The 57,671-nt window shown below is 68.1% G+C and carries 54 protein-coding genes (1 of these 54 only partly in view); 14 read left to right on the forward strand and 40 right to left on the reverse strand.

Annotated elements, in window-relative coordinates:
• The 3 genes from PV766_RS14800 to ggt form a co-directional block, all read right to left on the reverse strand.
• Nucleotides 1-562: the beginning of a MadS family sensor histidine kinase gene (locus PV766_RS14800; RefSeq protein WP_016933913.1), read on the reverse strand. Its footprint begins 812 nt before the window's first position; 562 of the gene's 1,374 nt are visible here — the first part of the coding sequence; the start codon lies at nucleotides 560-562; its stop codon lies off the left edge, out of view.
• Nucleotides 559-1,791, reverse strand: a complete 1,233-nt coding sequence (locus PV766_RS14805) for an iron-containing alcohol dehydrogenase (RefSeq protein WP_064062543.1) — start codon at nucleotides 1,789-1,791, stop codon at nucleotides 559-561. Before PV766_RS14805 ends, PV766_RS14800 begins: the two co-directional genes overlap by 4 nt.
• 155 nt (nucleotides 1,792-1,946) lie before the next feature.
• Nucleotides 1,947-3,944 (reverse strand): gamma-glutamyltransferase, encoded by a 1,998-nt coding sequence (ggt, locus tag PV766_RS14810; protein ID WP_421097297.1) that lies wholly within the window; start codon nucleotides 3,942-3,944, stop codon nucleotides 1,947-1,949.
• A gap of 158 nt (nucleotides 3,945-4,102) precedes the next feature.
• Here ggt and PV766_RS14815 point away from each other — a divergent pair, with 158 nt between their 5' ends.
• Together PV766_RS14815 and PV766_RS14820 are read left to right on the forward strand one after the other, a co-directional pair.
• On the forward strand, nucleotides 4,103-4,480 hold the full coding sequence (locus PV766_RS14815; RefSeq protein WP_421097298.1) for an ArsR/SmtB family transcription factor: 378 nt from the start codon (nucleotides 4,103-4,105) through the stop codon (nucleotides 4,478-4,480).
• A gap of 23 nt (nucleotides 4,481-4,503) precedes the next feature.
• Nucleotides 4,504-4,989, forward strand: coding sequence for an SRPBCC family protein (locus tag PV766_RS14820; protein WP_129977328.1), 486 nt, complete (start codon nucleotides 4,504-4,506; stop codon nucleotides 4,987-4,989).
• Between the two features lie 19 nt (nucleotides 4,990-5,008).
• Here PV766_RS14820 and madC read toward each other — a convergent pair whose 3' ends face one another.
• The 3 genes from madC to mdo all read right to left on the reverse strand — a co-directional run bounded on the left by madC (nucleotide 5,009) and on the right by mdo (nucleotide 8,982).
• Complete coding sequence (gene madC, locus PV766_RS14825) at nucleotides 5,009-6,550, reverse strand: MadC family VWA domain-containing protein (protein ID WP_421097299.1); 1,542 nt, start codon at nucleotides 6,548-6,550, stop codon at nucleotides 5,009-5,011.
• A gap of 7 nt (nucleotides 6,551-6,557) precedes the next feature.
• Nucleotides 6,558-7,631: a MadB family AAA-type ATPase gene (locus tag PV766_RS14830; protein WP_421097300.1), complete on the reverse strand. Its 1,074-nt coding sequence runs from the start codon at nucleotides 7,629-7,631 to the stop codon at nucleotides 6,558-6,560.
• 79 nt (nucleotides 7,632-7,710) lie between these two features.
• Nucleotides 7,711-8,982 carry an NDMA-dependent methanol dehydrogenase gene (gene mdo, locus PV766_RS14835; protein WP_064062548.1) on the reverse strand — a complete coding sequence of 424 codons (1,272 nt, stop codon included), beginning with the start codon at nucleotides 8,980-8,982 and terminating at the stop codon, nucleotides 7,711-7,713.
• 298 nt (nucleotides 8,983-9,280) lie between these two features.
• Between mdo and PV766_RS14840 the strand changes: the two genes are divergently transcribed.
• Complete coding sequence (locus tag PV766_RS14840; protein WP_064062549.1) at nucleotides 9,281-10,336, forward strand: ferredoxin--NADP reductase; 1,056 nt, start codon at nucleotides 9,281-9,283, stop codon at nucleotides 10,334-10,336.
• 10 nt (nucleotides 10,337-10,346) lie between these two features.
• On the opposite strand, the gene PV766_RS14845 is transcribed toward PV766_RS14840, so the two are convergent.
• From PV766_RS14845 to PV766_RS14855, 3 genes are all read right to left on the reverse strand, one after another.
• Nucleotides 10,347-11,624 (reverse strand): MFS transporter, encoded by a 1,278-nt coding sequence (locus PV766_RS14845; protein ID WP_064062550.1) that lies wholly within the window; start codon nucleotides 11,622-11,624, stop codon nucleotides 10,347-10,349.
• Nucleotides 11,625-11,755: 131 nt separating this feature from the next.
• Complete coding sequence (locus tag PV766_RS14850) at nucleotides 11,756-12,559, reverse strand: glutamate racemase (RefSeq protein ID WP_064062551.1); 804 nt, start codon at nucleotides 12,557-12,559, stop codon at nucleotides 11,756-11,758.
• A gap of 69 nt (nucleotides 12,560-12,628) precedes the next feature.
• Nucleotides 12,629-13,834: an NAD(P)/FAD-dependent oxidoreductase gene (locus PV766_RS14855; RefSeq protein ID WP_421097301.1), complete on the reverse strand. Its 1,206-nt coding sequence runs from the start codon at nucleotides 13,832-13,834 to the stop codon at nucleotides 12,629-12,631.
• Between the two features lie 198 nt (nucleotides 13,835-14,032).
• On the opposite strand from PV766_RS14855, the gene PV766_RS14860 reads away from it, so the two are divergent.
• From PV766_RS14860 to PV766_RS14880, 5 genes are read left to right on the forward strand one after another with little or no spacing between them, the layout of a single operon-like run.
• Entirely contained in the window at nucleotides 14,033-14,494 is a 462-nt protein-coding gene (locus PV766_RS14860; RefSeq protein ID WP_026002842.1) for an Asp23/Gls24 family envelope stress response protein, read from the forward strand.
• Entirely contained in the window at nucleotides 14,491-14,802 is a 312-nt protein-coding gene (locus tag PV766_RS14865) for a hypothetical protein (RefSeq protein ID WP_064062553.1), read from the forward strand. Before PV766_RS14860 ends, PV766_RS14865 begins: the two co-directional genes overlap by 4 nt.
• A complete protein-coding gene (locus PV766_RS14870) occupies nucleotides 14,799-14,993 on the forward strand; it encodes a hypothetical protein (RefSeq protein WP_006552248.1) in 195 nt (64 codons plus the stop codon). Before PV766_RS14865 ends, PV766_RS14870 begins: the two co-directional genes overlap by 4 nt.
• Nucleotides 14,986-16,014, forward strand: coding sequence for an Asp23/Gls24 family envelope stress response protein (locus tag PV766_RS14875; protein WP_064062554.1), 1,029 nt, complete (start codon nucleotides 14,986-14,988; stop codon nucleotides 16,012-16,014). The genes PV766_RS14870 and PV766_RS14875 overlap by 8 nt, the downstream gene beginning before the upstream one ends.
• Nucleotides 16,011-16,574 (forward strand): hypothetical protein, encoded by a 564-nt coding sequence (locus tag PV766_RS14880; RefSeq protein ID WP_064062555.1) that lies wholly within the window; start codon nucleotides 16,011-16,013, stop codon nucleotides 16,572-16,574. The genes PV766_RS14875 and PV766_RS14880 overlap by 4 nt, the downstream gene beginning before the upstream one ends.
• A gap of 21 nt (nucleotides 16,575-16,595) precedes the next feature.
• On the opposite strand, the gene PV766_RS14885 is transcribed toward PV766_RS14880, so the two are convergent.
• A complete protein-coding gene (locus PV766_RS14885; RefSeq protein WP_421097302.1) occupies nucleotides 16,596-17,771 on the reverse strand; it encodes an oxygenase MpaB family protein in 1,176 nt (391 codons plus the stop codon).
• A 45-nt stretch (nucleotides 17,772-17,816) separates the two neighbouring features.
• Here PV766_RS14885 and PV766_RS14890 point away from each other — a divergent pair, with 45 nt between their 5' ends.
• Nucleotides 17,817-18,449, forward strand: coding sequence for a TetR/AcrR family transcriptional regulator (locus PV766_RS14890; RefSeq protein WP_421097303.1), 633 nt, complete (start codon nucleotides 17,817-17,819; stop codon nucleotides 18,447-18,449).
• 275 nt (nucleotides 18,450-18,724) lie between these two features.
• Here PV766_RS14890 and tuf read toward each other — a convergent pair whose 3' ends face one another.
• From tuf to PV766_RS14925, 7 genes are all read right to left on the reverse strand, one after another.
• Nucleotides 18,725-19,915, reverse strand: a complete 1,191-nt coding sequence (gene tuf, locus PV766_RS14895) for an elongation factor Tu (RefSeq protein ID WP_016932148.1) — start codon at nucleotides 19,913-19,915, stop codon at nucleotides 18,725-18,727.
• A 92-nt stretch (nucleotides 19,916-20,007) separates the two neighbouring features.
• Nucleotides 20,008-22,110, reverse strand: coding sequence for an elongation factor G (fusA, locus tag PV766_RS14900; RefSeq protein ID WP_016932149.1), 2,103 nt, complete (start codon nucleotides 22,108-22,110; stop codon nucleotides 20,008-20,010).
• Nucleotides 22,111-22,255: 145 nt separating this feature from the next.
• On the reverse strand, nucleotides 22,256-22,726 hold the full coding sequence (gene rpsG / locus PV766_RS14905) for a 30S ribosomal protein S7 (protein ID WP_006552257.1): 471 nt from the start codon (nucleotides 22,724-22,726) through the stop codon (nucleotides 22,256-22,258).
• Complete coding sequence (gene rpsL / locus PV766_RS14910) at nucleotides 22,726-23,100, reverse strand: 30S ribosomal protein S12 (protein WP_006552258.1); 375 nt, start codon at nucleotides 23,098-23,100, stop codon at nucleotides 22,726-22,728. Before rpsL ends, rpsG begins: the two co-directional genes overlap by 1 nt.
• Nucleotides 23,101-23,423: 323 nt before the next feature.
• Nucleotides 23,424-23,963 carry a DUF3558 domain-containing protein gene (locus PV766_RS14915; protein ID WP_026002843.1) on the reverse strand — a complete coding sequence of 180 codons (540 nt, stop codon included), beginning with the start codon at nucleotides 23,961-23,963 and terminating at the stop codon, nucleotides 23,424-23,426.
• Complete coding sequence (locus PV766_RS14920) at nucleotides 23,963-24,514, reverse strand: DUF3558 domain-containing protein (protein ID WP_371053381.1); 552 nt, start codon at nucleotides 24,512-24,514, stop codon at nucleotides 23,963-23,965. The genes PV766_RS14915 and PV766_RS14920 overlap by 1 nt, the downstream gene beginning before the upstream one ends.
• A 10-nt stretch (nucleotides 24,515-24,524) precedes the next feature.
• Nucleotides 24,525-25,154, reverse strand: a complete 630-nt coding sequence (locus PV766_RS14925) for a TetR/AcrR family transcriptional regulator (RefSeq protein ID WP_115311493.1) — start codon at nucleotides 25,152-25,154, stop codon at nucleotides 24,525-24,527.
• A gap of 134 nt (nucleotides 25,155-25,288) precedes the next feature.
• Here PV766_RS14925 and PV766_RS14930 point away from each other — a divergent pair, with 134 nt between their 5' ends.
• The gene (locus PV766_RS14930; protein ID WP_016932153.1) at nucleotides 25,289-25,864 is read left to right on the forward strand and encodes a TetR/AcrR family transcriptional regulator; all 576 of its coding nucleotides are present in this window, start codon (nucleotides 25,289-25,291) and stop codon (nucleotides 25,862-25,864) included.
• Here PV766_RS14930 and PV766_RS14935 read toward each other — a convergent pair.
• The 3 genes from PV766_RS14935 to PV766_RS14945 form a co-directional block, all read right to left on the reverse strand.
• Nucleotides 25,861-27,021 carry an acyl-CoA dehydrogenase family protein gene (locus PV766_RS14935; RefSeq protein WP_129977336.1) on the reverse strand — a complete coding sequence of 387 codons (1,161 nt, stop codon included), beginning with the start codon at nucleotides 27,019-27,021 and terminating at the stop codon, nucleotides 25,861-25,863. The genes PV766_RS14930 and PV766_RS14935 overlap by 4 nt on opposite strands.
• A gap of 63 nt (nucleotides 27,022-27,084) precedes the next feature.
• Nucleotides 27,085-28,233: an acyl-CoA dehydrogenase family protein gene (locus PV766_RS14940; protein ID WP_129977338.1), complete on the reverse strand. Its 1,149-nt coding sequence runs from the start codon at nucleotides 28,231-28,233 to the stop codon at nucleotides 27,085-27,087.
• A gap of 54 nt (nucleotides 28,234-28,287) precedes the next feature.
• Nucleotides 28,288-29,082 carry a TIGR03084 family metal-binding protein gene (locus tag PV766_RS14945; RefSeq protein WP_129977339.1) on the reverse strand — a complete coding sequence of 265 codons (795 nt, stop codon included), beginning with the start codon at nucleotides 29,080-29,082 and terminating at the stop codon, nucleotides 28,288-28,290.
• A 94-nt stretch (nucleotides 29,083-29,176) separates the two neighbouring features.
• On the opposite strand from PV766_RS14945, the gene PV766_RS14950 reads away from it, so the two are divergent.
• Nucleotides 29,177-30,040 carry an EamA family transporter gene (locus PV766_RS14950; RefSeq protein ID WP_129977341.1) on the forward strand — a complete coding sequence of 288 codons (864 nt, stop codon included), beginning with the start codon at nucleotides 29,177-29,179 and terminating at the stop codon, nucleotides 30,038-30,040.
• 24 nt (nucleotides 30,041-30,064) lie between these two features.
• On the opposite strand, the gene PV766_RS14955 is transcribed toward PV766_RS14950, so the two are convergent.
• Nucleotides 30,065-30,958, reverse strand: coding sequence for a LysR family transcriptional regulator (locus tag PV766_RS14955; RefSeq protein ID WP_421097304.1), 894 nt, complete (start codon nucleotides 30,956-30,958; stop codon nucleotides 30,065-30,067).
• Nucleotides 30,959-31,059: 101 nt separating this feature from the next.
• Here PV766_RS14955 and PV766_RS14960 point away from each other — a divergent pair, with 101 nt between their 5' ends.
• Nucleotides 31,060-32,085 carry a YeiH family protein gene (locus PV766_RS14960; RefSeq protein WP_421097305.1) on the forward strand — a complete coding sequence of 342 codons (1,026 nt, stop codon included), beginning with the start codon at nucleotides 31,060-31,062 and terminating at the stop codon, nucleotides 32,083-32,085.
• A 20-nt stretch (nucleotides 32,086-32,105) separates the two neighbouring features.
• Here the strand turns inward: PV766_RS14960 and PV766_RS14965 are convergent, their stop codons facing one another.
• The 4 genes from PV766_RS14965 to PV766_RS14980 form a co-directional block, all read right to left on the reverse strand.
• Entirely contained in the window at nucleotides 32,106-32,438 is a 333-nt protein-coding gene (locus tag PV766_RS14965; RefSeq protein WP_064062565.1) for a DUF202 domain-containing protein, read from the reverse strand.
• Nucleotides 32,439-32,468: 30 nt separating this feature from the next.
• Nucleotides 32,469-32,834, reverse strand: a complete 366-nt coding sequence (locus PV766_RS14970) for a YidH family protein (protein WP_421097306.1) — start codon at nucleotides 32,832-32,834, stop codon at nucleotides 32,469-32,471.
• Nucleotides 32,835-32,858: 24 nt separating this feature from the next.
• Nucleotides 32,859-33,314, reverse strand: coding sequence for a Rieske (2Fe-2S) protein (locus tag PV766_RS14975; protein WP_129977346.1), 456 nt, complete (start codon nucleotides 33,312-33,314; stop codon nucleotides 32,859-32,861).
• Nucleotides 33,315-33,403: 89 nt separating this feature from the next.
• Nucleotides 33,404-35,080 (reverse strand): FAD-dependent oxidoreductase, encoded by a 1,677-nt coding sequence (locus PV766_RS14980; protein ID WP_421097307.1) that lies wholly within the window; start codon nucleotides 35,078-35,080, stop codon nucleotides 33,404-33,406.
• A gap of 164 nt (nucleotides 35,081-35,244) precedes the next feature.
• Between PV766_RS14980 and PV766_RS14985 the strand changes: the two genes are divergently transcribed.
• Entirely contained in the window at nucleotides 35,245-36,057 is an 813-nt protein-coding gene (locus PV766_RS14985; protein WP_421097308.1) for an acyl-[acyl-carrier-protein] thioesterase, read from the forward strand.
• Nucleotides 36,054-36,545: a SixA phosphatase family protein gene (locus tag PV766_RS14990; RefSeq protein WP_255161459.1), complete on the forward strand. Its 492-nt coding sequence runs from the start codon at nucleotides 36,054-36,056 to the stop codon at nucleotides 36,543-36,545. Before PV766_RS14985 ends, PV766_RS14990 begins: the two co-directional genes overlap by 4 nt.
• 158 nt (nucleotides 36,546-36,703) lie before the next feature.
• On the opposite strand, the gene PV766_RS14995 is transcribed toward PV766_RS14990, so the two are convergent.
• From PV766_RS14995 to rplJ, 15 genes are all read right to left on the reverse strand, one after another.
• Nucleotides 36,704-40,675, reverse strand: a complete 3,972-nt coding sequence (locus tag PV766_RS14995) for a DNA-directed RNA polymerase subunit beta' (protein WP_129977351.1) — start codon at nucleotides 40,673-40,675, stop codon at nucleotides 36,704-36,706.
• A gap of 115 nt (nucleotides 40,676-40,790) precedes the next feature.
• Entirely contained in the window at nucleotides 40,791-44,297 is a 3,507-nt protein-coding gene (locus PV766_RS15000) for a DNA-directed RNA polymerase subunit beta (RefSeq protein ID WP_026003030.1), read from the reverse strand.
• Nucleotides 44,298-44,687: 390 nt separating this feature from the next.
• A complete protein-coding gene (locus tag PV766_RS15005; RefSeq protein ID WP_421097309.1) occupies nucleotides 44,688-45,509 on the reverse strand; it encodes a hypothetical protein in 822 nt (273 codons plus the stop codon).
• 31 nt (nucleotides 45,510-45,540) lie between these two features.
• Complete coding sequence (locus PV766_RS15010; protein ID WP_064062572.1) at nucleotides 45,541-46,101, reverse strand: hypothetical protein; 561 nt, start codon at nucleotides 46,099-46,101, stop codon at nucleotides 45,541-45,543.
• Between the two features lie 140 nt (nucleotides 46,102-46,241).
• On the reverse strand, nucleotides 46,242-47,489 hold the full coding sequence (locus tag PV766_RS15015; protein WP_129977354.1) for an MCE family protein: 1,248 nt from the start codon (nucleotides 47,487-47,489) through the stop codon (nucleotides 46,242-46,244).
• Nucleotides 47,486-48,814, reverse strand: coding sequence for an MCE family protein (locus PV766_RS15020; protein WP_255161462.1), 1,329 nt, complete (start codon nucleotides 48,812-48,814; stop codon nucleotides 47,486-47,488). Before PV766_RS15020 ends, PV766_RS15015 begins: the two co-directional genes overlap by 4 nt.
• On the reverse strand, nucleotides 48,811-50,061 hold the full coding sequence (locus PV766_RS15025) for an MCE family protein (protein WP_064062575.1): 1,251 nt from the start codon (nucleotides 50,059-50,061) through the stop codon (nucleotides 48,811-48,813). The genes PV766_RS15020 and PV766_RS15025 overlap by 4 nt, the downstream gene beginning before the upstream one ends.
• A complete protein-coding gene (locus tag PV766_RS15030; protein ID WP_064062576.1) occupies nucleotides 50,061-51,059 on the reverse strand; it encodes an MCE family protein in 999 nt (332 codons plus the stop codon). Before PV766_RS15030 ends, PV766_RS15025 begins: the two co-directional genes overlap by 1 nt.
• Nucleotides 51,056-52,135 carry an MCE family protein gene (locus PV766_RS15035; RefSeq protein WP_129977358.1) on the reverse strand — a complete coding sequence of 360 codons (1,080 nt, stop codon included), beginning with the start codon at nucleotides 52,133-52,135 and terminating at the stop codon, nucleotides 51,056-51,058. The genes PV766_RS15030 and PV766_RS15035 overlap by 4 nt, the downstream gene beginning before the upstream one ends.
• Nucleotides 52,132-53,505: an MCE family protein gene (locus PV766_RS15040; protein WP_255161463.1), complete on the reverse strand. Its 1,374-nt coding sequence runs from the start codon at nucleotides 53,503-53,505 to the stop codon at nucleotides 52,132-52,134. Before PV766_RS15040 ends, PV766_RS15035 begins: the two co-directional genes overlap by 4 nt.
• Entirely contained in the window at nucleotides 53,502-54,362 is an 861-nt protein-coding gene (locus tag PV766_RS15045) for an MlaE family ABC transporter permease (RefSeq protein ID WP_064062579.1), read from the reverse strand. Before PV766_RS15045 ends, PV766_RS15040 begins: the two co-directional genes overlap by 4 nt.
• A 4-nt stretch (nucleotides 54,363-54,366) precedes the next feature.
• A complete protein-coding gene (locus tag PV766_RS15050) occupies nucleotides 54,367-55,158 on the reverse strand; it encodes an MlaE family ABC transporter permease (protein WP_006552286.1) in 792 nt (263 codons plus the stop codon).
• A gap of 70 nt (nucleotides 55,159-55,228) precedes the next feature.
• Nucleotides 55,229-56,305, reverse strand: a complete 1,077-nt coding sequence (locus PV766_RS15055; protein ID WP_129977362.1) for an ABC transporter ATP-binding protein — start codon at nucleotides 56,303-56,305, stop codon at nucleotides 55,229-55,231.
• A gap of 313 nt (nucleotides 56,306-56,618) precedes the next feature.
• Nucleotides 56,619-57,005, reverse strand: a complete 387-nt coding sequence (gene rplL / locus PV766_RS15060) for a 50S ribosomal protein L7/L12 (protein ID WP_016932673.1) — start codon at nucleotides 57,003-57,005, stop codon at nucleotides 56,619-56,621.
• A 123-nt stretch (nucleotides 57,006-57,128) separates the two neighbouring features.
• Nucleotides 57,129-57,656, reverse strand: coding sequence for a 50S ribosomal protein L10 (gene rplJ, locus PV766_RS15065; RefSeq protein ID WP_016932672.1), 528 nt, complete (start codon nucleotides 57,654-57,656; stop codon nucleotides 57,129-57,131).
• Nucleotides 57,657-57,671: the final 15 nt, after the last annotated feature.

Below are 57,671 nucleotides of genomic sequence, written 5' to 3' on the forward strand. Positions count from 1 at the left end.
GTTGCCCGCGCTGGTAGAGCGCGGAGTTCTGCAATGCGACCGCCGTCTGGCTGGCGAGGATGGACAGGACGGCGCGGTCGGTGGTGTCGAGGGCACGGTGATCCGGCGTCCACGCGGCGATGGCGCCGACGACTCCCCCGCCCAGGACGATGGGTACGAACGCGTGGTGGTTCTCGACCAGCTCACGACGCTCGGCAGCACCCGTGCGCACGGCGTCGAGCAGCGCGACGACCTCGTCGGGCAGGGGCGGCCCCTCCACGTTGTCGACGAGGAAGGGAGTGGCGTCGGGGCCGAGCACGAGCCTGCGCGGACCGGCATCGGGCAGGACACCGTCGGCGAGGGCGAAGGCGACCCATGTCGCACTCAGATGCGCGCGGGCGGCTTCGGCGACGGCGCAGATGAGCGTCTCCGGTCCCTCGACGGTGCGCACCAGAGCCCGGGAGATCAACTCGAGTGCGTGGACGACGCGTTCGAGGCGCTCGGCGGCGCCGCGGTACTGCGGATAGAAGGTCGACTTCCCGGAGCGGAGTCCGGTCAATGCCGACAGGTCGGGAGCACTCACATCGCCGTCCGGAACAACTCGATCATCTGGTCGTGGGTCGCGGTGCGCGGATTCGTCGACATGCACGCGTCGCGCAGAGCGCCCTCGGCGAGTCGCGGGAGGTCTTCCTCACGCACGCCGAGTTGCCGCAGTCCACGCGGCACGCCCACCTGCCGGGCGAGTTCGTCGATGCGCGAGGCGACGGCCTCGACGGCGTCGGGTGCGGCGCCACGCGCCTCCTCCAGACCGAGGGTCGCCGCGACCTCGACGAACGGCCGGGGATCGTCGGCGCCGTTGAACCGGATGACGTGCGGCAGCAGCACCCCGTTGACGACCCCGTGCGGCAGGTCGAGCAGACCGCCGACCTGGTGACTCATCGCGTGGGCGGCGCCGAGGATCGCATTGGTGAACGCGAGCCCGGCCTCGAGACTCGCCTGGGCCATGGTGGCACGGGCAGGCATGAAGGTCGGGTCGTCGATCGTGCGCACGAGCGTGCCGGTGACCATGCCGACCGCGCGCAGTGCGTGATGGTCGGTGAGCGGGTTGTGGGCACGGGAGACGAACGCCTCGATGCCATGGGTGAGAGCGTCGAGTCCGGTGGCGGCGTTGAGGTCGGCGGGCATGGTGGTGAGCAGACGCGGATCGATGACCGTGAGGTCGGGGACGAGCGACCGCCCGATGATGGTGATCTTGCTGCCCCGCGCGGTGTCGGTGACCACGCAGAACTGGGAGACGTCGGCTCCCGTGCCGGACGTCGACGGCACCATGACCATCGGTGGGATGGGCAGCGGCGCGCGGTCGACTCCCTCGTAGTCGAGGATGTTGCCGCCGTTGGCGGCGAGGATCGCGACACCCTTCGCCGCGTCGATCACCGAGCCGCCACCCAGCGCGACGAGGACGTCGCAGCCGCGCGCCCGGTACAGCTCGTGGCCTGCCGCGACCTCGTGGTCCTTCGGGTTGGGGGTGAGACCGGCCCACACGGTGGGTTCGATCCCCTGCTCACGCAGGTGCTGCAGGAGCTCGTCGGCCCAGCCCGCCTCGATCAGCCCCGGATCGGTGACGAGCATGGGACGGACACCGCCCAGCCGGACGGCGGCGTGGGCCGCTTCGACGAGCGAACCCTCCCCGAAGACGATCTCGGGTGCGTGGAACTTGACCAGGGCGGGACCCGCACCGGAACGGCCGCCGTGAGGGGCCGCGTGAGCACAGGGAGAGGTCGTGTTCTGGTGTCCCGGCATGACGACGGCCACTGTTCGCTCCTGACGATCCGCGCACCTGCGTGATCCAGCTTACGGTGCGCGGGCTCTCGGGCGGAGCGGGCACGGGGCGCACCGGACCGATGGCGGGGTCGGCACCTGTCCGACAGGGTAGGTCACCGGCGTCCGCCTTGTCCGCGCCGAGTACGTCACTGCCCTCCGGTGTCGCCCATCACGGCGCCTTCGCGGCGGGGGTCGGCGCCCCCGATCCATCCCTCGTCCCGGCGCAGCAGCGCGCTCAGACCACTGGACTGCGGGGCGACGGACACTTCGTGACCCATGTCGCGGAGTTGCCGCACGAGCGGGTCGTTCGCTCCGTCGCCGGCCCCGTCGATCGCCGGATGTTCGCCACCCACCCCGGTGACGGGGGTGTTGGCGGCGCCGAACGACACGGCCGAAACGGCCTGCTGCGGGTCGAGTCCCCAGTCGAGGGTGTTCACGAGCGTCTTGACGACGAACTGGATGATCACCGAACCACCCGGCGACCCGACCACCATGTGGATGTCGCCGCGACCGCCGTCGGGTGTGCGTTCGAAGACGAGCGTCGGGGCCATCGAACTCCGTGGCCGCTTGCCCGGTTCGACGCGGTTGGCGACCGGAAGACCTTCCTCGTCGACCGGTTCGGCCGAGAAGTCCGTGAGCTGATTGTCGAGCAGGAAGCCGTCGACCATGTGGAACGAGCCGAACGCCGATTCGATCGTGGTCGTCATCGATGCGACATTGCCGTAGCTGTCGGCGACCGAGATATGGCTGGTGCCGTGTTCGGGACTCTGCGGCGGCATGCCGAGCGGGACCGGACCGAAGTCGCCGGGCCGCGCCTTCCCCATGCTCTTGCCGGGGTCGATCAGGGCTGCGCGTTCGGACAGGTAGTCCGGGTTCACCAGGGTGTCGAGCGAGCCGCCCGGCAGGGGGACGAAGTCGGCGTCGGCGACGTACTTGTCGCGATCGGCGTAGGCGAGTCGTTCGGCCTCGGAGATCAGGTGCACCGCCTCGGCGTCGGGCACGCCACCGTCGGTATCGACATCGTGCGGCGATATCGAGGCGAGATCGAAGTTCTCGAGGATGCCGAGCGTCGCGGCGACCGCCATACCTCCCGACGACGGATTGGGCATACCGCAGATCTCGTAGTTGCGATAGGGGGTGCACAGCGGTTGCCGTTCCTTCGCCTCGTAGGCGGCAAGGTCCTCGAGGGTCATCGTTCCGGGTGTACGCCCACCGGAGTCGGTGCCGGTGGCCTCGACGATGCCGGCCGCGATGTCGCCGGTGTAGAAGGCGTCGGCGCCACCGGTGGCGATCGCCGAGAGCGTCTTGGACATGGCGGGATTCGTGAGGGTTTCACCGGCCGGCTTGGGCGAGCCGTCGGACTGCAGGAAGTAGGCGCGGGCCTCGTCGTCGACCGCGAGTTGCGGGGCGGAATCGGCGATCGACTGCGCCAGGCGGTCGCTGATCACGATGCCCTGATCCGCGAGATCGATGGCGGGACGGAACAATTCGCCCCAGTCGGTGCGTCCGTGCTCCTCGTGGACCTTCTCGAGCATCCGTACGGCGCCGGGCACGCCGATCGACCGGCCGCTGGCACGGGCGTCGGGGCGGGGTTCGGTGCGGTCGGTGTCGCTGATCCAGCGCAGATAGTTCTCGGTCGCGGACATCGGGGCCGTCTCGCGACCGTCGTATGCCGTCACCTCGCCGGATTCGGCGTCGTAGTACACCAGGAAGGCTCCTCCGCCGATGCCCGACGACTGGGGTTCGACGAGACCGAGGACCATCTGGGCGGCGACGAGCGCGTCGGCGGCGGTCCCGCCGTCGCGCAGGACCTCGCACGCCGCCTCGGTGGAGACCGGGTTGGCCGTCGACACGGCATAGGAGGAGGTGGTCACCGGGGTCATACCGGCGCGATAACCGGTCGCGATCTCGGGATTCGTCGAGATGTCGCGATCCCCGGTCTCCGCCGGTTGCTGCGTGTCGGCGACCGGGGTGCCGTTCGGTTCCGCGGTGCAGGTCGCCGCCGCTGCGGTCTCCTGCACGTCGGCGGTGCCGTCGGGTTCCGTATCGCCGGACGCGGATGTACACGCACCCAGGAGGGCGATCGAGACGGCTGTGGCGAGGGCCGCGCGGACACCGGACCGGACTCTCGAGGGCTGAACCATCCACCGACGGTAACCGGGCGTGTGAGTGCCCGTAGGGAATTCGACCGCGATCCGCTCACGTCCGCACACCGGACCCCTTGACACGGCCGTCGCCGGGGAGCATCCTTTATTCAACCAGACGGTTGATAAACCGGAAGGTTCATGAAGCGGAGGCGATCGTGCACGACGGCGAGACGGACGACACCGCGCTCGACCTGGCGTTCACCGCCCTGGCCGATCCGGCCCGCCGCCGCATCGTCGCCCGGCTCAGCCGGGGCCCGGCCACGGTCACCGAACTCGCGGAACCCTTCGAGATCACCACACAGGCGATCTCGAAACACATTCGGGTGCTCGAACACGCCGGTCTCGTCACGCGCACACGCGATGCCCAGCGCCGGCCCGTCCACCTGAATCCCGCGCGGCTGGAGATGCTGACCTCCTGGATCGACCGCTACCGGTTGGTGAAAGAGCAGCAGTTCCGCGATCTCGACGCCGCGCTGGCCCGGGAAGCGGCCGAACACCACCACAGGACCGAACACCATCACCGGGGCGCGTGACGCCCCGACACCGGAGGACTGTCATGAGCAACGCACTCACCCTCTCGGTCCCGGAAGGCGTCCCCTTCATCGACTACGAGCGGGAATTCGATTTCCCGGTCGCGGACGTCTTCCGCGCCCACAAGGATCCCGATCTCGTCGCCCGCTGGCTCGGCCCGCGAGCCATGGAGATCGAGATCGAGCAGTTCGACTTCCGTACCGGAGGCTCGTACCGCTACCGACACTCGGACGAGCGCGGAAGCTACCGCTTCGCCGGAGTCTTCCACACCGTGCGCGACAACGAGTTCGTCGTCCAGACCTTCGAATACCTCGGATTCCCCGACGTGGTGAGCCTCGAGACGCTCACCTTCGTCGACCTCGGCGACGGACGCTGCAAGCTCGTGGGACATTCGGTGTACCCGAGCACGGAGGCCCGCGACGGGATGGCGCAATCGGGCATGGAGACGGGTCTGTCCGAGGGGTTCGAGCAACTCGACGAAGCCCTGGCGCAGGAGACCGCCTCGCGCTGAGCTCCCCGGACCCGGCCGCTCACCGCAGTGCGTGGCCGAGTTCGGCGGCCTTCGCGAGCAGTTCCGCACCGTCACGGGCGACGACCACCTCGTCGCACAGTTCGGCGTAGTCGGGCATCGCGCAGGTCGCCTGCGGCCAGTACCGCTCCGGTTCCGGCGTGATCCACGCGAGACGGTGCACCCGGCGACGGAGTTCCTCGAGCCGATCGACGCGCGGAGGCAGGCCGTTGCAGCGCCCGTCCCCCACCACCAGCACCGACGTCCGGCCGTCGATCGATCCGGAGTGCTCGGTGAGCAGTTCGTCGAACATCCTTCCGTAGTCGCTGCTCGCTTCGAGATCGACTGCGGGATGGGCGAGTACGGCGGCCAAGGCACCGTCGCCGTCGGCGGCGAGCAACTGTTTCGTCACGTCCACCGGACGATCGACGAAGGCGACCACCCGGCACCGATGCGCCCGCCCGTTCATCGCCTGGGCCAGCCGGAGCGTGAACGCGGTGACGGGGCGCACCGACAACGAGACGTCCGCGAGGACGAGCAGCCGCACCCGGTCGGGACGGGGCGCACGGACGACGAGCCTGAACGGCACCCCGTCGGTCCGCATCCCCGCCCGGGCGGTCCTGCGCATGTCGAGCCGTCCGCGGGTGCGCTCACGCGGATGGGGACGGACGGGACCGCGCATCCGGCGCAACACTTCATGGCACGCCAGCTCGATTTCGGCACGGTCGATGCCGGCGGTGTCGTGCGATTCGGGTGCCTCGACGCCTTCGATCCCCGGCACCGCGGCAGCGAGCGAGGCGACGAACGCTTCGACCGCGTCGACGAGGCGCGCGAGTTGCGATTCGGAGAGGGGTTCGTCGAGAACCTCTCCCCCGTACGTGCGGTGCGGGTCGTAGGCGTCGAGCCACGCGAGGATCGTCGCCGGATCGTCCCAGGACAGCGATCCGACGACCGCGGCCCCCGGTTCACCGGACAGATCGCCCACGGTCGTGGTCGCCGCGTTCTCGACGTCGACGGTGTAGGTGACGCCGCGACGACCCGAGTCCGCGCCCGTGTCCACCGACAGGTCGGCGTCGGAGGACGTCATCGACACATCGTCGTCGTCCTTGTGCGGGTTGAACCCTTTGCGGGCCTCCGGGGTGTCGAAGTGGTCGCCGACCTCGGCGGCGCGTTCGTTGTACTCGGCGTAGCGCGCGATGCTCGGATCGTCGCCGATCTCGAGCGCGGCCGGCAGCGACTCCGCGAACCGGGCCCGGGCAGGCCCGCCGCCGGTCGCGGCGATCGCGGCGTCGACAGCACCGAACAACTCGTCGAAGGCGCGCTCGAAACCGGCCCTCTCGTGCGGATACTTGGCGCACACCGCCCGCAGGCACGCGCGCAGTACGTCCCTTTCGCGGGCGGGAACCAGGTCGAGCACCCGGCGTACTTCGATGCTCTCGGCCGGCGACGCCGCGACACCGTGGCGGCGCAGGAGCATGCCGAACACCGCCGCCACCACGTCGAGCACGTAGCGGGGGCGACGCTCGTCGAGCGCGGTCACCCGTCCCACTCGGGATGTGTGCATCGCGGGGTCACCCCCGAAGTCCGCTACCCGCGGCGTCGCGACCGCCACCACCGCGTCCCCGGAAGGCGGCGGTCGTGGTGTTCGCCGGGCGCGATGCGACCGTCACCCGTTCGTTCGACGGAACCGGTTCCGACGTCATCGGCTCTGCTGCAGCGGTTCCGGTTCCCCCATCGCCGAGTCGGGCCTTCACGAGGTCGACGTCGCCGGTGTACTTGAGCAGCGTCGCCAACAGCACGTCGCGCATGCCGCCCAGGGAATCCGGGTCGTCGGCGTCATGTCCCATCACCGTCGCCGCACGCGCGGCGTCGATGACCTCCGAGATCGACGGGCTCTTGCGCAGCGGCAGATCGCGCAGGGTCCGGGACAGGTCGACGATCCGGTGGGCCGTTCCCGGTCGTACGTCCGGCACCCGCGCGGTGACGATCTCGCGTTCCCGTTCGGGTGTCGGGTAGCCGACGTGGTAGTGCAGGCAGCGACGCTTGAGTGCCGGCGACAACTCGCGAGTGTCGTTGGAGGTCAGGATCACCCACGGTGTGGACCGGGCGGTGAACGTGCCGACCTCGGGGATCGTCACCTGCCGTTCGGCAAGCACCTCGAGCAGCAGCGCTTCCATGGATTCCTCGGTGCGGTCCACCTCGTCGACGAGCAGGACCACGGGCTCCTCGGAGAGCACGGCCTCGAGCAGCGGGCGGACCGACAGGAACGCCTCGGAGTACAGACCGAAATCCTGCTGCGCGAGGAAGTTCGACGCATCCGCGAGGTCGGTGTGGCCGGCGAGCAGTTCACCGATACGGTCGCGCAGCATCTGCACGTGCAGCAGTTGTCCGGCGTAGTCCCACTCGTACAGAGCGCGGCTGTCGTCGAGCCCTTCGTAGCACTGCAACCGCACCAGTTTCCGGCCACCGACCGCGGCGAGCGCCTTGGCCAGTTCGGTCTTGCCGACCCCGGCGGGCCCTTCGAGCAACAAGGGCCGCTCGAGTGCGGTGGCGAGGTGCACGACGGTCGCGAACTCGTCGTCGGCGATGTAGTCGTGCCGGCGTAGCGCATCCTTCAGTTCGGCGCCCGAGGCGAACGGGGTCATCCGGAGTCTCCTTCTCTGGCGTGGTCGCGGCGGAGCAGGTGCTCCCGGGGCGCAGGGGTCGCCCCGGGAGCACGGGTTCTCAGTAGGACCGGTTGATGCAGTGGTCGACCACCGGGATCATCGAGTCGACCGTGACCTCGCGGGGGTTGCCCGGGGTGCACCAGTCGCCCTGGATATGTTCGGAGATGGCCCGGACGGTCTTCTCGTCCCCGGTGATGACCTCGCCGCGACCGGCGTACTTGCCGGTGTTCATACGGTTCTTCTCGTACGAGTCGACTCGCACCTGGCCGAAGTTGTCGGGGATACCGACGTCCTTCGCGAGGCGGATCGCCGCGTCGACCGCGGCGTCGGCGGCCTGCACGGTGGTCATGTTGCGGGTGTCCACGCCCATCGCGCTTGCGATGCGGGCGTAGTGCTCGTACCGGGAGGGCAGGTTGTACTCCCATACCCGCGGCAGAGCGATCGCATTGTTGAGTCCGTGGTGGCTGTCGAAGAAGGCCGAGGTGGCGTGCGAGATCGAGTGCACGATGCCGAGGCCGCCGGAGTTGAAGGCCTGCGCGGCGATGTACTGGGCGTTCATCATGCCTTCGCGGGCCTTGAGGTTGCGCGGCTCGAAGACCGCTTCGCGCAGGTGCTTCGCGACGAGTTCGATCGAGTACAGGGCGTTGCCGAGCGACGGGGCGAAGTCCAGTCGTGAGACGTACGGTTCGGAGCCGTGGGCGAGGACGTCGAAGCCGCAGTACGCGGTGAAGTGCTGGGGGCAGCTGTAGTAGAGCAGCGGGTCGTCGATCGCGAGGGTGACGATCGTGGCCTCGTCGAAGCCGACCCACTTGTGCGGGTGGTCCATGTCGGAGGTGTCGGTGATGACGTAGGCCCAGGACGTCTCGGAGCCGGTGCCGGCCGTGGTCGACACGGCGATGTGCGGCGGGTTCTCCTTGTTTGTGGATTTCGCGAAGCCCTCGAACTCGTTGATGTTGCGACCGTCGTGGGCGATCACGACACGCGCACCCTTCGCGGCGTCGTGACTCGAGCCACCACCGACGGAGATGATCGAGTCGCATTTCTCCTTCTGGTAGAGCGCCGCGGCTTCCATGACGTTGTAGTCCTTGGGATTGGACTCGACCTTGTCGTAGAGGACGACCTCGACACCCTGGTACTCGATCTTGCCGATCAGTTCCTCGATGATCCCGGAGCCACGCAGGCCGGTGGTCATCAGCAGCGTGCGCTCGAAACCGAGGTTCTTCGCCTCGACGCCGAGGATGTCGTGGGCGCCGACACCCATCAGCGCGCGGGGAAAGGGGTGGAACTCCTTGATCGGGAAGTCCCAGATCTGATTGAGCTCGATTGCCATGGTGTATCTCCTCGCAGAGGGGTTGTACCGGACCGGGAGTGTGATGTGGACCTCATCCGTGATTCACCATCGACCAGAGGCGAGAGAGGTGAAAGACACAGCGGCCGAAACCGTCCGGTCGCCGTGGGGTCACCACCCGTTCGGGTAGGGCGCCTCCCGCTGACCGGGTGGGCGCCACACCCACCCGAGCGGTGCCGGTACCGTTTTCCTCATCCCATACGCGCTGGTAACCTGAATTAGAACACGTTCTAGATTCGGTCGTGCGCGGCCATCTTGCAGGAGAGGACGAGAACCACCCATGACGACTGTCGAGGTGCCCCACGGCTCACGCTCGGTGATCCTCACCGTGTCCGCCGTCGTCCAGGAGACCGCCGATACGCGGTCGATCGTGTTCGCCGTCCCGGACGAGCTGCGCGACAAATTCGCCTACAAGCCCGGCCAGTTCCTCACCCTGCGCATCCCGAGCGAACAGACGGGCTCGGTGGCCCGCTGCTACTCGCTCGCGAGCTCGCCGTACACCGACGACGCCCCCAAGGTCACCGTCAAGCGCACTTCCGACGGTTACGGCTCCAATTGGCTGTGCGACAACATCGCGGCCGGACAGACCCTCGAGGTGCTCCCTCCCGCGGGTGTCTTCACTCCGAAGTCCCTCGATCACGACTTCCTGCTCTTCGGCGCCGGCAGCGGCATCACACCGGTGATCTCGATCCTCAAGTCCGCGCTCACGCAGGGCAGTGGCAAGGTCGTGCTCGTCTACGCCAACCGCGACGAGAAGTCCGTCATCTTCGCGGAGGAGCTGCGCGCGCTCGCGGAGAAGTACCCGACGCGCCTGACCGTCGTCCACTGGCTCGAATCCGTGCAGGGCCTGCCCACGGCCGACCAGCTCGCGGCGCTTGCGGTGCCCTACGAGTCGTACGAGGCGTTCATGTGTGGTCCCGGGCCGTTCATGGACACGGTCCACCAGGCACTGAACACCGTGGGCATGCCCCGCGCCCGTGTCCATGCCGAGGTCTTCAATTCGCTCTCGGGCGATCCCTTCGCCGACCAGGCACCGGTCGAGATCAGCGACGAGGAGGCGGCCGACGCCGCGACCGTCGAGGTCGAACTCGACGGCGTGGTCCACGAGCTGTCGTGGCCGCGCAAGCAGACCCTCGTCGACATCATGCTCGCGAAAGGTCTCGACGTGCCGTACTCCTGCCAGGAGGGCGAGTGCGGCTCGTGTGCGTGCACCGTGCTCGAGGGCAAGGTCGAGATGGAGAACTGCGACGTGCTCGATCCCGAGGACATCGAGGCGGGCTACATCCTGGGTTGCCAGGCCCGGCCGGTGACCGACCACCTCAAGATCGAGTTCTGAACCGGCAGGCTCACACCCCCGCGGAAGTGCCCGGCGCCGCCGAACGGACAGGCACGGGCACTTCCCGCATCCCGCTGGAGTCGGGCTTCGGCTTGCGCACGAGCACGCCGATCCCGGCCACGAGCGCCAGCACGGCGACGATCACGCCGTAGCCGACGGCAGTGGACGTCAGCCCGAACGATCCGGCCGCCACCCCGGCGGCCATCGCGGGCACCGAGAACGCGAAGTAGCAGACGACGAACGTCGTTGCGAAGATCCGGCCGCGTTCGTGAGGTCGGCCGAGCGAGCCGACCACGCCCATGGCCGCGACGAAGGTCGAACCCCAGCCCACACCGGCGACGGCAGTACCCGCGTAGTACACCGCGACCCGTCCCGTGAGGAGCGCGGTGATCACCGCGGTCAGTCCCGTCGCGAGCAGCACGGCCCCGAGGACCACGATGCGATGCGGGTCGCGGCGAGCCGTGGTGACTGCCGCAACGGTGCCCGCCGTGAACAGCGTGCCGATCGCCAGACCTGCGGCAAGGCGGTTGTCGATACCGAACACCGAATCGACGATCGACGGCCCCAGCGACATGTACAGCCCGCCGAGTGCCCACGCCGACATCAGGCTGGGCAGGATGAGCAGATAACGGCCCCGGACCTCGCGGGGCACCGACGCGCTCGGTACCAGGCTCCGCACAGCGTCGAGTCGCGACGGGAAACCCACCGACGGCGACGTCTCCGGCACGAAGACGAGCGCCATCGCCAGTACAACGGCGAGAACGCCGACGACCGCATAGCTCAGGACCGTGGGGAACGGTGCGAACTGCACGAGCACGCCCGCTCCCGCCGCGCCGAGCGCGAGTCCGAGCGACGGCGCGGCGGTGTTGATCAGCGGACCGATGTGCCTGTTCGGCTGCATCTCGATCACGGCGGCGGCCAGCGCGCTCGTCGCCGCGCCCACCGCGAGACCCTGCAGGATCCGCGCGAGCAGCAGCCACCCCACACCCGGGGAAGCGATGAACACGACCATGCTCACCGCGAGCAGCAGCAGGGCCGTCATGATGACGGGTCTGCGTCCGACGTGGTCGGACAGCGATCCCACCGTCACGAGGGCCGCGAGCAACGCGAGCACGTAGACCGCGAACACCACCGTCAGCATCGCGGCGGAGAATCCCCACATCTGCTGGTAGACGGGATACAGCGGTGACGGTGCCGACGACGACGCGGTGAGGGTGAACGCTCCCAGGCCGACCACGGCGAAACCGAACGAACGGATACGGCCATGGGGCTGCACGGGAGCAGTCATCGAACCTCCAGACGACGATCGGCGCGTTCCGCGCGGAAGTCGAACGATGCGCCCCCGCGCGACTCGGGTGAACACCCCTTCACCAACATACTTCGCTCGACGAAGTATTCCTCGGGCACCTGACCGGAGACTCAGAGGGAGGTGGCGTCCTCGACGTCCTCGTCCCGCACGTCCTCGGGAGCGGCGAGCAGGGCGCGCCCCGCGGCGAAGACCGCCGCCGCCGGCGGCAGCTCGCCGGGTACACCGCTGCGGAACACGTCGACACGGCCCGAACCGGTGGCGGGTCGTCCGAGCGCATCGATCCGGCGCAGCGTCTGCCGCGCGACGGCCTCGGCGCTGTCGAACAGGCGCACCCCGGCCGGGAGATGCGCGGTGATGGTGTCGGCGACCAACGGATAGTGGGTGCAGCCGAGAACCACGCCCTGGACGTCCTGCGGGGTGCGTTCGGCCGCCGACGCGACCGCTGCGGCGACCGCCACCCGATCGCCTGCGTCGATGGCGTCGGCGAGTCCATGGCACGCCACGCCGACGACCTCGGCTCCGTTCGCGAACTGCTCGATCAGATTCGCCTGGTACCTGCTCGCCGTGGTCGCGGCGGTCGCCCAGATCGCCACCGAATCGCACGCCGCGGCCGCCGGCTTGACCGCGGGGACCGTGCCCACCACGGGCACCGACGGACCCAGATCGGCCCGCACGTGTTCGAGAGCGGTCACCGAGGCGGTGTTGCACGGGAGCACGACGACCTCGGCGCCGCGATCGACGGCGCGGCGGGCGGTGGTGACGACCCGGTCGATCACCCAGTCGGACGACTTCGGCCCCCACGGAGCGCCTTCGGGATCCGTCGACAACATGAGGTCGAGGTCGGGACGCAACCGTCGCAGCCACGCGGACGTCGGCAACAGCCCCAGACCCGAGTCGATGAGCGCAACGATCACCCTACGAATCTAGCGGGTCGCGCCCGCCCGGCCCGACGGCGGCCGGGAGCGACCCGCAGGCCCACTCCCCTATGCGGCGGCTGCGAGCAGCTCGTCGATCGGGGTGCCCGCGGCGATCTTCGCGCGCGACTTCATGACCAGCGCGGGCAGTCCACCGCCCACGGCACCGACGAGTCTGCCGTCGCGCTCGTAATACGCGAGGAACTTGCGCCCGTCGTCGCGCACGACATGCACCGTGTCGCCGGCCGTGACCGTCCCGAGGCCCTGGATCTTGATGTCGTACTGGTCGCTCCAGAAGTAGGGCACCTGTGCCGCGGCCCCGGATTCCAGGCCCATGAGCGTCTTCGCGAGGACGGACGCCTGCTCACCGGCATTCGTCCAGTGCTCGATGCGCCTGCGCCCACCGGCCGGCACCTGCCACGACGCGACGTCGCCGACAGCCCACACGTGCGGGGTGGAAGTGCGGCCCGTGCCGTCGCACACGACCCCGTTGTCGACCTCGACACCCGATCCTTCGAGCCACTCGGTGGCCGGGATCGACCCGATGCCGAGCACCACGAGATCGACGTCGATCTCGCTGCCGTCGCCGAGGACCGCGGAGGTGACGCGCTCGTCGCCGCGGATCTCCGAGAGGCCGACCCCGGCCCGCACGTCGACTCCCTCGGCGGTGTGCAGCCGGGTGACGAGAGCGCCGACCTCGGTGCCGAGCACCGACGCGAGCGGGGTGGGCTGCGGCTCGACCAGTACGACCTCCACTCCGCGCGCCCGCAGGCTCGCCGCGACCTCGCACCCGATGAATCCGGCTCCGACCACCAGCGCGCGGGCACCCGGAACGATCGCCTCGCGCAGTGCTCGGCTGTCCTCGAGCGAACGCAGGACGTGGACTCCGGAGAGATCCGGGAGACCGGGGATACGGCGGGGCCGCAGGCCTGTGGCGACGACCAGTTCGTCGTATCCGAGTTCGGTTCCGTCGGTGAGCGTGAGGGTGCGCGCCGCGGTGTCGACCGACCGGGCGGCGGCACCGAGCTGCAGCTCGATGCGGTTCTCGTCGAAGAACTCCCTCGGACGGAGGGTCGTGTCGTCGCGATCGCCGCGCAGGACCTCCTTCGACAGCGGCGGGCGGTCGTAGGGCAGGTGCGTCTCGTCGCCGACGAGCACGACGTCGCCCTCGTACCCGGCACGCCGCAGTTCCTCGGCGGTACGGACCGCCGCCAGACCCGCGCCTACGACGACGACGCGCTCCGGCGTACCCTCGGTCTCCCGCTCGTTCGACACCTTCGGCCATCCTTCGAATCGTCTGTGACACGAGTATCCGTGTCGTCCGGTAGTGATGTGTACCACCTGTGCGTCCCACGTTCTTACCAAACCCCGACGACGCGCGACAGACCTACGTCGGCCACTAGAGTTCGAGGCACCGTGAGGACAATGGGATCGAGCACGGAACACGACCGGTACACCTACTTGGGAGCCCTCATGACCAGCGACAGCGGCGCAGGTATCAGCCGCCTACAGTTCGGTGCCGGAACCTTCTCCGGCCCCGTCGACCCGCAGGGCCGCACCATCATCGCGGACGCCGTGGTCGCCAAGATCGCGGGACTCGCGACCCGCGAGATCAGCGGCGTGATCGAAGTGGGCGCCGGTACCGCCCGCGTGGTGGGCGCGTTGCGCGATCGCATCCCCGGTGCGCGCATCAACCACGGGCAGGGTGTGGCCGTCGAGGTCGGCGAACGCCAGGCCGCCATCGACATCGGCATCGTCGCCGAATACGGCGTGGCGCTGCACGAACTCGCCGTCGCCATCCGGCACAACGTCATCGCGGCCGTCGAGCGCATGACCGGCCTCGAGGTCACCGAGGTCAACATCACGGTCTTCGACGTCATGCTCCACGACGAGGCCGCAGCCCTCACCGACGACGTCAAACCCCGCGTGCAGTGAATCCGGGGTCCGCAGCGCAGGCGCACACGGCCGACCTGGTCGCGGACGCCGCGCTGTCCGTTCCCGGCGTCGTGGGCCTGCACCGCGGCGCATTCGGGGAGGTCGCGACTTATCTCCCCGGGCGACGTGTCGAGGGTGTGCGGCTCACGGATCAGGTCTGCGCGGTGCACATCGTCGTGCGGATCCCCGCCGATCTCCCGGCCGTCGCCGACACCGTCCGCGTCCGGGTGTCCCCGCTGGTGACGGTGCCCGTCCAGGTGACGATCGAAGACGTCCACGCCGGTGAACGAGAAGGAGCACAATCGTGAACCACACCCCCGTCAGCAACACCGTCGTAGGACTCCTCGCCGGGCTGCTTCTCGCCCTCGCCGGGATCATCGGCGGGTTCAGCGGTCTGCTGTTCGCCGTGCTGCTCGGCGCGCTCGGTGCCGCGATCGGCGCCCACCGCGACGGCCACCTCGACCTCGGCGCCCTGCTGAGGAGCCGGGGCCGTGGCTGACCCCAGCACGCCCGATCTCGGTACATCACCGGACACCGTGCCCGTGGATACCGCTTCCGGGACCGGGACGGTCCCTTCGGGCGAGCGCGGCAGCCTCGTCGTCAAGGACCGCGCGATCGAACGGATCGCCGCGGCCGCCGCGCTCGGCGTCCCCGGAGTGGTGCGGCACAGCGGGGGTGGCATCCTCCGTCTCACCGGCCGCGATCTGCCCCGGGCGGACGTCACCACCGGCGCGAGGGCGGTCGCGGTGAATCTCTACATCGCAGCCGAATGGCCGTACGACGCGGCGATGCTCACCCGCCGGGTCCACGACGCGGTCGAACGTCAGCTGCGCGAACTGACGGGTCTGCGCGTCAGCGAACTCAACGTGCTCATCGTCGCCACGGCGCTCGTCGAGGACGGGGAGACCGACGAGTCGCAACCACCCGTCGAATACCTGGAATCGGACATCGTCGCCGCGCGGACCACTCCGCACCCCGACCTCCCCATGGTCGCTCCCCTGCCGCCGCTGGCGTCGCCCGCGGCAGCACCGGCCGCCGCGATCGTCGCGATCGCGGCGCTCGCGCTGGCGTTCGTCGCCGCCCGGGAACTGCTCATCGTCAACGGGACGTATGCCGGTGCTCCGTGGCTGCGCAACTCCTTCGAATGGTTCGGCCGCCTGCACTGGCACACCTGGCTCGCCCCTGTCGCCGGTATCTGCCTCGTCCTCGGGATCGTCCTGATCGTCGTCGCCCTCAAACCCCGACGGCGCACCCATGTTCCGCTGCAGGTCGCCGGTGCGGTACCCACGGTGTGGATGCGGCGCACCGACGTCGCCCGCATGTGCAGCGCGCACGCCTCCGCCCTCACCGGGGTACGCACCGCCCGCACCGTCGTCGATCGTCGCCGTGCCGTGGTTCGTATCGCGATCGAGGACGAGACCCCGGTCGCCGAGATCACCGCATCCGTGCGCGGCGCGGTCGCCCCGAACCTCGCGGCGCTCGCCGACCCCGTCGAACTCGTCGTGGAGGTGGCGCGGTGAAACTCCGTACCGTGCTGGCCAATCGGCTCGTCACCTTCGCGGCGGGACTCGCCCTCGCGGGCGCCGGCGCGTTCGCCCTGGCGTGGGTGTGGCAGGTTCCCCTCGCCCGCGAACAACTCTCGCGGCTCGACCGTCCCCGGGTGACCGACGTTCCGGACCAGTCGTGGTGGACGCCGGCGCTGTGGTCGGTCTTCGCGGGCGGTCTCGTGCTCGGAATCGCGCTGCTCGCCGTCAACCTGTCGCGACGGCGCACGTCGACCGTGCAGCTCTACGACCAGGTCACCGACGCCACTCTCGGCGTGGAACTCGGCCCCGTCGCCGACGGGGTGGCGGCCGAACTCGCGGCCCTGCCCGGAGTGCGGGCAGCGCGCGGGCGAGCGGTCGTCGAACGCCACCTGCCGACGCTCTCGGTGGTGGTCCACGCCGACCCGACCATCGACGTCACCGAACTGACGGAAGCCGCCGAGGATGCCGCCCAGCGGGTCGCGCGGGCTCTCGGTGGGGCGCACGTGGCGACGCAGGTCCTGGTGCATCTCGACCCGGCTGTAGACGTCCACTGACTCCCTGCAGCCCGGGGCCCCTCAGCTTCGGGCCGCGTCCACGAGGTCGTGCTCGACGCGGTAGTCCACGCGCATCCGGTCCATCGCCACGTCGCGCACCGTGTAGGCCCGCTGCGTGGTGCGTTCGAGATCCGGGTAGCGGAGTTCCTCGACGCGGTTGGCGAGCGCGAGCAGCGGCCCGACGCGTCCGAGGACGTACTTGAGCGGGCTGTCGGGGATGTGCAGGGCGTCGGCGTCGGCGTCGCCGATGAACACCCGCTGCAGCGAGTGCATCACAGTGCGGGCGACCGGCGTCCGGATCGATGCGGCGCCGGGAAGCAGGTTCGCCAGCTCGGGGACGAGATACTGCTCGGTCAGTGCGGTGACGAACTCCCGGTCCTCGTCGCTGGGTCCGGGCGAGGTGAGCCGGTACAGGTCCTCGACCGCGATGTGGTCGCGTTCGGTGCGCAGGCCCAGTTCCTCGCCCATCCCGATCACGTGCCCGACATATCGCCACAGGTGGTAGATGTCGTCGAGTTCGCGGTCGGTGAAGCGCACCCCGAGGATCTGCATCGCTTCGACCGCGATGTGCCCGAACTCGGCCATCGTCAACGCCATGTAGGACTGCGGGATCGGCACTCCCCAGGCGTCCTCGTCCCACACTCCGCTCGCGAGGATGCCCTTGCGCACGTGGGCGTGGATCAGGCGCACCCGCACCGTGAACGCGAATCCGCCTCCGTCGCGGCGCATTCCACCGCGAGTGAGGACGTGCCGTAACCACTCCCCGACTTCGACCGACCGCACGGCCGGCCGACTCGCATAGCGACCCGTCAGTGCGAGCGGCTTTCCGGCGATGAAGTTCCCGGCACCGCGCAGCAGCGACGCGGCACCGAGCACCATGCCGAGGGTCGGCGTGTGCCGCACGAGCGCGTCGGCGGCGTTGTCGATGCGGTTGTGATCGACCCATGCGGGTTCGTCGTCGAGGAAGGCGAACAGCTCTCGCAGGGATTCGGGTGCGCCGGGGACCGCGTCGACGCCGTCGGCGAGCGCGACGCGCACGGCGGCCGTCGCCGACGTCGAGCCGAAGTCGTCGTTCACCACCGCGTCGGCCAGGGGGTCTGCCTGCCACATGCCGTCGAGCCAGCGCTCGCCCAGATCGGCGTATCGGCGCACAGCAAGGTCGGTGTTGACGAGATCACGAGGGATACGTCGCTCCATGCATCCATGGAAACACGAGAATTCCTCACTTACTATTCACTTTTCATGAGCTCCCCGCGCGGCAGCAGAGCCGCAGGCACAGCACCTCGACGGCGTCCCGTACAGCAGCGGAGTCACGACACCCGCAAGTTGCTCCTCACGTCTGCGTACGAGTTGCTCGAGCGCAGCCCCACCGGGCGGATCAGCACTACGGCACTCGCCGAGCACGCCCACGTGAGTATCGGGACGGTCTACCGGTACTTCCCCGACGTCGACGCCGTGCTCGACGAACTCCGCATGACCGCCGTCCACGCGATCACGACCTCGCTGTCCACCGCCATCGGGCGGGCGATGGACCAGGAACCGGAGGAGGCCATGGTGACCGTCGTGGAAAACCTCACCGCCGCGTTCGAGAAACACGCCGCGGTGCTCCGGGTGTCGTACACCTCGGAGGAGATCGAGTTCGGGCTCGCGTGGGCCGAGGTCGAAGGTCCGCTGCGACCACTGGGACGCATCATTCCGGCACGACTGCGACCCGATCTCGACGACGCGGCACTCGACGATCTCGTGTTCATCGTGATGGGAGCGACGGCGAGCCTGTGCTCACGGATCGCGCTCCTACGCCCTCGGAGAGCCGATCGGACCCGGATGGTCGCGGTGACGGCGCGGATGCTCCTCGCCGCGATCGAGAGCGCCTGACGCACGTCGCCTCGACCGGGAGAGCGCTGTGCGCCGCCTACCGATCGTGTCGTCCGCTGTGATCCTCACCCTCGCCTCCGCCTGTGGCAGCGACACCGCCGACGAATCACCGGCCGCCGGAACGTCCGGAGCGACAGCATACGTGGGATGAAGGAGATCGTCGGCTGGTCGCCTTCGGTCCGGAAACGCCGAACGGCGCCACGCGTCGGAGCAGAAACGCCGAACGGCGCCCACCCCGGAGGGTGGACGCCGTTCGAGCGTCAGCGAGAACTAGCTCACTTGATGATCTTCGTGACGCGACCGGCGCCGACGGTGCGGCCACCCTCGCGGATCGCGAAGCGGAGGCCCTCGTCCATGGCGACCGGCTGGATCAGCTTGACGGACATCTCGGTGTTGTCACCGGGCATGACCATCTCGGTGCCCTCGGGGAGGGTCACAACGCCCGTCACGTCCGTGGTACGGAAGTAGAACTGCGGACGGTAGTTGTTGAAGAACGGCGTGTGGCGGCCGCCCTCCTCCTTGTTGAGGATGTAGGCCTGGCCCTCGAACTCCGTGTGGGGAGTCGTGGTGCCCGGCTTGACGACGACCTGGCCGCGCTCGACGTCCTCGCGCTTGATGCCGCGGACGAGGAGACCGACGTTGTCGCCGGCCTGGCCCTGGTCGAGCAGCTTGCGGAACATCTCGATGCCGGTGACCGTGGTCTTGGTCGAATCGGGGCGGATGCCGACGATCTCGACCTCTTCGTTGACGTTGATCACGCCACGCTCGATACGGCCGGTGACGACGGTGCCACGACCCGTGATGGTGAAGACGTCCTCGACGGGCATGAGGAACGGCTTCTCGGTCTCACGGACCGGGTCCGGGATGGAGTCGTCGACGGCCTGCATGAGGTCGACGATCGACTGAACCCACTTCTCGTCACCCTCGAGAGCCTTGAGAGCGGAGATCGGGACGACCGGAGCGTTCTCGTCGAACTCCTGCGAGGCGAGGAGCTCGCGCACCTCCATCTCGACGAGCTCGAGGATTTCCTCGTCGTCGACCATGTCGGCCTTGTTCAGGGCGACGAGGATGTAGGGAACGCCGACCTGGCGGGCGAGCAGCACGTGCTCGCGCGTCTGCGGCATCGGGCCGTCGGTGGCGGCCACGACCAGGATCGCACCGTCCATCTGGGCGGCACCGGTGATCATGTTCTTGATGTAGTCCGCGTGACCCGGGGCGTCGACGTGCGCGTAGTGGCGCTTCTCGGTCTGGTACTCGACGTGGGAGATGTTGATCGTGATACCACGAGCCTTCTCCTCAGGTGCCTTGTCGATCTGATCGAAAGCGAAGCTCTCGTTCAGGTCGGGGTACTTGTCGGCAAGCACCTTGGTGATCGCAGCCGTGGTGGTGGTCTTGCCGTGGTCGACGTGACCGATGGTGCCGATGTTCACGTGCGGCTTGGTCCGCTCGAACTTCGCCTTCGCCACTGGATGTCCTCCTGGACTGTTGTTGCTTGCAGTATGCAGCAGTGCGGTTTGTATTACTTGGTCGTGCAGGTGACCGAGGGATAACCCGAAGGCTACTCTCCGGTCGCCTTGGCGATGATTTCCTTCGAGACGTTCGAGGGAACCTCTGCGTAGGAATCGAACACCATGGAGAAGTTCGCGCGGCCCTGGGTCTTCGACCGAAGGTCGCCGATGTAACCGAACATCTCCGAGAGCGGAACCAGCGCCTTCACGACACGGGCACCACTGCGTTCCTCCATGGCCTGGATCTGGCCACGGCGGGAGTTCAGGTCGCCGATCACTTCACCCATGTAGTCCTCGGGCGTGGTGACCTCGACGGCCATGAGGGGCTCGAGGATCACCGGGGCGGCCTTGCGGGCCGCTTCCTTCAGTGCCTGCGAGCCGGCGATCTTGAACGCCATCTCGGACGAGTCGACGTCGTGGTACGCACCGTCGAGGAGGGTGACCTTCAGGTTCACCAGCGGGTAGCCGGCGAGCACGCCGTACTGCATGGCGTCCTGGGCACCCGCGTCGACCGACGGGATGTACTCGCGCGGGATGCGACCGCCGGTGACCTTGTTCTCGAACTCGTAGGTCGCGCCGTCCTCGCCGACGAACGGCGAGAGGCCGATGATGACCTTTGCGAACTGGCCCGAGCCACCGGTCTGCTTCTTGTGCGTGAACTCGAGCTTCTCGACCGGCTTGGTGATCGTCTCGCGGTACGCGACCTGCGGCTTGCCGACGTTGGCCTCGACCTTGAACTCGCGACGCATGCGGTCGACGAGGATGTCGAGGTGGAGCTCACCCATGCCGCCGATGACGGTCTGGCCGGTCTCGTCGTCGAGTTCGACGGAGAAGGTCGGGTCCTCTTCGGCGAGCTTCTGGATGGCCGTCGACAGCTTCTCCTGGTCGGCCTTCGACTTCGGCTCGATGGAGACCTGGATGACCGGGTCCGGGAAGGTCATGGACTCGAGCACGATCGGGGCGTCCTGCGCGCACAGGGTGTCGCCGGTCGTGGTGTCCTTCAGGCCGATCATCGCGTAGATGTGGCCGGCCACGGCCTCGTCGACCGGGTTCTCCTTGTTGGCGTGCATCTGGAACAGCTTGCCGATGCGCTCCTTCTTGCCCTTGGTCGAGTTGAGCACCTGGGTGCCCGAGTCGATCCGGCCGGAGTACACGCGGACGAAGGTCAGCTTGCCGAAGAAGGGGTGCGCGGCGATCTTGAAAGCGAGCGCGGAGAACGGCTCGTCCTTCGAGGGCTTACGACGCAACTCTTCTTCTTCGTTACCGACCTGGTGGCCGATGACCTCACCGATGTCGAGCGGGTTCGGCAGGTAGTCGATGACCGCGTCGAGCATGGGCTGGATGCCCTTGTTCTTGAACGCGGTGCCGCACAGCACCGGGTAGAGCTCGGAAGCGATGGTGAGCTTGCGGATCGCGCCCTTGATCTCGGCGACGGTCAGCTCTTCGCCACCGAAGTACTTCTCCATGAGCTCTTCGTCGGACTCGGCGACCGTCTCGAGCAGCTTCTCGCGGTACTCGGCAGCCTTGTCGGCGAGCTCCGCCGGGATCTCCTCGACCGTGGCCGCGGTGCCGATCTCGGTGGTGCCGCGCCAGGTGAGCGCCTTCATCTCGACGAGGTCGACGACACCGTCGAAGTTCTCCTCGGCGCCGATCGGGATCTGCAGGACGAGCGGCTTCGCACCGAGACGATCGATGATCGTCTGCACGGTGAAGAAGAAGTCCGCGCCCATCTTGTCCATCTTGTTGACGAAGCAGATGCGCGGCACGTCGTACTTGGCCGCCTGCCGCCAGACCTGCTCGGACTGGGGCTCGACACCCTCCTTGCCGTCGAACACGGCGACCGCGCCGTCGAGCACGCGCAGCGACCGCTCGACCTCGACCGTGAAGTCGACGTGGCCGGGGGTGTCGATGATGTTGATCTGGTTCTTGTTCCAGAAGCAGGTCACGGCTGCGGAGGTGATGGTGATACCCCGCTCCTTCTCCTGCTCCATCCAGTCGGTGGTCGAGGCACCGTCGTGGGTCTCACCGATCTTGTAGTTGACACCGGTGTAGAAGAGGATGCGCTCGGTGGTGGTGGTCTTGCCGGCATCGATGTGCGCCATGATGCCGATGTTGCGGACCTTGTTCAGGTCGGTCAGCACTTCCTGTGCCACAGGTAACCCCGCTCGTAGCTCGTGTCGGTCCTTGGGTGCGGACCACATGTTCTTGTGTTGTCAGCCGGCCTTTACGGGACCGACACAGTTGTGCGAGCAGCCGGCCGGGAGGTCCGTGATGACGGGCCTCCCGGCCGGCGTCGACTCACCAGCGGTAGTGCGCGAACGCCTTGTTGGCTTCAGCCATCTTGTGCGTGTCCTCGCGGCGCTTCACGGATGCGCCGAGGCCGTTGCTCGCGTCGAGGAGCTCGTTGGCGAGCCGCTCGACCATGGTCTTCTCGCGACGCTGACGCGAGAAGGTCACCAGCCAGCGCAGCGCGAGGGTGGTGGAACGACCGGGACGAACCTCGACCGGCACCTGGTAGGTGGCGCCACCGACGCGACGGCTGCGAACCTCGAGGGCGGGCTTGACGTTGTCGAGCGCGCGCTTGAGGGTGACGACCGGATCGGTGCCGGTCTTCTCGCGTGCCTGCTCGAGCGCCTGGTAGACGATGCGCTCGGCGGTGGACTTCTTGCCGTCCAGCAGGATCTTGTTGACCAGCTGGGTGACCAGCGGCGATCCGTAGACCGGATCGGCGATCAGCGGACGCTTGGGAGCGGGACCCTTACGTGGCATCAGCCCTTCTCCTTCTTCGCTCCGTAGCGGCTGCGGGCCTGCTTGCGGTTCTTGACACCCTGGGTGTCGAGCGAGCCGCGGATGATCTTGTAGCGCACACCCGGGAGGTCCTTCACACGACCGCCACGCACGAGCACCATCGAGTGCTCCTGGAGGTTGTGGCCCTCACCGGGGATGTAGGCGGTGACCTCGACCTGGGAGGTCAGACGCACACGGGCGACCTTCCGGAGAGCCGAGTTCGGCTTCTTCGGGGTGGTGGTGTACACGCGAGTGCACACGCCGCGACGCTGGGGGCTGCCCTTGAGCGCCGCGCTCTTGACCTTGGCGGCCTTGTCGCGGCGGCCCTTACGGACCAGCTGATTGATGGTTGGCATTAACCGGCTTTCTTCGTTGTCTGAAGCTGCTCCCACGAGCAACCTCGGCTGTTCTGAAATTAGGGATCCATCGGTTGGGGCAAGAAAGCTGCTGCCCCTCACTCGCCCCTCGTGTGCACACGAGGTCGGGTGTGTCGCGTACCCCCACACAGGCAGCCGGGGGCTCGTTCCTGCAGATATCTACAGACCACGCGCACGGCACTACCTCGCATAGGCACACAGACCGGCCCGGGCATGCCGGACACGACCCACAACGATACCCGGCGGGCGCGCATGAGGTCAAAGCGAGGAGCGCACACCCTCCCGAGGATCCGCACACACCGTCAACTGCTGAGGTTCAGTGTGAGCCGAGCCAACGTAGCAGCAGCTTCGCAGGGGTCCACTCCTCCGGAGGTGTACTGCACCCACCAGCCGAAGATGCCGGTCGTCGACGCCCCCGAACTGACCCCGCACGACAGCGGATCGCCGGGCCGGCGCATCTGCAGGGCCCGACGACCTTCGACGGTCGTGTTCTCGACCTCGTATCCGAGCCCCTCACCGGCGGCGCGTTCGTGATCGAGGGAACCGGTCTCGAACCAGTTGAAGGTGATCTTCACGACTCCGGTGGGTCCTTCACCGTCCCATCGGCAGATCGCGCCGAAGAATCCTCGCAGGACGTAATCCGCTCCCACGGCTTCGGCGATCTTCTCGTCGGCGACCGCGTCGCACTCGGTGAGCAGCCGCGTGAACTCGGCACCCGCGCCGCCGCCGATCCCCTCCGGGACGGCTCGCCCGTCGACGGTGCGCGTGCACCCGGTGAGCAGGGCACCGGTGGCGAGGGCCGCCGTGAGCGCGGCGCCCCACCGGCGTGTGCGTCCCGCGATCACTTCTGCACCCTTTCCACGCTCGTGGTCGCGAGATCGCGGGCGACGACACACGCGTCGGCGACGGGCGTGAGGTTCGAGTACGACACCGACCAGTGGACGAAATCGCCACCGAACTCCACGCCGATCTCGCACAGCGTGGTCTGTCCCAGCTCGTTCTGGTACGACCCCATGAATCCGGCCCGTCCCCCGATCTCGACGTCGGCCGCGGGCCGGCCGATGAGATCGGAACCGGCACGTTCGCGTCCGATGGGACTTCCCCGGTACCAGGAGAAGCTCACACTGGGACCGCCGACGTAGACCTCCCATTCGCAGCCCACCGAGTTGCGCGTCACCGTCGCGAACGTTCCGAGACCGAAGGCCGCGGCCACCTCGTCGTCGGACATCGCGCCGCACTCGTCGAACAACGGGCCGGGGTCGGTCACGGACGCGGTCGGCGAGGTCTCGGCCTGCCCGGCGTCGCCGGAGTCCCCGCACGCGACGACACCGAGACCGATGAGACCGGCCGTCGCCACGGCAGCCGCCGTCCTTCCGATACGCGGGAGAGGCATGGCGGGAAGACTACCGAGCCGGACCCTCCCGCGTGCGGCGACTCGAGGACTCCCGCAGCACCTCGTCGAGCTGCGCGGCCCAGTGCCGGACGATCTCACGCCGGCGGGCCGAGTCGTCCGTCAACACATCGGCCAGGCCGAGGCCGCGCGCGAGATCCAGTGTCGCCTGGACCATCCGGTGCACCACCGGGTCGGTGTCGTCGGCGGCGAGTTGCTCGACGGCCACCGCGTGCGAGACGCGTCCGAACTTCTCCTCGAGCGGCAGGAGCCTCTCGCGCAACGCCGGGTCGGCCGCCGCGGCCGTCCATACCTGCAGGGCCGCCTCGAACATGCTGCCGGTGCACTGGTCGACGATGCGCTCGACCACCGCCTCCGTGCGGCCGACGCCCGCGGGTACGTCGAACGGCTCCGTGCGGACCCGTTCGATGCGGCTGTCGAACATGAACTCGAGCGACGCGGTGATGAGATCCTCCCGGGTCGGGAAGTGGTGCTGGGTGGCCCCGCGCGACACCCCCGCCCGCTCCGCGACCACCCCCACTGTGGTTGCGGCCCAACCTGATTCGGCGAGGCAGTCGATCGTCGCTTCGAGCAGCCGCCGCCGCGTGGCGCGGCTGCGGTCCTGCTTCGGTTCTCGCCTCATCGGGCCTCCTCACCTGTCTGTCCCGTCAGGAATGATCTTTCGCCGAGCGGGTATTCGTGCGACCCCGGAACAGTACGCAAAGCTCATCATCCGTACACTCGTATAACAGGTCGGGGCGAAAGGGGGAGCACCACGTGGCGACCATCGTCAGGCGCGAGGACTACTTCGACGCCGCCCTGGCCATCCTGGCCACCAACGACCATGCCGGACTCAAGCAGGCACGCTTGTGCAGTCATCTCGAAGTGACGACCGGCTCGTTCTACAACTACTTCGAGAGCTGGGCGCAGTTCAAGACGGAGTTCCTGCAGCACTGGCTCGACAGCCAGACACTCCAGCACACCGCGGCGGCGCGCCTCGAGGGTTCCCTGCCCCGGCGGCTCCGGTTGCTCATCGACCTCGCGTGCGGCCTGCCCCACTCCGCCGAATCCGCCCTCCGCGGCTGGTCGCACAGCGATTCGGGAGTCCACGAGGTGCAGAGCAAGGTCGACGAGCTGCGCTACGCGGTGGTGGCCGAAGCGGTGGCCCAGTACATCGGTTCGAGGGAAGAGGCGGATCGGTTCGCGCGGTTGGCCCTGTACACCCTCGTCGGCTACCAGCAGACCGTGCCCCTGCAGGACGTGAGCTCGTTGCGGTGGTCGCTCGGCTACCTGCTGCGGACGCTGCTCCCACCGGACGAAGCAGACCGCCTCTTCTCCTCGAATTCCGTCTAGTACGACTTCGGCAGACCCAGTGAGTGCTGGGCCACGAAGTTGAGGATCATCTCCCGGCTGACCGGCGCCACGCGAGCGATGCGCGCGGCGCCGAGCATCGCCGCGAGTCCGTACTCCCGGGTCAGCCCGGCACCACCGTGCGTCTGGATCGCCTGATCCAGCGCGGCGATCGCGGCCTCCCCCGCGGCGTACTTGGCCATGTTCGCGGCCTCCGCGGCCCCGAGATCGTCGCCGTTGTCGTAGAGGACGGCGGCCTTCTGCATCATGAGCTTCGCGAGTTCGAGCTCGATCTTGCGCTGCGCCAAGGGGTGGGCGATGCCCTGGTGCGCGCCGATGGGTTGCTTCCAGACGGTGCGGTCGTCGGCATAGCGCACCGCGGCGTCGAGGGCGTACCGCCCCATGCCCACCGCCATCGCCGCACCCATGATCCGCTCGGGATTCAGGCCGGAGAACAGCTGCATGAGCGCGGCCTCGGGTTCACCGACGAGTGCGTCGGCGGGAAGCCGCACATCGTCGAGGAAGAGGGAGAACTGGTAGTCCGGCTCGAGGATGTCCATCTCCATCGGTGTCCTCGTGAAGCCCGCGGCGTCGGTAGGCACGATGAACAGGGCCGGGCGGAGCTTTCCGGTCTTCGCGTCCTCTGTACGGGACACCACGAGCACGGCGTCGGCCTGGTCGACCCCGGAGATGTACACCTTGCTGCCGGAGAGGATCCAGTCGTCACCGTCGCGACGAGCGATCGTGGTGATGTTGTGCGAGTTGGATCCGGCGTCGGCCTCGGTGATACCGAACGCCATGATGCGTGAGCCGTCGGCGAGTCCGGGCAGCCACTGCTGCTTCTGGGCGGCGGTGCCGTACTTGGAGATGATGGTGCCGCAGATGGCCGGCGAGACCACGACGAGCAGCAGTCCCGCCCCCTTGGCCGACAACTCCTCCTGCACCAGCGCGAGCTCGTAGATGCCGGCACCGCCTCCTCCGTACTCCTCCGGAAGATTCACACCGAGGAAGCCGAGCTTGGATGCCTCGGCCCACAATTCGGTGAGCGGCTCGTGGGCGCGCGACTTGGGGAGCACGTAGTCCACGTAGTTGTAGCGTGCGGCCAGAGCCGCCACCGCAGCGCGCAGTTCCTTCTGCTCGTCGGTCTCGATGATGCTCAAGGGAATGCCTTCCGGTCGTGTCGGGACACGCGCCGTGGTCGGTCGCGTGAGGGAACAGGTGGGTCAGGCGCCGTAACCCAGCCGCTTGGCGGCGAGTTCGGTGAGGATCTCGGTGGTGCCGCCACCGATGCCGAGGATGCGCATGTCCCGGTACTGCCGTTCGACCTCGGATTCGGCCATGTACCCGAGGCCGCCGAAGAGCTGCACGGCCTGGTGGGCGACCCATTCGCCGGCCTCGACCGAGGTGTTCTTGGCGAAGCACACCTCGGCGATCAGGTCGGTCTCACCGGCCACGGCCCGTTCGGTGACGTGCCGGGTGTAGACACGCGCGACGTCGATGCGACGCGCCATGTCGGACAGCGTGCGCTGCACGGCCTGTCGGGTGATCAGCGGCCGGCCGAAGGTTTCGCGGTCGCGGCACCACTCGATCGTCAGGTCCAGGCACCGCTGCGCACCCGAATAGGCCTGTGCGGCCAGAGCTATCCGCTCGGAGACGAAACCCTGTGCGATCTGCCAGAATCCGGTGTTCTCCGTGCCGACGAGGTTGGCGGCCGGGACGCGGACGTCGGCGAACGACAACTCGGCGGTGTCCGAGGCACGCCAGCCCATCTTGTCGAGCTTGCGCGAGACGGTGAAACCCGGTGTGCCCTTCTCGATCACGAGGAGCGAGACTCCCCCGGCCCCGGGCCCGCCGGTACGGACCGCGGTGACCACGAAATCGGCGCGGCACCCGGAGGTGATGTAGGTCTTGGCCCCGTTGACGACGTAGTGGTCACCGTCGCGCACCGCGGTGGTCGTCAGATGGCCGACATCCGAACCGCCGCCCGGTTCGGTGATCGCGAGGGACCCGACGAGTTCACCTGCGAGGGTGGGTCGTACCCACCTGTCGATCTGCTCGGGGTCGCCCGCCGCGATGAGGTGCGGTAGCGCGATACCGCACGTGAACAGCGACGCGAACGCACCACCCGACGCGCCCGCTTCGTGGAATGCCTCGCAGACGGTCAGCGTGTCGGCGCCGTCGCCGCCGGAACCGCCGACCTCCTCGGGGAAGCCGGCACCGAGCAGGCCGATCTTCGCGGCCTCGGCGTGCAGTTCGCGGGGCAGTTCGCCGGCGCGCTCCCAGTCGTCGAGGTGGGGCAGGATCTCGCGCTTCACGAAACCGGTGACGGTTTCGCGCAGGGCGAGACGCTCGGGGGTGGTCCACATGTTCACGGTGTCTCCGAACTCACGTTGTCTCCGAGGGTGTTCCGGCAGTCGGGATCGACCTCAGGAGGTCGACGAGGTGGGTGCGCGCCCGGGGCCGGGGGCGCCGGCGAAGGCCTGTGCGAGACCGAGCCACTCCTCGGCGTCCGGGCCGTCGGCGACGAGAGCGGTGTCGTCGCGGTGGACGCGTTGGGTGACGAGCAGGCAGAAGTCGAGGGCCGGGCCGGTGACCGACTGCGTCGCATCGTCCGGTCCCCATTCCCAGCTCCCACCGTCCGGACTGGTGAGTACCACGCGGAACGGCTCGGCCGGGGGCGTCCGGTCGCGGATGACGTACGCGAAATCGCGCGTCCGCACACCCAGGTGCGCGATGTTCTTCAGACGCGCGGTGGGAGCGCGTGTGACGCCGAGGGTGTCCGCGACGTCTCCCCCGTGCGCCCAGGTCTCCATCAGTCGCGCCGTCGCCATCGAGGCAGGCGACATCGGCGGGCCGAACCACAGGATCTTCGTTCCGCGCGGCACCCCGGCGAGGGCGTCCCCGAGTTCGCGGCGAGTGTCGCGCCAGTCGGCGAGCAACTCCGCGGACGGCCTGCCCGCCTGCTCCTCGGCACCCACGTCGACGAACCCCAGCGGGTCGCCGAACGCCGCTTCGACCGTCTTCACGAAGGCGTCCGGGTCGCGGACGGCGGTGAGCGCCGCCCGGTCGGTCCACAGCAGATGGCCGATCTGGTGGGCGATGGTCCACCCGGCCGCGGGCGTGGGCAGTGTCCAGCTCTCCTCGGGCAGAGTCGCGACGAGCGCGTCGAGATCGTCGCCCTCCGCGCGCAGATCGTCGAGCACCGTGTGCAGATCGGACATGAGGCAAGCGTCACACGTCGCCCCTCCGAAATCAAGCACTTGTGATTGTTTTGGGACCGGCGCGCTCCTCGAACCCGTCGGACAGACTGACGGAATGGCCGACGACCACCGCACACGCACCGTCGCGCCTGTCGTCGCGGTCCTCACCGCGGTGCTGTCGATGCAGTTCGGGGCAGCGCTCGCCGCAACGCTGTTCGATCGGGTGGGCGCCCTCGGCACCGTGACCCTGCGCCTCCTCTTCGCAGCCGTCGTCCTCTGCGTGATCACGCGTCCTCGGCTACGGACGTGGAGGCCGGAACAATGGCGGGCGGTGGTGACACTGGGCGCGAGTCTCGCGCTCATGAACACGGCGTTCTACGGCGCGTTGACCCGGCTTCCCCTCGCCGCGACCGTCACCATCGAGTTCCTCGGCCCACTCGGACTGGCCGCATTCCTGTCCCGGCGCGTCCGGGACGCGCTGTGGGTGGTGCTCGCGCTGACCGGGGTGGTCCTGCTCGGCGTCGGTGACGGTGCCGGGCTGTCCACCGGACTCGATCCGGTCGGGGTCGCCTTCGCGCTGGTCGCCGCATCCGGTTGGGCCTGGTACATCGTGGCGGGATCCCGTGTGGCGACGACCCTGCCCGGGTCGGCCGGCACGGCCGGCGCCACGGCGATCGCCGCCGTCGTCGTCCTGCCGTTCGGCGCGGCGACGGCCGGCACGGAACTCCTCCGGCCCGACCTCGTACTCGCGGGTCTCGCCGTGGCGCTGCTGTCGTCGGCGATCCCGTACACCCTCGAGATCCGCGCACTACGCGACCTGTCGAAGGAAGTGTTCGCGATCCTCATCGCGCTCGAACCCGCCGCCGCGGCGCTCGCAGGGGTCGTGGTGCTCGGACAGCTCGTCGAACCCCTCGCCCTCGTGGGCATCGCGCTCGTCGTGATCGCCGGCATCGGCGCGCTGCGCACCTCGCGAACGTGACGTGGGCCTGCCCGGTACGCGTGGTCAGCGGATGCGCGTGATCATGCGGACCAGCTCCCCCGCGGGGCCGGGCAGGGCGCGCGGCGGCCGCCACACCGCGCGGAGCACCCGTTGCAGGTCGAGTCCGTCCACCGCGACCGCGACCAGACGGCCGGAGTCCAGATACTCCTCCACCGCAAGGGTGCTGAGCACGGCCGGTCCGGTACCGCCGAGCACACTGGTGCGGACCGCGGCGCCGCTCCCGAGCTCGAGCAGTGGTGGGGCCCGGTCGTACTCCTGCAGTGCGAGGTCGAGGGTGCGGCGCGTTCCGGATCCCTCCTCACGGACGACCAGTGGTGTCGCGGCGAGTTCGGTCACCGCGAGCGGGCGCCGTCGCCGTGCCCAGGGATGCCCCGGTGGGACGACCACGACGAGGCGGTCGCGTGCCACCGCGACGCTGTGCAGTCCGTCGGGGACGGTGGGTCCTTCGACGAAACCGACGTCGCATCCGCCCTCGGCGACGACATCGCAGACCCGCAGGGAGTTGTGGACCTGCAACTGGATCTGGACGTCGTGGCGGATCGCGCGAAAGGCGCCGAGCCATCGTGGGATGAGGTGCTCGGCGACCGTCATGGACGCCGCGACGACCAGTTCGGGCTGCTGCGCGACGCGCAATGCCGCAGCGGCGTCGAGCAGGCGTTCCGCATCGGCCAGGACTGCCCGCGCCCAGTGCGCGACCACCGTGCCCTCGGGGGTGAGCACCGAGCCCGTCCGTCCCCGCCGCACGAGGACCGCCCCGAGTTGCCGCTCGAGCCGCCGCAGCATGCGGGTCGCGTTGGGCTGGGCGAGACCGGCGGCGCGGGCGGCAGCGCCGAGCCCGCCCCGATCGTCGACCCCGACGAGCAGTTCCAGAGCAACGAGATCCGGCCAGGTGGTCATGCCCGAACGATATGCCTTTCCTTCTTCTCATATCCGATCGATATGACTTCATGCTCGATCGACGGCTGGCGCGGACACCGCGGCGACGGAAGAGTCGAGGCATGCTCACCGTCCACGCGCCCTCGTCCCGGCCGACCGTCGTCCCGGGTCTCCTGGTGGCCGCCGCAGGTGCCGTCGTCGCCTTCGCTGCAGCACACCTGATCCCGGGTGCGAGTCCACTGCTCGTCGCGATCGTCCTGGGTGTGGTGACGGCGAATGCGGGCCTTCCGGCACGGGTTGCCGGTGCGCTGGAGCCGGGTCTGGGCGCGGCGTCGAAACACCTGCTCCGAGTGGGGGTCGCACTCCTCGGGTTGCAGCTCGCGGTCTCCGATCTCGTCGGCCTCGGATGGGGCACGGCACTCGTCGCGGCGACCGTCGTCGTCGCGGGGATCGGAGGCTCGCTCGCCTTCGGGGCCTGGCTCGGTGTGGGCTGGACGCAGCGCCTGCTCATCGCGTGCGGTTTCTCGATCTGCGGTGCCGCGGCCGCGGCTGCGGTCGACGGCGTGATCGATTCGCGCAAGCGCGAACTCGTGACCACCGTCGCGCTGGTGGTCGTGTTCGGCACCGCGATGATCCCGCTCGTTCCGCTCGTCGCCGGGATGCTCGGGCTCGCCCCCGAGACGGCCGGCCTGTGGGCGGGCGCGGCGATCCACGAGGTTGCCCAGGTGGTCGCGACCGGCACCGCACTCGAGGCCACTGCCGGTGGGGTGCTCGCCGCGGCGGTGACGGTCAAGCTGGCCCGGGTGGCACTGCTGGCTCCGGTCGTGGCGGTCGTCGGGGTCGTCGCCCGCCGTCGCGGTGAGGGACGCCGCGACGGACGGACTCCTCCGATCGTGCCGATCTTCCTGCTGGGATTTCTCGCCTGCGTCGCACTGCGCTCGGCCGGAGTGCTGGACCCGGTCGTCGTGGACGCGGCGCGGACGGTTCAGAGCGCTCTGCTGACGGTCGCGATGTTCGCCCTGGGGGCGGGGGTGCGCCGGGAGGTGCTTCGCGGCGTGGGGTGGCGCCCGATCGTCCTCGCGGCGGCAGCAACCCTCTGGGTCGCGGTGATCGCGCTGGTCGGCGTGTGGTCGCTGGGTGGGCGTTGAGGCTCGGCGGGCGATGAAGATCAGCGGGCGAGGAGGATCAGCACGGCCGACGAGATCGCGAGTACCACGACCGTGACGGTGACCGCGACGTTGCGCCACCAGAAGTAGGGGGCGCGACCTGCGATCAGTCCCCGTACGCGCGCACGGTGACCGGTCCGGGACGCCAGTAGCACCGCGAGTACGGGCACGAGGCAGACGAGCCCGATCGTCGCGACGACCGGACCCGGGCCGGGAACGAATCGCATGAATCCGAGCACCACCGCGCCGAGCACCGAACCGGTACGCAGCCATGCCAGGCTCGTCCGTTCGGGCTGCAGCCCGGTGTCGCCGTGCCGCAGGTCGTCCGGCCTCACCGTGCTGCCCTTCTCACCGCACCACCCTTCTCACCAGGCGATCGCGATGGCCAGCACGACGCCGGCCACCCCGAGGGCCACCGCCAGCAGGTAGGCGGCCCACGGCACCGGGAGAGCACGACCCGTGCGCATCGCATGCTCGACACGGTGCCAGCGGATCAGCGCGAACACCATGAGCAGGGCGGCGAACCCGAGCAGGGTGCACGCCAGCACCGTGCGGAGCCCTCCCGAGACGATGCCGCCCCCGAAGGTCTCCAGTGCGACGGCCGCGGCGATGACACCCAGCGCGGTGCGCACCCACGCCAGGAAGGTGCGCTCGTTGGCCAGCGTGAAGCGAGGGTCGGGGTCGGTGCCGTCGCGCAGCGCCTTCGGGCGCCAGCCTTCGCGGGTCTCCACAGAGCGGACTCTATCCCGGACCGATCAGCCCACGACGAGATCCGATCCGCGTGCCGCCACGGGACGCGATTTCAGGGGCCGCTTCGCCGGTCCCTCGATCGGCACACCCTCGAGGTCGAACCGGCTGCCGTGGCACGGGCAGATGATGCGCTCGCCGTCGACGCCGCTGAGATTGCACCCCTGGTGGCTGCAGATCGCGATGAACGCGCGGAAGTGGCCCTCCGCGGGCTGGGTGACGACGAGCCTCTGCGATTCGAGCAGTACGCCCCCGCCGACCGGTACGTCCGCGACGGCAGCGACGACCTCCGCGTCGGGCCCGGGAGGAGCGGTCGTGGTGGGCGCCGGCGCTGCCGGTCGGTCCTCACCGGCGTCGCCGGACGATCCGCAGGCGGTCAGTGCCACGCCGGCCGTCACCACGCCCGCTCCGCCGATGAGTGTGCGGCGGGTCAGCGCCGTGCGGTCGAGACTGTCGCTGCTCATGCACATGTCCGTTCGGGTAGAGAACTGTTCTCCCGAGCCTAACGACGAACGTCCGGACGGGCCGCGACCTGCGTCACCCGCCACGTTCGCTACCGGCGCAGCGACGCGAGCAGCGGAAGGCGCCGGCGACGCCGGCCGAGTTCGACGAGGGCCTCACGGTCGGTGATCTTGACGCGTGGACGGCCCTGTGCGTGCCCGGCCCGTCGCTCGGCGGTGTCGATGGCCTTCCATCCGTCGAGGTCGACGCGATCGGGCCGGCGCTGCGCGAGCAACCGGTTCAGGGCATCGCGACCGCCGCGCGGGGCGGCGAGTGCCCCGGAGTCGAAGTCGGCCAGCAGCGCCGCGACGGTCTCCTTCGCGCAACCCTTGTTGGTGCCGATGACGCCGCTCGGTCCGCGCTTGGCCCACCCGGTGACATAGACACCGGTGTCGACGCGACCGCCGGTGTTGGGGACGACGCCGCGGGCGTCGTCGAAGGGCACACCCGGCACGGGGACACCGCGATAGCCGATCGATCGGAGCACGAGCGTGGCGGGCAGGTCCTCGAACCGGCCGGTGGGGTGGGCCGCGAGGCGCCCACCGTCGTCGACGAGTTCGGTGCGTTCGACCCGCACGCCGGTCACGTGGTCGTCGCCGAGCAGTTCGCTCGGCGCAGCGAGATACCGGAAGACGATGCGGCGGTGGCCCGGGCGGACGGGGCGTCCGGCGTACTCGCGGGCGAGTCGCACACGCAGCGCGGTCGCCGGATCCTCCTCCACGGCCCCGGCACTCACCGGATCGAGTTCGAGGTCCTCCTCGTCGACGACGACGTCGACGCCCGTGAGATCGCCGAGGGCGAGGAACTCCGGATTGCTGTACGCGGCCTGTGCCGGTCCGCGCCGCCCCAGCAGGACCACCTCACGGATGTTGCTCTTCCGCAGGGCCTTCAGCGCGTGATCGGCGATGTCGGTGCACGCCAGTTCGTCGACGTCCATCGTGAGGATCCGCGCGACATCGAGGGCCACGTTGCCGTTCCCGATGATCACGGCTCGTTCGCCGGAAAGGTCGAAGGCCTGGCCGGCGTGGTCGGGGTGCCCGTTGTACCAGGCGACGAACTCGGTGGCGGCGTGGCTGCCGGGCAGATCCTCGCCCGCGATCCCGAGTCGGCGGTCGGACGACGCACCGGTCGCATAGATCACCGCGTGATGGTGGTCGAGCAGCTCCGCGTGGGTGATGTCGCGACCGATCTCGGTGGCGAGGTGGAGGGCGAACTCCTCGCGCCGGAACGACCGTTCGAACGATTCGGTGACCGCTTTGGTCCCCGGGTGATCGGGAGCGACGCCGGCGCGCACGAGCCCGAAGGGGGTGGGGAGCCGGTCGAACATCTCGACCTCGACGTCGGACCGCTCGAGGAGTTCCTGGGCGGCATAGCAGGCCGCGGGACCGGCGCCGACGATCGCGACCCGCAACGTGCCGCGATCGCGCGGAGGCGCCGGGGTGGGCACGAGCGGTTGCCAGCCCTCCGGCATCGGATGGTTCTCGTACCAGGCCGCGTTGATCTCGGCGAACCGCGCCTGCGACGGACGGAGCTTGTCGTCGGGCAGGATCGCCTCGACCGGGCACGCGTCGGCGCACGCACCGCAGTCGATGCAGGTCTGCGGGTCGATGTGCAGCATCTCGGCGGTGGCGAACTCGGGCTCGTCCGGTGAGGGATGGATGCAGTTCACGGGGCAGACCGCGACGCAGCTCGCGTCGTTGCAGCAGGTCTGGGTGATCACGTAGGCCATGGGGGTCCTCGCCAGCCGGGCGGAGCGTCCGCGAAGTTCATGTAACGGTGCGTAACAGTTAACACGACTGTAGCGGGAGTCACCGCACGTTCGCAAGAGAACCTGCGACCGCCCGGCGAAACTGCGAGAATCGCACGATCGGACATCCGACCCGGGGGGACCACATGGCCACGTCGACACCGACCACCGATCTGCCTCGGACCCTGCCGCTGACGCCACTACCGGACGGCGCGGATCCCTACTCCACCGAGCGCACCGTCCGTACCGGCGACGTCGACACCGGCAGACGACTCCGGCTCGACGGCATCGCCCGTTATCTCCAGGACATCGGTACCGACAATCTCGCCGCCGTGGGGGCAGCCGCCACCGACCCGCTGTGGATCGTCCGGCGCACGGTCGTCGACGTGCACCGCCCCGCCGAATACGGCCGGACACTCCGGTTGCGCCGCTGGTGCGACGCGCTGTCGACGCGGTGGGCGAACGTGCGGGTCCGACTCGACGATCCCGGCGACATGCCCGGCGGTCCGCTGGTCGAGACCGCGGCGTTCTGGATCGACATCGGCTCCACCACCGGCGCACCCACCCGGATCAGCGACAGCCTGTTCGAGCACATGTCCCGCTACGCGCAGGACACGCGCCTGAAGTGGAAGGCATGGCTGCCCGACCGCGCACCCGACGCGGTGGACGACGAACGCGGCTTTCCGCTGCGCGCCACCGATCTCGACCCGTTCGGGCACGTCAACAACGCCGTCTACTGGCACGGCGTCGAGGAGGTCCTGACTCTGCGGCCCGAGATCCCGGAGGCACCGTACCGTGCTGTCATCGAGCATCTGCGTCCCGTGGCCGCCGGCGAGACCCTCACCCTGCGGACGACCCTGCAGGAGGACGGGCTGACGGTGTGGTTCACGGTCGCGGATCACACTCGCGCGGTCGCGTGGATCGGCCGGAATCCGGACGCTCTACGGTGGACTCCATGACCCGTACCCTGATCTTGCTGCGCCACGGCAAGTCCGCGTACCCGGACGATGTGGACGATCACGAGCGTCCCCTCTCCCCCCGCGGACGCCGCGAGGCCGGACTCGCCGGTCGCTGGATCCGGGCGAACCTGCCCGAGGTCGACGCCGTGCTGTGCTCCACCGCGACCCGTACGCGCAAGACACTCACCGAGGCAGCGGTGGAGGCTCCCGTGGAGTTCCGCGACAGCCTGTATCACGCCGATCCGAAGACCCTGGTCACCGAGATCCGGCGAACGGCCGACGACGTGCACACCCTGCTGGTCGTCGGGCACGAGCCGACGCTGTCCGCCACCGTCCTCGGGCTGATCACCGATCACGGCACCGACGCCGCCCATCAGGTCACCGAGAAGTTCCCCACCTCCGCGATCGCGGTACTCACCGTCAGCGGGTCGTGGGCCGAATTGTCGCGTGGCAAGGCCGAACTCGTGGACTTCCACATTCCGCGCTGACGCCGTCGGCACGCCGTACAGGCACGTCCTCACCGTTTCCCGTATCCGGGCCGACGGCCCCGGGAACACCGCGCGATGCACGCGCCGAGAAGAAACGACGAAGGTCCCGCCCCCGAAGAGAAGAGGGCGGGACCTTCGTCGTCTACTACGGCAGCGAACTACCGGTAGTCGTTGGAGTAACCGTAATCGTCCAGCGGCACTGCAGCACCGGTGTTCTGGCCGAAGCCGTCCGGCGAGTAGTACTGGTCGTCGTACGCCGGGATGGCGTACGCGGCCGCGCGGGCCTCCTCGGTCGGCTGGACCTCGATGTTCCGGTACTTGTTGATACCGGTACCGGCGGGGATCAGCTTGCCGATGATCACGTTCTCCTTGAGACCGATCAGCTTGTCCGAGCGGCAGTTGATCGCCGCATCGGTCAGCACTCGAGTGGTCTCCTGGAAGGACGCCGCCGACAGCCACGAGTCGGTGGCCAGCGAGGCCTTCGTGATGCCCATGAGGACCGGACGGCCGGCAGCCGGCTCGCCACCCTCCTGGACCACACGACGGTTTGCAGCCTCGAACTCGCTGCGCTCGACGAGCGAACCGGGCAGGAACTCCGTCGAGCCCGAATCGATGATCGTCACGCGACGCAGCATCTGGCGCACGATGACCTCGATGTGCTTGTCGTGGATCGACACGCCCTGGCTCCTGTAGACCTCCTGGACCTCGTGGACCAGGTGGACCTGAACCTGACGCGGGCCCATCACGCGCAGCACCTCGTGCGGATCGGCAGAGCCCTCGAGCAGCTGCTGACCGACCTCCACGTGGTCGCCGTCCGAGAGAACGCCCTCGGTGCCGTCGGCCTTGCGGATGACGTGCAGACGCTGACGCTTGGACAGCTTGTCGTACACGACCTCCTCGCCACCGTCGTCGGGGACGATCGTGATCTTGTAGAAGCGATCGTCGTCCTCGAGACGGATACGGCCGGAGACGTCGGCGATCGGGGCCTTGCCCTTCGGGACGCGGGCCTCGAACAGCTCCTGGACACGCGGCAGACCACCGGTGATGTCCTCACCGACGCCACCCTGGTGGAAGGTACGCATCGTCAGCTGCGTACCGGGCTCACCGATCGACTGGGCTGCGACGATACCGACGGCCTCGCCGATGTCGACGAGCTTGCCCGTCGCCATCGAACGGCCGTAGCAGGTCGCGCACACGCCGGTGCCGGTGTCGCAGGTCAGGACCGAGCGGACCTTGACCTTCTGGATGCCGGCCTCGAGCAGCGCCTCGATCGCCGGGTCGCCGAGGTCGGAACCACGCTCGACGACGACGTTGCCGTTCGCGTCGACCGCGTCCGTCGCCAGCGTACGGGCGTAGGTGCTGGTCTCGATGTGAGCGTCGCGCACGAGCTCGCCGGTCGGCTGACCGGTCGCGTCGCGGGCGAGCTCGGCGATGGTCATCTCGATGCCGCGCGGCGTGCCGCAGTCGACCTCGCGGACGATGACGTCCTGCGAGACGTCCACCAGACGACGGGTCAGGTAACCCGAGTCGGCGGTACGCAGAGCGGTATCGGCCAGACCCTTACGCGCGCCGTGCGTGTTGATGAAGTACTCGGCGACGGTCAGGCCCTCACGGAAGGAGGACTTGATCGGGCGCGGGATGAACTCGCCCTTCGGGTTCGTCACCAGACCCTTCATGCCTGCCAGCGAGCGGATCTGGGTCATGTTGCCCGCAGCGCCGGACTTGACGATCGTGGGGATCGGGTTGTCGTCCGGGTAGTGCGCCTCCATGACCTGACCGACCTCTTCGGTCGCTTCCTGCCACAGCTTGACGAGCGAATCGCGACGCTCGTCCTCCGAGAGCTTGCCTCGGTCGTACTGCCGCTGGATGGCATCGGCCTGGGTCTCGTACCGCTCGAGGATGTCCTTCTTCTCCGGCGGAACGAGCACGTCCGCCATCGAGATGGTGACACCCGAACGCGTGGCCCAGTAGAAGCCGGCGTCCTTGAGCTTGTCGACGGTCTGCGCGACGACGATCATCGGGTACCGCTCGGCCAGGTCGTTGATGATCGCGGCCTGGCGCTTCTTCGGCATGATGTCGTTGACGAACGCGTAGTTCGTCGGCAGCAGCTCGTTGAACAGCACGCGACCGAGGGTGGTCTGCGCGGTCCACGGCTCACCGTACTTCCAGCCCTCCGGGAACAGCTCGTTCTCGACGTCGCGCGGCGGACGCAGCTGGGTCAGACGCACCTTGATCGGAGCCTGGACCGACAGCACACCGCGGTCGACGGCCATCTGGGCCTCGGCCGGCGACGAGTAGACGCCCTGCTCGGGCTCGTCGGCGGTCGCGGCCGTGTAGGCACCGGGGGCGTCCTCGACCAGACGGGTCAGGTGGAACAGACCCGTCACCATGTCCAGACGCGGCATGGCGAGCGGGCGGCCCGATGCCGGCGACAGGATGTTGTTCGACGACAGCATCAGGATGCGGGCCTCGGCCTGCGCCTCCGCCGACAGCGGGAGGTGCACGGCCATCTGGTCGCCGTCGAAGTCGGCGTTGAAGGCCTCACACACGAGGGGGTGCAGCTGGATCGCCTTGCCCTCGACGAGCTGCGGCTCGAACGCCTGGATACCGAGGCGGTGCAGGGTGGGAGCACGGTTCAGCAGAACCGGGTGCTCGTTGATGACCTCTTCGAGGACGTCCCACACCTGCGGGCGCTGACGCTCGACCATGCGCTTCGCGGACTTGATGTTCTGCGCATGGTTGAGGTCGACGAGACGCTTCATCACGAACGGCTTGAACAGCTCGAGCGCCATGAGCTTCGGCAGACCGCACTGGTGCAGCTTGAGCTGCGGACCGACGACGATGACCGAGCGGCCCGAGTAGTCGACGCGCTTGCCGAGCAGGTTCTGACGGAAGCGACCCTGCTTGCCCTTGAGCAGATCGGACAGCGACTTCAGCGGACGGTTACCGGGACCGGTGACCGGCCGGCCACGACGGCCGTTGTCGAACAGGGCGTCGACCGACTCCTGCAGCATCCGCTTCTCGTTGTTGACGATGATCTCGGGAGCGCCGAGGTCGATCAGTCGCTTGAGGCGGTTGTTGCGGTTGATGACGCGGCGGTACAGGTCGTTGAGGTCGGAGGTCGCGAAGCGGCCACCGTCGAGCTGCACCATCGGACGCAGTTCCGGCGGGATCACCGGCACGGCGTCGAGCACCATGCCCATGGGCGAGTTGCCGGACTGCTGGAACGCCGCCACGACCTTCAGGCGCTTGAGAGCACGCAGCTTCTTCTGGCCCTTGCCGCTGCGGATGGTCTCGCGCAGCGACTCGGCCTCGGCGTCGATGTCGAAGTTCTCGATGAGCTTCTGGATCGCCTCGGCACCCATGGCGCCGGTGAAGTACTCGCCGTAACGGTCCTGGAGCTCGCGGTAGATCATCTCGTCGACGATCAGATCCTTCGGCTTCAGCTTCGTGAAGGTCGTCCAGATCTCGTCGAGACGGTCGAGCTCGCGCTGCGCGCGGTCGCGGAGCTGACGCATCTCGCGCTCGCCGCCGTCCTTGACCTTGCGGCGGACGTCGGACTTGGCGCCCTCGGCCTCGAGTTCGGCGAGGTCGGCTTCGAGCTTCTGCGCCCGGGCCTCGAGGTCGGCGTCGCGCTGATCGGCGACCGACTTCTTCTCGACCTCCATCTCGGCTTCGAGAGTGGAGAGCTCGTTGTGGCGCAGCTCGTCGTCGACGGACGTGATGACGTACGCGGCGAAGTAGATGATCTTCTCGAGATCCTTCGGCGCGAGGTCGAGCAGGTAGCCGAGACGGCTCGGCACACCCTTGAAGTACCAGATGTGGGTCACCGGAGCGGCGAGCTCGATGTGACCCATGCGCTCGCGGCGGACCTTGGCGCGGGTCACCTCGACGCCGCAGCGCTCGCAGATGATGCCCTTGAAGCGGACACGCTTGTACTTGCCGCAGTAGCACTCCCAGTCCCGGGTGGGACCGAAGATCTTCTCGCAGAACAAGCCGTCCTTCTCGGGCTTGAGCGTGCGGTAGTTGATGGTCTCGGGCTTCTTGACCTCGCCGTACGACCAGTTACGGATGTCCTCGGCGGTGGCCAGGCCGATCCGGAGTTCATCGAAGAAGTTGACGTCGAGCACGTAACTTCCTTTCCCCTGTGCGGGTTGTGTTGCTGCTAGTTGTCGCTATCGCTGCCGGGACCCGACGCGGTACGCCTCCGAAAGACCGGTTCGGCGTACCGCATCGGGTCGGCTCCTAGTTCGCGAGGTCGTCGACCGTGGCCGACTCGTTGCGGGAAAGGTTGATGCCCAGGTTGGCGGCCGCCCGCTCGAGGTCCTCGTCGTCGCCGTCGGCCATCGCGATGGCCGCGCCGTCGCTGGAGAGCACCTCCACGTTCAGGCACAGCGACTGGAGTTCCTTGAGGAGCACCTTGAACGACTCGGGGATACCCGGCTCGGGGATGTTCTCGCCCTTGACGATGGCCTCGTAGACCTTCACGCGGCCGACCACGTCGTCGGACTTGATCGTGAGCAGCTCCTGGAGCGTGTAAGCGGCACCGTAGGCCTGCATCGCCCAGCACTCCATCTCACCGAAGCGCTGACCACCGAACTGCGCCTTACCACCGAGCGGCTGCTGCGTGATCATCGAGTACGGGCCGGTCGAACGCGCGTGGATCTTGTCGTCGACCAGGTGGTGCAGCTTGATGATGTACATGTAGCCGACCGACACCGGGTACGGGAACGGCTCGCCGGAGCGACCGTCGAACAGCGTCGCCTTGCCGTCGGGACCGACCATGACCTCGCCGTCGCGGTTCGGCAGCGTCGAGGACAGCAGACCCGTCAGCTCCTCCTCGCGGGCACCGTCGAACACCGGGGTGGCGATGTTGGTGTCGGGCTCGGCGGCGAGCATCTCCTCGGAGAGGTTCTGCGCCCACTCGGGACGGCTGCCGTCGCCGGCCACCTGGATCTGCCAGCCGGCCTTGCCGATCCAGCCGAGGTGCGTCTCGAGCACCTGACCGATGTTCATACGACGCGGAACACCGTGGGTGTTCAGGATGATGTCGACCGGGGTGCCGTCGGGCAGGAACGGCATGTCCTCCTGCGGGAGGATCTTGCCGATGACGCCCTTGTTGCCGTGGCGGCCGGCGAGCTTGTCGCCGTCCTGGATCTTGCGCTTCTGCGCCACGTACACGCGGACGAGCTCGTTGACGCCCGGAGGCAGATCGTCGTCGTCCTCGCGCGAGAACACGCGCACGCCGATGACCTTGCCGTTCTCGCCGTGGGGCACCTTCAGCGAGGTGTCGCGGACCTCGCGCGCCTTCTCACCGAAGATCGCACGGAGCAGGCGCTCCTCGGGGGTCAGCTCGGTCTCGCCCTTCGGCGTGACCTTGCCGACGAGGATGTCGCCGTCGCGGACCTCGGCACCGATGCGGACGATGCCGCGCTCGTCGAGATCGGCGAGGACCTCGTCGGAGACGTTCGGGATGTCGCGGGTGATCTCCTCGGCACCGAGCTTGGTGTCGCGGGCATCGATCTCGTGCTCCTCGATGTGGATCGAGGTGAGCACGTCCTCCTCCACGAGGCGCTGCGACAGGATGATCGCGTCCTCGTAGTTGTGGCCCTCCCACGGCATGATCGCCACGAGCAGGTTCTTGCCGAGCGCCATCTCACCGTTCTCGGTGCAGGGGCCGTCGGCGAGGACCTGGCCGGACTCGACGCGCTGTCCCTCGTCCACGATCGGACGCTGGTTCGAGCAGGTGCCCTGGTTCGAACGGTCGAACTTGCGCAGACGGTAGGTCTTGCGGGTTCCGTCGTCGGCCATCACGGTGATGAAGTCGGCGGAGACCTCTTCGATCACGCCGCTCTTCTCGGTGACGATGACGTCGCCGGCGTCGACGGCGGCACGCAGCTCCATGCCCGTACCGACGATCGGCGACTCGCTGCGCACCAGCGGCACGGCCTGACGCTGCATGTTCGCGCCCATGAGGGCACGGTTGGCGTCGTCGTGCTCGAGGAACGGGATCATGGCGGTCGCGACCGACACCATCTGGCGCGGGGAGACGTCCATGTACTCGACCTGGTCGGCGGAGACGTACTCGATCTCGGCGCCCTTCTTACGGACGAGCACACGCTCGTCCGCGAAGCGGCTGTCGGAACCGATCGGCGAGTTGGCCTGCGCGATGAGGTAGCGGTCCTCCTCGTCGGCGGTGAGGTACTCGACCTCGTCGGTTACGACACCGTCGACGACCCTGCGGTAGGGCGTCTCGATGAAACCGAACGGGTTGACCCGCGCGTACACCGACAGCGAGCCGATCAGGCCGATGTTCGGGCCTTCCGGGGTCTCGATCGGGCACATGCGGCCGTAGTGGGACGGGTGGACGTCGCGGACCTCGAGGCCGGCGCGCTCACGCGACAGACCGCCGGGGCCCAGCGCCGACAGGCGACGCTTGTGGGTCAGGCCCGAGAGCGGGTTGTTCTGGTCCATGAACTGCGACAGCTGGGAGGTTCCGAAGAACTCCTTGATCGCGGCCACGACCGGACGGATGTTGATCAGGGTCTGCGGCGTGATCGCCTCGACGTCCTGGGTGGTCATGCGCTCACGGACCACGCGCTCCATGCGGGACAGGCCCACGCGGATCTGGTTCTGGATGAGCTCGCCGACCGTGCGCAGACGACGGTTGCCGAAGTGGTCGATGTCGTCGACCTCGACGGGAACCTCGACGCCGCCGGGGACGGTCATCTTGTTCTCGCCCGCGTGCAGGCGCACGAGGTACTCGATCGTGGCGACGATGTCTTCCTCGGTGAGGGTGGACGCCTCGATCGGCTGGCCCGTGTTCAGGCCGAGCTTCTTGTTGATCTTGTAACGGCCCACGCGCGCCAGGTCGTAGCGCTTGTCCTTGAAGAAGAGGTTCTCCAGCAGGGTCTGCGCGCTCTCCTTGGTCGGCGGCTCGCCCGGACGGAGCTTGCGGTAGATGTCGAGGAGCGCCTCGTCGGTGCCCGCCGTGTTGTCCTTCTCGAGCGTCGACATCATGATCTCGGAGAACCCGAAACGCTCGACGATCTGCTCGGTGGACCAGCCCAGCGCCTTGAGCAGCACGGTGACCGGCTGACGACGCTTGCGGTCGATACGCACACCGACGGTGTCGCGCTTGTCGACGTCGAACTCGAGCCAGGCACCCCGGCCCGGGATGACCTTGACGCTGTGCAGGTCCTTCTCGGTGCTCTTGTCGACGTTCTTGTCGAAATACACACCGGGCGAACGCACGAGCTGCGACACCACGACACGCTCGGTGCCGTTGATGATGAAGGTGCCCTTGTCGGTCATCATCGGGAAATCACCCATGAAGACCGTCTGGCTCTTGATCTCACCGGTGTTGTTGTTGATGAACTCGGCGGTGACGAACAGCGGAGCCGCGTACGTCATGTCCTTGTCCTTGCACTCCTCGACGGAGGCCTTGACCTCGTCGAAGCGCGGATCGGAGAAGGACAGGGACATCGAACCCGAGAAGTCCTCGATGGGCGAGAGCTCGTCGAGGATTTCTTCCAGGCCACCGACGACGTGACCGTCGCCGCGCTCGGCAGCCTTCGCGCGCCAGCGCTCCGAGCCGATCAACCATTCGAACGAATCGGTCTGTAGATCGAGGAGCCCGGGAACTTCGAGGGGTTCGCGAATCTTCGCGAACGACACCCTCGTCGGGGCTCCGGGGATTCCGGCTACTGCCTTGGTCTGGCTAGAGACTGCCAAGATGCGTCCTTCCAGCACCTCATGCGGGCCGCTCCAACCGGTGCGACCGCCGCTGTACCTGCTTCTTCATGTGGGGCGTTGTCGCTGGTCGCAACCCGATCGGAAACCCCACCGACACACCGGGACGGACTCGCCCGAACAGGCGAATTCCGACTCGGCGATCAGAAGGTGAACAGGAGGCAGCCAGCGCAAACAACCAACCTACACCTGAGTAGGTGTAATGTCCACAGGGGTGCCTGAAAGAAGCCTGGCAAACGACCGCGAGCGGCTCACGAGGAAGCCTTCAGTCGAACAGGCGTACCGATAGAGTGACCGCTCGCGTCGCCCGCGTCAAGACCGAGTATCCGGAACGATCCGCGCGTCGCGACCGGAGAGACCGCCCCCGACGACGGTGGTCCGCCGTCGTCATCACCGGTCGCGGATCTCCGAGACCAGCCATCGTCCGTCCGACTTCTCCATCCTCACCAGCAGCGGCGCGGCCGCGCTCCCCTGGGCGATGCCGTCGCCGGTGGCACTCACGTTGATGTACGCAGCCACCTCCGCGTGGGTGTCGTCGAGCATCGTCGCGCCGATGTGCTCGACCATCACCTCGGTGACGGTGCGGGTGTCGACCGCGGCCTTCTTGGTGACGTCGGCAGTCGAGTCGAACTCCTCGAGCCGCTCCGGGGTCAACAACTCCCGGATCTGCGCGAAGTCCTCGTCGATCGTTCGATAGTCGTAGCCGTGCATCGTCTCGATCGCGACCTTCGCGGCCTCGGTGACCTCCTGCGTGGCCGCGGTGTCGACCCACGCCGCGTTGGAGACCTCGGCACCGGGACGGAAGGCGGCGACCGCGGCGACCGCGGCGAGCACGACCGCCACTGCACCGACGACGACCACCGGCCGCCACCCACCGGACCCGCCCTGCGGCGCGTCGATGTCCCCGGTGTCGCCTGCGGGACGATCGGGTGAGTTCGCCGGCTCGCGCGGGATCGCGGAAGTCCCGGTCTCCGCCCTGACCTCGCTCTCGGTCCGGGGAACCGTCTTCGCCGGCTTCTTCAGGTTCACCTCGGCGGGCCGGACCGGTTCGGGCGACGAGGACGCCGCGTCCGAAGACACGATCGACCGGTCCGGGGCGTCCGAGCGCTCGTCGTCGGCGGGTGTCATCCGGGGTGGCCGGGACGATCCGGCGACCTTCGGCCGGCGGCGCGGGGGTCCGCTCGGGCCGGACTTCCGTCGCTGCGGGGGCACTACACGTTCTCCTTCGTCGACTTGCCGAACATCACGGGCCGGCCTCTCCCTCGGGTGCGGTCTCCGCGCCGGGGACCGGAGCGGGAGCCGAGGGCGTCGCACCGGGTGCCGGTCCTGACTCCATCTCGGCCGATGCGAGCGGTTCGATCGTCTCGGCCTTCCACACATCGCCGTCCTTGCGCAACGACACGAGCACCGGGACCTTGTTCGTCACGAAGTACTCGGGGGTCTCGGTGCGCACCGCGAGCACCACCAGCGCTTTTCCGAGATCGTCGTCGGTGTTGAGCTCGGTGAGCGTGCCGAACAGCACCTCCGCCGACATGCTCGTGCCGGTCTCCGCGACCCGCGCCCGGATGTCCTCCTCGGTCGCTGCCAGATCGTTGCGCAGGGCGTCGCCGGTGATCGACGACCGCATGTTCTCGAGGGACACATCGACAGCGTCGGCGTCGACACTGTTCAGATTGACGGCGGCCTGCATCGCTCCCGACAACGCGGCATCGCGCGTCTCGGCCGCCGCCCGATCCACCAGGAGCGCGTGCCCCCAGCCGTACCCGAACCACACCGCTGCCCCGAGGGCGACGGCGGCGAGCACGGAGACAGCCGCGAGAGCTGCTCTGCGTGCTCCGCCCGCACCTCGCGCATCCGCCGGCGACAGGTCGTCGGCAGACGGGGGCGGGGCGGGCGGAGCGTCGGAGGATCTTGGTGCACTCACTCCACAAACCTACTTACTGCTCACTTCGGGGTGACTCCGAGCAACGGCGCGAGCTGCGTCGCGATCGGATTCAGGTTGAGCTTGTCCGGGTCCTTCTTCGGTGTGAAATCCCAGGGCTGGATCGTGTTCGGATCGGCGAAGACGATGCGGTTCGCGCTCCGCACGCCGGTGACACTGCCCTGGGGTACCTCGCACGACGCGTTCGTGTCGAGCGGGAAATCCTGCTGGGTGTCGTCGAAGTTCGGATCCTGCGCGCGCATCTGCGCGAGGATCTCCTGCGTCCCCTCGTACCCGATGGTGCACGAAGGTGGATTGTTGGTCTCGAGCACGATGCCTTGCCGCACCGCGCCGTCGCCCGGAGCGACCGTACCGGCACTGGCTGCGACCGCAGGCAGGAACGCCAACAGCGGCTGCAGGGCGGTCGCTTGCGGTGCGGCCGTCTCCGCCACTGCGGCGAGGTTGGCGAGATCGGCCGTCAGACCCGGACCGGAACCCTCGATCAACTGCGAGAGCTGATCGCTCGCGTCGGTGCCGGTCTCGATGAGCCGCCGCAGATCGGGATCGCTGTCGCGGAGCTGAGCGGTCACCAGATCCAGGTCCGAGCTGAACTGCCGGATCGCCGACGACTGGTCGGACTGCGTGTTCAGCACCGTGAGGCTGTCGCGGATCAAGGTGACCGTCTGCGGCAGATATTCCGACCCCTTCTCGCTGAGACCGGCAAGCGCGTCGATGAGCACCTGCAGGTCGTCGCCTCGGCCGTCGAAGGCCGCTCCGAGTTCGGTGACGACCGTGCGCAGCGGTTCGAGCGGAACCGAGCGCACGAGGTCGTTCGTGCTCACGAGCAGATCCTCGACCGGCGTGGGCAGATCCTCCTCGGTGCCCACGATCACCGACCCGTCCGTGAGATACGGGCCCTCGTCGTTCGGCGGCTGCAGATCGACGTACTGTTCGCCGATCGCCGACCGGTTGGCCACCACCGGCCGCGCCGACGCGGGGATCTGCGGGCCGCCGTTGTCCAGCCGCAGCTCGACGTTGATGCCGTCGTCCGTGAGCGTGAGCGGCCCGACCCGGCCCACCGGCACGCCGCGGTAGGTGACCTCGGCGTTCGGGAAGACACCGCCGGCGCTCGGGAACCGCGCGTCGACGGAGTACTGGCCGAATCCCATCAGGTTGTCGAGACGCACGTACCGGGCGCCGACGAACACGACGCCGAGCAGCGCGATGATCACGAACAGCGCGAGCTGCACTTTCACCAGGCGCGATCTCACTGCCCACCCCCGAATCCGAGCTGATTCAGCACACCGTCCAGCGGCCCCGGCGGCGGGGCCTCGTCACCTTCGGTATTCGTGTCGGCGCCCGCTTCGGTGACCCCGGGGATCTCGATTCCGTCGGGCAGCGACACGCCCTCGGGCAGTCTCAGACCGCCCGGCAGCCTCGGGGTGGGAAGCACCGGCAACAACGACACCGTCGGCCAGCCGGGTGCCGGGCCGTTGCCGCCGTAATACGGGTTGGACGGATCGACCAGCGGCTTCGGGTTGCCGAAGGCGGGCTCACGGTAGACCGGTTCGCCCTGGCCCACGCCGAGCGCGGCCAGTGCATCGCCGATCTGCAGGTCGACCAGCAGGAAGAGGTTCACCGAGCTGCCCAGCGCGACCTTCTCGACGCCGTCCGGGAACGGCACCGTGGGCACGAAGGCGAGTGCCTCGACGAGGTCGTCGCCCGAGGCCGCGAGTTGCTGGAGAGTCGGCCGCAGCGCGAGCAGATCGGCGATCAGATCCTCCTTGGACCGATCGAGAACGTCGACACCCGCGGTGCCGAGCCGGTCGAGCTGACCGAGCAACTGGGTGAGCTGGGGCCGCTGCTGTTCGAGCACCTCGGTCGCGACCGGCAGCTCGTCGAGTACCGCGGCGATCTTCTCGTTCTGATCCGCGACCCGCACCGTCAGCTCGTCGAGACCGTCCAGTGCCCGCGTGATGTCGTCGCGCTGCTGCTCGAGGCCGGTGATGAGCGTTTCGGCCTGCTCGATGAGGCTGCGGGTGGTGCCTTCGCGCCCGTCGAAGGCCGTCGACAGCTCGCTGACGATCGGCGCGAGCTGACCCACACCGCCACCGTTGAGCAGCAGTGACAGCGCGCCGAGCACCGGTTCGAGTTCGGTCGCGTGCCGAGTCCGCTCGAGCGGGATCACGTCGCCGTCGGCGAGCCGGCCGGTGGGGGGCTCGTCCTCCGGCGGGGTGAGCTGAACGAACTTCTCGCCGAGCAGGCTCGATTGTTCGACGGTCGCGAAGGCGTTCGCCGGAAGGTCGACGCTCGAGTCGAGCACGATGCCGACATCGGCGGTCCATCCGAAATCGGATGCGACCGAGATGGATTCGACGCGCCCCACCGGAACGCCGTCGACCTTCACACTCGACTGCGGAACCAGGTCGAGCACATCGTCGAACTGGATCGACAGACGGATCGGGTCGCTGCCCACATCGGCGCCGCCGGGCAGCGGGATGTCGGACAACCCCCCGCACCCCGTGACCGTCACCGCGACCACGCACGCGGCCGCGCCGAATGCCGTTGCGCGACCCGCGCTCTTCGCGCCGCTCACCGATCTTCTCCCTGGAGGTCGAAACGGGGCGAGACCACGCCGGGCACCGTGCCCGGAGTGACCTGCCGCTGAATGTTCTCACCGCTGAGGATCCCGAACGGCAGGATCAGATCCGGGGACCGCTGGTCCTCGGTGATCTGCGTCGCGACATCGCGGCAACGGTCGATCAACGGCTGCATCTGCCGGCCGAGCTGCTCGAAACGTGGGTCTCCGGGCACGAGCTTCCCCAGGTCGATGAGCTTGCAGACCGCTCCCGCGGGATCCTGCAGGTCGGGCAGCACCAGCCGTGAGGCGAGCGCGCCCGCTTCGGCGTCGTACGAGTTGACGAGGTTGCTCACCGCCAGCGGGAGCAGCGTCAGCGAATCCACGAGTTCCTGGCGGCGGTTCGCCAAGGTCTCCGTGATCGGCACGAGCGCGTCGACATTATCCTTCACAGCAGCCTGGTTGTCGCGCACGAACGTCGCAACGTCGCCGAGCGTGACCGACAGGGTGTTCAGGGCCTCGCCGAGATTCTGCCGCTCCCCCGCCAGGAAACCCGACAGATCGGCGAGCTGGGCGTTGAACTGGCGAACCTGCTCGTCGTTGGCCGCGAGGGCACTGACGAAGATCTGCAGGTTCTCGATCGTCCCGTAGAGATCGTCGCGCGACTGGTCGAGCGTGCGCGCAGCAGCCGACAGGTTCTCGATGCTCTGGCCGAGCGCCTCGCCGTTGCCGGCAAGATTCTGCGCCCCGACCTCCACGAAGTCGGTGAGTGCGCCTTCGCGGTTCGCCCCGTTCGGGCCGAGCGCGCGCGACAGTTCGTCGATGCTCGCATAGAGCGCATCGACCTCCACCGGGGTGGCGGTGCGGTCGCGATCGATCACCGCGCCGCTGCTCATCGTGTCGCCACCGGTGTAAGCAGGGGTGAGCTGCACGTAGCGGTCGGCGACGACGGACGGCGTGATCTGCACGGCACGCGCGTCGGCGGGAATGTCGACCCCGCGATCGACCCGCAGCCCGACCTTCACGAGGTCGCCCTGCGGCTCCACGGACGTCACCTTCCCCACCTCGACGCCCAGCACCCGGACGTCGGAGCCCTCGTAGATGCCCACGGCCTTGTCGAAATAGGCAGTGATCTCGGTGGTGCCCAGCCGGGTGAACATCCACCACCCCGCTCCGGCCAGGGCCACCACGCCCGCGACGACGGCTGCGATCAGCGCGATGCGCCCGCGATTGCCGCGGGACTCGCCGTTCTCGGCGTGTGCCATCAGTTGCCCCCTTCCAGACGGCGACCGGGCTCGCGGTAACCGGGGATCTCGGGCAGGCCGGGCGGCGTGAGGTTCACGATGACCTGGTCGAACCACCGGCCGTTGCCGACGACGTTGGTGTAGACGCGGACGAACGGTTCGTACAGTTGCATCGCCCGATCGAGGTTGTCGTTGTTCTCCTGGAGGACGTCGACGACACCGCGGAGTTGCTGCAGGGCGGGACCGATGGTCTCGCGGTTCTCCTCGACGAGTCCCGACAGTTCGGCCGACAGTCTCCTGGTGCCGTCGAGCAACTGCGAGATCGCCTGCTGACGGTTGTTGAGTTCCTCGACGAGCAGGGCACCGTCGGAGAGCAGCCGGTTGAACTCGGCATTGCGGTCGGCGAGCACCTTCGACACGTTGCCGGTCGCGTCGAGCAGCCTCTTCAACTCCTGATCGCGGCTCGAGACCGTCTCGGACAGGCGGCTGATGCCGTCGATCGAAGCCCGGATGTCGTCGGGTGTCTCCGAGAACGCCTCCGACAGGGTCTCGAAGCCGGTCGCCAGCTGTTCCGAGTCGATCTCACCGAGGGTCGTGGCCGCCGACGAGAACGCCTCGATCACGTCGTACGGCGCGACCGTCCGGTCGAGCGGGATCCGGTGATCGGGGTCGAGCACCTCCGTGCCCCGCGGGTCGAGTGCGAGATATTTCTGCCCGAGGATGGTCTTGATCTGGATCGAGGCGGACGTGTCGTTCCCGACCCACGCGTCCTGGACCTTGAACGAGACGATCACCCGGTCGCCTTCGAGGTCGACGCCGGTGACCTTGCCGACCTTCACGCCGGCGATGCGCACCTCGTTGGTGGGTTTGAGGCCCGCGGCCTCGCTGAACTCGGCCTTGTAGGTCGCGCCTGCCCCGATGATGGGTAGTTCGTCGAGGAAGAAGGCGGACAGTGTCCCCAGCAGCACCACGACGATGCCCAGGGCACCGGCGGCGGCCGGACTACGACGTGTGCTCATCGTCCCTGCAACTCCTGCATCCCGTCCTGCGAGCAACGCTTGGCCGCATTCGTGTAGATGGGTTGATTCACGGTCGGCAACCCCGTCGGCAGATTGAGGTACGGAACCGAGCCGGGCCCTGCGATGACGTCGATACCGCACAGATAGAACTGGAACCACGAGCCGTAACTGGCGACGCGTGCGAGCTTGTCGAGCTTCACCGGCAGCGTCTCGAGGACACGGTCGAGCTCGCCGCGATTCGCGTTGAGGTTCGAGGCCACCTGATCGAGGGCCGTGATCGACTGCGCGATCGACGGGCGGGTGGGTTCGAGCACGTCGGATACCGCGTCCGTCAGCCCGGCCATCGACTGCACCGCCGAGCCCACAGTGGCCCGGTCGGCCGACAGGCCGCTGACCAGTGCCTGCGTGTTGACCAGCAGCGAATCGAGCTGCTCGTCGCGCTGGTCGATCGTGGCGAGGACGGTGTTGAGATTGTCGATCACCGCACCGATCACCCGATCCTTGTCGGCGATGGTGTTCGTCAGCGACGCGGTGCTGCGGACCAGGTCATCGACGGTGCCCGCCTCGCCCTGGAACACCTGGACGATCTGGAACGAGAGCTTGTTGACGTCGTCGGCGCTCAGGGTCTGGAACAACGGCCGGAAGCCGTCGAAGAGCGTCGTGAGATTCACCGCCGGTTTGGTGCGTTCGATCGGGATCGTCGCGCCGCCGGTGATCTTCTCGCCCTGCCGGCCCTCGCCCTGAGCGAGGGCGACGTACCGCTGGCCGACGAGATTGCGGAACCGGATGGTCGCGGTGGCACCGGCCGGGAGCCAGTCGCGCTCCTCGAGCGAGAAGGTGACCCGCGCCTGCCGTTCGTCGAAGACCGAGATCTCCTCGACCTGCCCCACACGGACACCCGCGATCCGGATGTCGTCGCCCGGGTTGAGCGAGGTGACGTCGGAGAAGATCGCGTGGAACTTCGTTCCGCCACCACCTCCGACACTCGCGATGGTCGCGGCGAGAACACCGGTCGCGAGGACGGTGACGACAGCGAACACGACGAGTTTGATCAGGGGTGCTGCCAGGCCTCTCACTGGAAGCTCACCTCCGTACCGCGGATCGCCGGAGCCCCGAGCCGGGTGGTCCAGGACGGTACGTCCTGGGGTTCGACGCCGGTGGCCTGTCCGTAGATCACGTCGAGCGTGTCCTGTTCCATACGCGAACCGGCGTACGAGACCGGAGTCGCGTCATTGTTCGAGGTGCCGATGATGTCGCCGACCGCGTCGGGCACGCCGGATCCTTCCGGAGCAGGGAAGAAGTCGACGGTCGCCGGGCCGGGATTACGCGACGGGACCTGGTAGGAACCGTCGTTGATCGAGCCGCCCGGATACTGCGGGAACTTGCGGCCGGGCGCGGTGACGTCGCCGTAACAGGCCGGTCCGCGATCGTCGAGGAGTCGTGGCTCGTCCTGGTTCGGCAGGTAGCGACCCTTGGGATTGGTGAACTGGATGTTCGCGCGCACTCCCGGGTAGGGGTCGTCCACGCCGAGCAGGTCGACAGCAGCCGGCTTCGCAGCGGCGAATTCTTCGAAGGTGCACGGGAAGGACGGCGAGTACCGTGCGAGGATCTGCAACGCTTCCTTCGAATCGGCGGACAGGGTGATGATCGAGCGGGAGTTCTGCTCGATGAAATCGGCCGTCTGCGACGACGCTCCCGTCGCGCTCGCGAGCAGGGTGCGGATCTGGTTCTGCTGTTCGACGACCGTGCCGCCCGTCGTGCGCAGGTTGTTCAGCGCCTCGACGAGATCGGGTGCGGCCTCGGAGTAGGTCTGTGAGAAGTCGGCGAGTCCGCGCAGATCCTCCTGCAGGGTGGGCAGTTCGACGTTCACCTCGCGGAAGATCCGTTCGAGGTCGTCGACCGTCCGTCCCAGCTTCTCACCGCGACCGCTCAATCCCTGTGCCAGGGCACCGAGCGTGTTGGCGAGGTCCTGCGGCGGGACGGCCTCGAGGAGCGGGAGCAGCCCGTCGAGCACGTCGCCGAGTTCGACGGTGCGTTCGCTGGTGTCCTGCACCAGCACGTCGCCGTTCGTGACGGGGCGGTCCGGGTCGTCGGGCAGGATCAGCGAGACGTACCGCTCGCCGAAGAGGGTCTTCGGCAGCAGCTGGGCGGTCGCGTTCACCGGGATCAGGGCGGCCTTGTCGGGGTCGAGGGCGAGATGCGCGGTGACGTCGCCGCCTTCCGCGCTCGTTCCGCGGACCTCACCGACGAGCACACCGCGCGCCTTCACGTCCGCATTGAGCGGCAGCGCGTTTCCGATGCTGTCGGTGCGGAGATCGACCTCCACGACCTTCGTGAAGGTCTTGTTGTACATCGCAATCGTGACGTAGAGGAACAGCGCCAGCACCACGAAGAAGACGAGGCCCAGGGTGCGGCGACGCAACGGCGAAGTGGTCGTGTCGCTCATCCGGCAACCCTCACCGTGGTCGACGTGCCCCAGATCGCGAGGCTGAGGAAGAAGTCGAGAACGGCGATCGTGACGATCGCGGTGCGCACCGCGCGGCCCACGGCCACACCGACACCGGCGGGGCCGCCGCTGGCGTGGAAGCCGTAGTAGCAGTGGATGAGAATCACCACGAACGCGAAGACCAGCACTTTCGCGAACGAATAGAGCACGTCCTCGGGTGGGAGGAACAGATAGAAATAATGGTCGTACGAGCCGCTCGACTGGCCGTTGAACAGCGTGCTGATCGTGCGGGTCGCGAGGTAGGCGGCGAGGAGACCGATGATGTACAGCGGGATCACGGCGACGAAGCCGGCGATCATCCGGGAGGTCACCAGGAACGGCAGCGACGGCACGGCCATCACTTCGAGGGCGTCGATCTCCTCGCTGATCCTCATGGCGCCGAGCTGTGCCGTGAAGCCGCAGCCCACCGTCGCCGACAACGCGAGCGCCGCGACGATGGGGGCGAGCTCACGGGTGTTGACGTAGGCCGAGAGGAAGCCGGTGAGCACCGACGAACCGAGCTGTTCCAGCGCGGCGTAACCCTGCAGACCCACCACGACGCCGGTGAAGCCGGACATCATTGCGATGACGCCGATGGTGCCACCGATCACGGCGAGTGCACCGCTGCCGAAAGTGACCTCGGCGAGCAACCGCAGGACTTCCTTGCGGTAGTGGGTCAGGGTTCGCGGGGTCCATGCCACCGCACGCGCATAGAAGGACATCTGGTCGCCCGCGCGGTCGAGCATGTTCAGCGGTGCGCGCACCGCTCGGCGACCCCGGAGAAGAACGAGATCTCCGCGGCCTCTGGAGACTGTCATCTGGTCAGGATCCCTTCGCAGGAACGATCTGCAGGTACACCATCGTCAGGATCAGGTTCGCGAAGAAGAGCAGCAGGAACGTGATGACGACGGTCTGATTCACGGCCTCCCCCACGCCTTTCGGCCCCGCACCGGGGTGCAGGCCCTTGTAGGACGCGACGACGCCGGCGATCAACCCGAAGATCGCGGCCTTGAGTTCGGCGACATAGAGGTCGGGTAGCTGTGCGAGGGCCGAGAAGGACGCGAGGTACGCGCCGGGCGTGCCTCCCTGCAGCACCACGTTGAAGAAGTAACCACCGGCGATGCCGATCACGGAGACGAGGCCGTTGAGCAGAAGCGCGACGAGAACCATCGCCAGTACTCGCGGGACGACGAGACGCTGGATGGGATTGATGCCCAGCACCTCCATGGCGTCGATCTCCTCGCGGATCGTCCGCGATCCGAGGTCGGCGGTGACCGCGGATCCGGCGGCGCCGGCGATCAGCAGGGCCGTCACGATCGGACTGCCCTGCTGGATGACCGCCAGGACACTCGCTGCGCCCGTGAACGATTCGGCGCCGAGCTGCTTGATCAGCGAACCGGTCTGCAACGACACGACAGCGCCGAACGGGATCGCGACGAGCGCGGTCGGAAGAATCGTCACGCTGGCGATGAACCACGCCTGCTCGATGAATTCCCGAAACTGGAACGGTCGGCGGAAAGTGTTCCGCACGACGTCGACGAACAGTTCGACGATGTTGCCGGCCTGGGTGAGTGCGCCGTGAACCGGCCGCACGAGCGAACTGCCCGCCCCCATCTGCTCTCCTACTTCTCCAGCCTGCGGCTGCACTACTTCTGTCGCCGTACCCCTGCTGATGAGGCTGTTGCTACCTCTGGACCTGCTGCTCGTACCCCTCTCCGGTGTAGGCGGGGATGACCTGGGTGTCGTCGTCGGCGTAGCCACGAGAGGTGTGTGGTGTGCCGTTGTGGTCGAGCGATTCGGCAATGGCCTGTTGGGCGGCCGGAGGCAGGGTGTGCAGGATCGAGCGCACCCGTTGCTGCCGACGCGCCACCGCCTGCCGCTCCGGCATCCCCGGAGTCGCCTGCATCTGCGGCACGATCCCCTCGATGTCGTCGACCCCACCGGCATGATGCCCGGCCTCCACGAGCGCCTGCTCGTGCGCCATCGTCGCCTCGTCCTTCTCCTCCGACATCCCGATCGGACCGATCATCGTGCCGTTGAGGAACTGCTTGACCACCGGCTCGTCCGAAGTGAGCAACACCTCACGCGGACCGAACATCACCAACTGCCGGCGGAACAACATCCCGATGTTGTCCGGCACCGTGCGCGCCAGATTGATGTTGTGCGACACGATCAGGATCGTCGCGTCGATCTCGGCGTTGATATCGATCAACGTCTGCGAGATGTAGGTGGTACGCACCGGATCGAGCCCCGAGTCCGGTTCGTCGACCAGGATGATCTCCGGATCGAGCACCAGCGCCCGCGCCAGCCCGGCGCGCTTGCGCATCCCCCCGGAGATCTCCCCGGGCAGCTTGTCCTCGGCGCCGAGCAGACCGACGAGCTCGAGCTTGCTCATCACGATCTGCCGGATCTCCGATTCGGTCTTCTTGGTGTGCTCGCGCAGCGGGAAGGCGACATTGTCGTAGAGATTCATCGACCCGAACAACGCACCGTCCTGGAACAGCACCCCGAACAGCTTGCGGATCTCGTAGAGCTCCTTGCTCGAGCACTGCAGGATGTCGGTGCCGTCGATGACGATCGATCCCTGCTCCGGACGCAGCAGACCGATCAGCGACTTGAGGAACACCGACTTACCGGTACCCGACGGGCCGAGCAGCGCGCTGACCTCACCGGCCGGCAGGGTCAACGTCACGTCCTGCCAGATGCGTTGCGAGCCGAAGGACTTGGTCAGTCCCTCGACGGAAACCTCGACTCCCACGATTACCTCCGCTATCCGATACCGTCGCCCCCTGTGTGGGCTGGGCCACTCTATCGCATGGATAGTGGTACCTGAGACAAGCGATCCTACTCATGAGTAAGGATCTCGTACAAGGGGTACACAAATCTCGCCTTACGCCGTGACCTGCAGGAACGCCGGGTGAAATACAGTTCGGATATACCGGACATATAGCTCGGAGTTCTTTTCCACGATATGCAGAAGGGCCGTTTCCGCGAAGCGAATTCGCGGAAACGGCCCTTGTGCGGAACCGTCCCGAGGAGCGCCGAACGCTCGACGGGGAAGTTCGGAAACCGTCCTACTTGACGGTGACCTTGGCGCCGGCCTCTTCGAGCTTGGCCTTGGCAGCGTCGGCAGCGTCCTTGGCGACCTTCTCGAGGATCGGCTTCGGAGCACCCTCGACGAGGTCCTTGGCTTCCTTCAGGCCCAGGCCGGAGACGATCTCGCGAACGACCTTGATGACCTGGATCTTCTTCTCGCCGGCACCCTCGAGGATGACGTCGAACTCGTCCTGCTCCTCAGCAGCCTCGGCAGCGGCAGCCGGAGCGCCGGCAGCGGCGACGGCGACCGGAGCAGCAGCGGTGACCTCGAAGGTCTCCTCGAATGCCTTCACGAACTCCGAGAGCTCGAGCAGGGTCAGTTCCTTGAACGCGTCGAGCAGCTCTTCGGTGGTGAGCTTCGCCATGGTGGCGGTCCTTCCTGATAAGTCCCATGTCGCTGATCCGCGACCCGATGGGATGGTGCGTACCGGAGCACGCGTGGATGTATCTTTCGCGGTGATGCAGATTCGCAGTGATGCGGATCAGCGTCAGGCGGCTTCTTCGCCCGCCTTCTTCTCCTGCAGAGCGGCCGCGAGGCGGGCCACCTGAGAAGCGGGGGCGTTGAACAGGCCTGCGGCCTTTGCCAAGTTGCCCTTCATCGCGCCGGCGAGCTTGGCCAACAGCACCTCGCGGGACTCGAGGTCCGCGATCTGGTTGACCTGCTCCACGGACAGCGCAGCGCCGTCCATGTAGCCGCCCTTGATGACGAGTGCCTTGTTGTCCTTCGCGAAGGTCTTGAGAGCCTTCGCAGCGTCCACCGGCTCGCCCTTGACGAACGCGATGGCGGTCGGACCGACGAACAGGTCGTCGAGACCCTCGACGCCCGCCTCAGCGGCGGCACGCTTGACCAGGGTGTTCTTGGCGACGGAGTAGGTGGCACCCTCTCCGAGAGCGCGACGCAGCTCGGTCAGACGTCCCACCGACAGACCACGGTATTCCGTGATCACGGCGGCCGTGGAGGTCTTGAACTGCTCGGTGATCTCCGCAACTGCGGAAACCTTCTCGGGCTTTGCCATACTTCGCCTCCTCTC

This window comes from Rhodococcus sp. As11 (genome assembly GCF_048957735.1).
Classification (GTDB): Bacteria; Actinomycetota; Actinomycetes; order Mycobacteriales; family Mycobacteriaceae; genus Rhodococcus; species Rhodococcus gordoniae.

Excerpts from the sequence above, each read along its gene's own strand:
- ggt (WP_421097297.1), bottom strand. The coding sequence starts at position 3,944 with ATGGTTCAGCCCTCGAGAGTCCGGTCCGGTGTCCGCGCGGCCCTCGCC.
- PV766_RS14820 (WP_129977328.1), top strand. The coding sequence starts at position 4,504 with ATGAGCAACGCACTCACCCTCTCGGTCCCGGAAGGCGTCCCCTTCATC.
- madC (WP_421097299.1), bottom strand. The coding sequence starts at position 6,550 with ATGCACACATCCCGAGTGGGACGGGTGACCGCGCTCGACGAGCGTCGC.
- PV766_RS14830 (WP_421097300.1), bottom strand. The coding sequence starts at position 7,631 with ATGACCCCGTTCGCCTCGGGCGCCGAACTGAAGGATGCGCTACGCCGG.
- mdo (WP_064062548.1), bottom strand. The coding sequence starts at position 8,982 with ATGGCAATCGAGCTCAATCAGATCTGGGACTTCCCGATCAAGGAGTTC.
- PV766_RS14840 (WP_064062549.1), top strand. The coding sequence starts at position 9,281 with ATGACGACTGTCGAGGTGCCCCACGGCTCACGCTCGGTGATCCTCACC.
- PV766_RS14845 (WP_064062550.1), bottom strand. The coding sequence starts at position 11,624 with ATGACTGCTCCCGTGCAGCCCCATGGCCGTATCCGTTCGTTCGGTTTC.
- PV766_RS14860 (WP_026002842.1), top strand. The coding sequence starts at position 14,033 with ATGACCAGCGACAGCGGCGCAGGTATCAGCCGCCTACAGTTCGGTGCC.
- PV766_RS14885 (WP_421097302.1), bottom strand. The coding sequence starts at position 17,771 with ATGGAGCGACGTATCCCTCGTGATCTCGTCAACACCGACCTTGCTGTG.
- PV766_RS14890 (WP_421097303.1), top strand. The coding sequence starts at position 17,817 with ATGAGCTCCCCGCGCGGCAGCAGAGCCGCAGGCACAGCACCTCGACGG.
- rpsG (WP_006552257.1), bottom strand. The coding sequence starts at position 22,726 with ATGCCACGTAAGGGTCCCGCTCCCAAGCGTCCGCTGATCGCCGATCCG.
- rpsL (WP_006552258.1), bottom strand. The coding sequence starts at position 23,100 with ATGCCAACCATCAATCAGCTGGTCCGTAAGGGCCGCCGCGACAAGGCC.
- PV766_RS14920 (WP_371053381.1), bottom strand. The coding sequence starts at position 24,514 with ATGCCTCTCCCGCGTATCGGAAGGACGGCGGCTGCCGTGGCGACGGCC.
- PV766_RS14925 (WP_115311493.1), bottom strand. The coding sequence starts at position 25,154 with ATGAGGCGAGAACCGAAGCAGGACCGCAGCCGCGCCACGCGGCGGCGG.
- PV766_RS14945 (WP_129977339.1), bottom strand. The coding sequence starts at position 29,082 with ATGTCCGATCTGCACACGGTGCTCGACGATCTGCGCGCGGAGGGCGAC.
- PV766_RS14950 (WP_129977341.1), top strand. The coding sequence starts at position 29,177 with ATGGCCGACGACCACCGCACACGCACCGTCGCGCCTGTCGTCGCGGTC.
- PV766_RS14955 (WP_421097304.1), bottom strand. The coding sequence starts at position 30,958 with ATGACCACCTGGCCGGATCTCGTTGCTCTGGAACTGCTCGTCGGGGTC.
- PV766_RS14960 (WP_421097305.1), top strand. The coding sequence starts at position 31,060 with ATGCTCACCGTCCACGCGCCCTCGTCCCGGCCGACCGTCGTCCCGGGT.
- PV766_RS14975 (WP_129977346.1), bottom strand. The coding sequence starts at position 33,314 with ATGAGCAGCGACAGTCTCGACCGCACGGCGCTGACCCGCCGCACACTC.
- PV766_RS14980 (WP_421097307.1), bottom strand. The coding sequence starts at position 35,080 with ATGGCCTACGTGATCACCCAGACCTGCTGCAACGACGCGAGCTGCGTC.
- PV766_RS14985 (WP_421097308.1), top strand. The coding sequence starts at position 35,245 with ATGGCCACGTCGACACCGACCACCGATCTGCCTCGGACCCTGCCGCTG.
- PV766_RS14990 (WP_255161459.1), top strand. The coding sequence starts at position 36,054 with ATGACCCGTACCCTGATCTTGCTGCGCCACGGCAAGTCCGCGTACCCG.
- PV766_RS15025 (WP_064062575.1), bottom strand. The coding sequence starts at position 50,061 with ATGGCACACGCCGAGAACGGCGAGTCCCGCGGCAATCGCGGGCGCATC.
- PV766_RS15030 (WP_064062576.1), bottom strand. The coding sequence starts at position 51,059 with ATGAGCACACGTCGTAGTCCGGCCGCCGCCGGTGCCCTGGGCATCGTC.
- PV766_RS15040 (WP_255161463.1), bottom strand. The coding sequence starts at position 53,505 with ATGAGCGACACGACCACTTCGCCGTTGCGTCGCCGCACCCTGGGCCTC.
- PV766_RS15045 (WP_064062579.1), bottom strand. The coding sequence starts at position 54,362 with ATGACAGTCTCCAGAGGCCGCGGAGATCTCGTTCTTCTCCGGGGTCGC.
- PV766_RS15050 (WP_006552286.1), bottom strand. The coding sequence starts at position 55,158 with ATGGGGGCGGGCAGTTCGCTCGTGCGGCCGGTTCACGGCGCACTCACC.
- rplL (WP_016932673.1), bottom strand. The coding sequence starts at position 57,005 with ATGGCGAAGCTCACCACCGAAGAGCTGCTCGACGCGTTCAAGGAACTG.
- rplJ (WP_016932672.1), bottom strand. The coding sequence starts at position 57,656 with ATGGCAAAGCCCGAGAAGGTTTCCGCAGTTGCGGAGATCACCGAGCAG.